General features: G+C 60.6%; 52 protein-coding genes and 1 pseudogene. 34 read left to right on the forward strand and 19 right to left on the reverse strand.

The features are described from left to right. Positions 1–673 (forward strand): annotated as a pseudogene (locus tag ACIGDJ_RS18235) (RNA polymerase-binding ATPase); the annotation flags it as partial. Positions 674–826: 153 nt separating this feature from the next. On the opposite strand, the gene ACIGDJ_RS18240 reads toward ACIGDJ_RS18235, so the two are convergent. Further along, a complete protein-coding gene (locus ACIGDJ_RS18240) occupies positions 827–2,176 on the reverse strand; it encodes an MFS transporter (protein ID WP_312995922.1) in 1,350 nt (449 codons plus the stop codon). Between the two features lie 300 nt (positions 2,177–2,476). Here ACIGDJ_RS18240 and ACIGDJ_RS18245 point away from each other — a divergent pair, with 300 nt between their 5' ends. Together ACIGDJ_RS18245 and ACIGDJ_RS18250 are read left to right on the forward strand one after the other, a co-directional pair. After that, entirely contained in the window at positions 2,477–2,845 is a 369-nt protein-coding gene (locus tag ACIGDJ_RS18245; protein ID WP_397478443.1) for a YkgJ family cysteine cluster protein, read from the forward strand. Between the two features lie 150 nt (positions 2,846–2,995). Continuing rightward, a complete protein-coding gene (locus ACIGDJ_RS18250) occupies positions 2,996–5,278 on the forward strand; it encodes a putative bifunctional diguanylate cyclase/phosphodiesterase (protein WP_397478444.1) in 2,283 nt (760 codons plus the stop codon). On the opposite strand, the gene ACIGDJ_RS18255 is transcribed toward ACIGDJ_RS18250, so the two are convergent. After that, positions 5,169–6,065, reverse strand: coding sequence for an NAD(P)-dependent oxidoreductase (locus tag ACIGDJ_RS18255; RefSeq protein WP_178081174.1), 897 nt, complete (start codon positions 6,063–6,065; stop codon positions 5,169–5,171). The genes ACIGDJ_RS18250 and ACIGDJ_RS18255 overlap by 110 nt on opposite strands. A gap of 191 nt (positions 6,066–6,256) precedes the next feature. Between ACIGDJ_RS18255 and ACIGDJ_RS18260 the strand changes: the two genes are divergently transcribed. Further along, the gene (locus ACIGDJ_RS18260; protein WP_397478445.1) at positions 6,257–8,455 is read left to right on the forward strand and encodes a hypothetical protein; all 2,199 of its coding nucleotides are present in this window, start codon (positions 6,257–6,259) and stop codon (positions 8,453–8,455) included. A gap of 282 nt (positions 8,456–8,737) precedes the next feature. Here the strand turns inward: ACIGDJ_RS18260 and ACIGDJ_RS18265 are convergent, their stop codons facing one another. After that, positions 8,738–9,043: a DUF2288 domain-containing protein gene (locus ACIGDJ_RS18265; protein ID WP_101158404.1), complete on the reverse strand. Its 306-nt coding sequence runs from the start codon at positions 9,041–9,043 to the stop codon at positions 8,738–8,740. A 353-nt stretch (positions 9,044–9,396) separates the two neighbouring features. Here ACIGDJ_RS18265 and ACIGDJ_RS18270 point away from each other — a divergent pair, with 353 nt between their 5' ends. From ACIGDJ_RS18270 to ACIGDJ_RS18310, 9 genes are all read left to right on the forward strand, one after another. Beyond that, complete coding sequence (locus ACIGDJ_RS18270) at positions 9,397–10,524, forward strand: branched-chain amino acid ABC transporter substrate-binding protein (RefSeq protein ID WP_101158403.1); 1,128 nt, start codon at positions 9,397–9,399, stop codon at positions 10,522–10,524. 229 nt (positions 10,525–10,753) lie between these two features. Beyond that, positions 10,754–11,677 (forward strand): high-affinity branched-chain amino acid ABC transporter permease LivH, encoded by a 924-nt coding sequence (livH, locus tag ACIGDJ_RS18275; protein WP_312995902.1) that lies wholly within the window; start codon positions 10,754–10,756, stop codon positions 11,675–11,677. Then, positions 11,674–12,930, forward strand: coding sequence for a high-affinity branched-chain amino acid ABC transporter permease LivM (locus ACIGDJ_RS18280; RefSeq protein ID WP_101158401.1), 1,257 nt, complete (start codon positions 11,674–11,676; stop codon positions 12,928–12,930). The genes livH and ACIGDJ_RS18280 overlap by 4 nt, the downstream gene beginning before the upstream one ends. Beyond that, positions 12,927–13,694, forward strand: a complete 768-nt coding sequence (gene livG / locus ACIGDJ_RS18285; protein WP_101158400.1) for a high-affinity branched-chain amino acid ABC transporter ATP-binding protein LivG — start codon at positions 12,927–12,929, stop codon at positions 13,692–13,694. Before ACIGDJ_RS18280 ends, livG begins: the two co-directional genes overlap by 4 nt. Continuing rightward, positions 13,695–14,396, forward strand: a complete 702-nt coding sequence (locus tag ACIGDJ_RS18290; protein WP_312995897.1) for an ABC transporter ATP-binding protein — start codon at positions 13,695–13,697, stop codon at positions 14,394–14,396. It abuts the gene before it with no gap. Between the two features lie 297 nt (positions 14,397–14,693). Then, positions 14,694–14,999, forward strand: a complete 306-nt coding sequence (locus ACIGDJ_RS18295; RefSeq protein ID WP_101158398.1) for a DUF2282 domain-containing protein — start codon at positions 14,694–14,696, stop codon at positions 14,997–14,999. Between the two features lie 25 nt (positions 15,000–15,024). Next, positions 15,025–15,912, forward strand: coding sequence for a DUF692 domain-containing protein (locus ACIGDJ_RS18300; protein WP_101158397.1), 888 nt, complete (start codon positions 15,025–15,027; stop codon positions 15,910–15,912). Next, entirely contained in the window at positions 15,909–16,667 is a 759-nt protein-coding gene (locus ACIGDJ_RS18305) for a putative DNA-binding domain-containing protein (protein ID WP_397478446.1), read from the forward strand. Before ACIGDJ_RS18300 ends, ACIGDJ_RS18305 begins: the two co-directional genes overlap by 4 nt. Beyond that, on the forward strand, positions 16,664–17,140 hold the full coding sequence (locus ACIGDJ_RS18310; protein WP_312995885.1) for a DoxX family protein: 477 nt from the start codon (positions 16,664–16,666) through the stop codon (positions 17,138–17,140). Before ACIGDJ_RS18305 ends, ACIGDJ_RS18310 begins: the two co-directional genes overlap by 4 nt. Positions 17,141–17,238: 98 nt before the next feature. Here ACIGDJ_RS18310 and ACIGDJ_RS18315 read toward each other — a convergent pair whose 3' ends face one another. Further along, entirely contained in the window at positions 17,239–18,153 is a 915-nt protein-coding gene (locus ACIGDJ_RS18315) for a LysR family transcriptional regulator (RefSeq protein WP_101158394.1), read from the reverse strand. Positions 18,154–18,255: 102 nt separating this feature from the next. Here ACIGDJ_RS18315 and ACIGDJ_RS18320 point away from each other — a divergent pair, with 102 nt between their 5' ends. Next, on the forward strand, positions 18,256–18,855 hold the full coding sequence (locus ACIGDJ_RS18320; RefSeq protein ID WP_397478447.1) for a short chain dehydrogenase: 600 nt from the start codon (positions 18,256–18,258) through the stop codon (positions 18,853–18,855). A gap of 5 nt (positions 18,856–18,860) precedes the next feature. On the opposite strand, the gene ACIGDJ_RS18325 is transcribed toward ACIGDJ_RS18320, so the two are convergent. Then, a complete protein-coding gene (locus tag ACIGDJ_RS18325; RefSeq protein WP_397478448.1) occupies positions 18,861–19,208 on the reverse strand; it encodes a hypothetical protein in 348 nt (115 codons plus the stop codon). A 137-nt stretch (positions 19,209–19,345) separates the two neighbouring features. Here ACIGDJ_RS18325 and ACIGDJ_RS18330 point away from each other — a divergent pair, with 137 nt between their 5' ends. Both ACIGDJ_RS18330 and ACIGDJ_RS18335 read left to right on the forward strand, forming a co-directional pair. Next, positions 19,346–19,999 carry a COG3650 family protein gene (locus tag ACIGDJ_RS18330; protein ID WP_101158392.1) on the forward strand — a complete coding sequence of 218 codons (654 nt, stop codon included), beginning with the start codon at positions 19,346–19,348 and terminating at the stop codon, positions 19,997–19,999. A gap of 95 nt (positions 20,000–20,094) precedes the next feature. Beyond that, positions 20,095–21,708, forward strand: coding sequence for an NAD(P)/FAD-dependent oxidoreductase (locus tag ACIGDJ_RS18335; protein WP_101158391.1), 1,614 nt, complete (start codon positions 20,095–20,097; stop codon positions 21,706–21,708). Positions 21,709–21,842: 134 nt separating this feature from the next. Here the strand turns inward: ACIGDJ_RS18335 and ACIGDJ_RS18340 are convergent, their stop codons facing one another. Next, a complete protein-coding gene (locus ACIGDJ_RS18340; RefSeq protein ID WP_101158390.1) occupies positions 21,843–22,937 on the reverse strand; it encodes a PLP-dependent cysteine synthase family protein in 1,095 nt (364 codons plus the stop codon). Between the two features lie 249 nt (positions 22,938–23,186). On the opposite strand from ACIGDJ_RS18340, the gene nhaA reads away from it, so the two are divergent. The 3 genes from nhaA to ACIGDJ_RS18355 all read left to right on the forward strand — a co-directional run bounded on the left by nhaA (position 23,187) and on the right by ACIGDJ_RS18355 (position 25,995). Beyond that, positions 23,187–24,377 (forward strand): Na+/H+ antiporter NhaA, encoded by a 1,191-nt coding sequence (gene nhaA, locus ACIGDJ_RS18345; RefSeq protein ID WP_101158389.1) that lies wholly within the window; start codon positions 23,187–23,189, stop codon positions 24,375–24,377. A 162-nt stretch (positions 24,378–24,539) separates the two neighbouring features. Continuing rightward, positions 24,540–25,733 (forward strand): S-type pyocin domain-containing protein, encoded by a 1,194-nt coding sequence (locus tag ACIGDJ_RS18350; protein WP_397478449.1) that lies wholly within the window; start codon positions 24,540–24,542, stop codon positions 25,731–25,733. A 10-nt stretch (positions 25,734–25,743) separates the two neighbouring features. Continuing rightward, positions 25,744–25,995, forward strand: coding sequence for a pyocin S6 family toxin immunity protein (locus ACIGDJ_RS18355; protein ID WP_101158386.1), 252 nt, complete (start codon positions 25,744–25,746; stop codon positions 25,993–25,995). 73 nt (positions 25,996–26,068) lie between these two features. Here ACIGDJ_RS18355 and ACIGDJ_RS18360 read toward each other — a convergent pair whose 3' ends face one another. The 6 genes from ACIGDJ_RS18360 to dinG all read right to left on the reverse strand — a co-directional run bounded on the left by ACIGDJ_RS18360 (position 26,069) and on the right by dinG (position 34,645). Further along, positions 26,069–26,533, reverse strand: coding sequence for a glycine zipper 2TM domain-containing protein (locus ACIGDJ_RS18360; RefSeq protein ID WP_016771369.1), 465 nt, complete (start codon positions 26,531–26,533; stop codon positions 26,069–26,071). A 180-nt stretch (positions 26,534–26,713) separates the two neighbouring features. Further along, positions 26,714–27,361, reverse strand: a complete 648-nt coding sequence (gene pdxH, locus ACIGDJ_RS18365) for a pyridoxamine 5'-phosphate oxidase (protein WP_101158385.1) — start codon at positions 27,359–27,361, stop codon at positions 26,714–26,716. Positions 27,362–27,385: 24 nt separating this feature from the next. Further along, positions 27,386–28,489, reverse strand: a complete 1,104-nt coding sequence (locus ACIGDJ_RS18370; protein ID WP_397478450.1) for an OmpA family protein — start codon at positions 28,487–28,489, stop codon at positions 27,386–27,388. Between the two features lie 113 nt (positions 28,490–28,602). After that, positions 28,603–29,748, reverse strand: a complete 1,146-nt coding sequence (locus tag ACIGDJ_RS18375) for a serine hydrolase domain-containing protein (RefSeq protein WP_397478451.1) — start codon at positions 29,746–29,748, stop codon at positions 28,603–28,605. Between the two features lie 188 nt (positions 29,749–29,936). Then, the gene (locus ACIGDJ_RS18380) at positions 29,937–32,405 is read right to left on the reverse strand and encodes a beta-galactosidase (protein ID WP_397478452.1); all 2,469 of its coding nucleotides are present in this window, start codon (positions 32,403–32,405) and stop codon (positions 29,937–29,939) included. 95 nt (positions 32,406–32,500) lie between these two features. Continuing rightward, a complete protein-coding gene (dinG, locus tag ACIGDJ_RS18385) occupies positions 32,501–34,645 on the reverse strand; it encodes an ATP-dependent DNA helicase DinG (protein WP_101158381.1) in 2,145 nt (714 codons plus the stop codon). 97 nt (positions 34,646–34,742) lie between these two features. On the opposite strand from dinG, the gene ACIGDJ_RS18390 reads away from it, so the two are divergent. Then, positions 34,743–35,201, forward strand: a complete 459-nt coding sequence (locus ACIGDJ_RS18390) for a CopD family protein (protein WP_076566254.1) — start codon at positions 34,743–34,745, stop codon at positions 35,199–35,201. Positions 35,202–35,243: 42 nt separating this feature from the next. Here ACIGDJ_RS18390 and ACIGDJ_RS18395 read toward each other — a convergent pair whose 3' ends face one another. The 4 genes from ACIGDJ_RS18395 to ACIGDJ_RS18410 form a co-directional block, all read right to left on the reverse strand. Then, on the reverse strand, positions 35,244–36,002 hold the full coding sequence (locus ACIGDJ_RS18395) for a collagen-like protein (protein WP_397478453.1): 759 nt from the start codon (positions 36,000–36,002) through the stop codon (positions 35,244–35,246). Then, a complete protein-coding gene (locus ACIGDJ_RS18400) occupies positions 35,995–36,276 on the reverse strand; it encodes a DUF1145 domain-containing protein (RefSeq protein ID WP_101158379.1) in 282 nt (93 codons plus the stop codon). The genes ACIGDJ_RS18395 and ACIGDJ_RS18400 overlap by 8 nt, the downstream gene beginning before the upstream one ends. A gap of 160 nt (positions 36,277–36,436) precedes the next feature. Next, complete coding sequence (locus tag ACIGDJ_RS18405) at positions 36,437–37,159, reverse strand: OmpA family protein (RefSeq protein WP_397478454.1); 723 nt, start codon at positions 37,157–37,159, stop codon at positions 36,437–36,439. A gap of 90 nt (positions 37,160–37,249) precedes the next feature. Next, a complete protein-coding gene (locus ACIGDJ_RS18410; protein ID WP_101158377.1) occupies positions 37,250–37,945 on the reverse strand; it encodes an OmpA family protein in 696 nt (231 codons plus the stop codon). A 199-nt stretch (positions 37,946–38,144) separates the two neighbouring features. On the opposite strand from ACIGDJ_RS18410, the gene ACIGDJ_RS18415 reads away from it, so the two are divergent. The 4 genes from ACIGDJ_RS18415 to ACIGDJ_RS18430 all read left to right on the forward strand — a co-directional run bounded on the left by ACIGDJ_RS18415 (position 38,145) and on the right by ACIGDJ_RS18430 (position 39,940). Continuing rightward, a complete protein-coding gene (locus ACIGDJ_RS18415; RefSeq protein WP_101158376.1) occupies positions 38,145–38,642 on the forward strand; it encodes a DUF6231 family protein in 498 nt (165 codons plus the stop codon). 4 nt (positions 38,643–38,646) lie between these two features. Continuing rightward, complete coding sequence (locus ACIGDJ_RS18420; protein ID WP_101158375.1) at positions 38,647–39,123, forward strand: YchJ family protein; 477 nt, start codon at positions 38,647–38,649, stop codon at positions 39,121–39,123. 122 nt (positions 39,124–39,245) lie between these two features. After that, positions 39,246–39,731: an LEA type 2 family protein gene (locus ACIGDJ_RS18425; RefSeq protein ID WP_101158374.1), complete on the forward strand. Its 486-nt coding sequence runs from the start codon at positions 39,246–39,248 to the stop codon at positions 39,729–39,731. A 5-nt stretch (positions 39,732–39,736) separates the two neighbouring features. After that, positions 39,737–39,940: an SEC-C metal-binding domain-containing protein gene (locus ACIGDJ_RS18430; protein ID WP_003198420.1), complete on the forward strand. Its 204-nt coding sequence runs from the start codon at positions 39,737–39,739 to the stop codon at positions 39,938–39,940. Between the two features lie 147 nt (positions 39,941–40,087). Here ACIGDJ_RS18430 and ACIGDJ_RS18435 read toward each other — a convergent pair whose 3' ends face one another. After that, positions 40,088–40,645 (reverse strand): cysteine hydrolase family protein, encoded by a 558-nt coding sequence (locus tag ACIGDJ_RS18435; RefSeq protein WP_397478455.1) that lies wholly within the window; start codon positions 40,643–40,645, stop codon positions 40,088–40,090. Between the two features lie 201 nt (positions 40,646–40,846). Between ACIGDJ_RS18435 and ACIGDJ_RS18440 the strand changes: the two genes are divergently transcribed. The 10 genes from ACIGDJ_RS18440 to pdeM all read left to right on the forward strand — a co-directional run bounded on the left by ACIGDJ_RS18440 (position 40,847) and on the right by pdeM (position 54,053). Beyond that, positions 40,847–43,297 (forward strand): penicillin acylase family protein, encoded by a 2,451-nt coding sequence (locus ACIGDJ_RS18440; RefSeq protein ID WP_397478456.1) that lies wholly within the window; start codon positions 40,847–40,849, stop codon positions 43,295–43,297. Positions 43,298–43,485: 188 nt separating this feature from the next. Next, complete coding sequence (locus ACIGDJ_RS18445; RefSeq protein WP_101158371.1) at positions 43,486–44,520, forward strand: ligase-associated DNA damage response exonuclease; 1,035 nt, start codon at positions 43,486–43,488, stop codon at positions 44,518–44,520. Continuing rightward, positions 44,517–46,205, forward strand: a complete 1,689-nt coding sequence (locus tag ACIGDJ_RS18450; protein WP_101158370.1) for an ATP-dependent DNA ligase — start codon at positions 44,517–44,519, stop codon at positions 46,203–46,205. Before ACIGDJ_RS18445 ends, ACIGDJ_RS18450 begins: the two co-directional genes overlap by 4 nt. A gap of 327 nt (positions 46,206–46,532) precedes the next feature. After that, positions 46,533–47,315 (forward strand): transporter substrate-binding domain-containing protein, encoded by a 783-nt coding sequence (locus tag ACIGDJ_RS18455; RefSeq protein WP_042608231.1) that lies wholly within the window; start codon positions 46,533–46,535, stop codon positions 47,313–47,315. 56 nt (positions 47,316–47,371) lie between these two features. Further along, positions 47,372–48,100: an ABC transporter permease gene (locus tag ACIGDJ_RS18460; RefSeq protein WP_312995814.1), complete on the forward strand. Its 729-nt coding sequence runs from the start codon at positions 47,372–47,374 to the stop codon at positions 48,098–48,100. Further along, positions 48,097–48,807 carry an ABC transporter permease gene (locus tag ACIGDJ_RS18465; protein ID WP_039762607.1) on the forward strand — a complete coding sequence of 237 codons (711 nt, stop codon included), beginning with the start codon at positions 48,097–48,099 and terminating at the stop codon, positions 48,805–48,807. The genes ACIGDJ_RS18460 and ACIGDJ_RS18465 overlap by 4 nt, the downstream gene beginning before the upstream one ends. Before the next feature lie 28 nt (positions 48,808–48,835). After that, on the forward strand, positions 48,836–49,954 hold the full coding sequence (locus ACIGDJ_RS18470; protein ID WP_101158368.1) for a succinylglutamate desuccinylase/aspartoacylase family protein: 1,119 nt from the start codon (positions 48,836–48,838) through the stop codon (positions 49,952–49,954). A gap of 12 nt (positions 49,955–49,966) precedes the next feature. After that, complete coding sequence (locus ACIGDJ_RS18475; RefSeq protein ID WP_041478066.1) at positions 49,967–50,731, forward strand: ABC transporter ATP-binding protein; 765 nt, start codon at positions 49,967–49,969, stop codon at positions 50,729–50,731. A gap of 182 nt (positions 50,732–50,913) precedes the next feature. After that, positions 50,914–53,403 carry a ligase-associated DNA damage response DEXH box helicase gene (locus ACIGDJ_RS18480; protein ID WP_397478457.1) on the forward strand — a complete coding sequence of 830 codons (2,490 nt, stop codon included), beginning with the start codon at positions 50,914–50,916 and terminating at the stop codon, positions 53,401–53,403. Next, positions 53,400–54,053, forward strand: coding sequence for a ligase-associated DNA damage response endonuclease PdeM (pdeM, locus tag ACIGDJ_RS18485; protein WP_397478458.1), 654 nt, complete (start codon positions 53,400–53,402; stop codon positions 54,051–54,053). The genes ACIGDJ_RS18480 and pdeM overlap by 4 nt, the downstream gene beginning before the upstream one ends. Positions 54,054–54,097: 44 nt before the next feature. Here pdeM and ACIGDJ_RS18490 read toward each other — a convergent pair whose 3' ends face one another. After that, positions 54,098–54,307: a hypothetical protein gene (locus tag ACIGDJ_RS18490; protein ID WP_016771389.1), complete on the reverse strand. Its 210-nt coding sequence runs from the start codon at positions 54,305–54,307 to the stop codon at positions 54,098–54,100. Between the two features lie 108 nt (positions 54,308–54,415). Continuing rightward, positions 54,416–54,982 carry a dCTP deaminase gene (dcd, locus tag ACIGDJ_RS18495; RefSeq protein ID WP_007940589.1) on the reverse strand — a complete coding sequence of 189 codons (567 nt, stop codon included), beginning with the start codon at positions 54,980–54,982 and terminating at the stop codon, positions 54,416–54,418. Positions 54,983–55,283 lie beyond the last annotated feature (301 nt).

A 55,283-nucleotide genomic window follows, 5' to 3' on the forward strand; every position in this document is an offset into this window, starting at 1 on the left:
CGAGATGTTGCTCGACGCCTGTTTCCCTATGGGAGACGACTAAGGCGTGACCATAACATTAGACCGTAACCAGGCGCTGTCGCGCGAAGACATGCAGTTCATCACCTGGGAACACCCGATGGTGCAGGGTGGCATGGATCTGGTGCTGTCCGGTTCGATGGGTAACACCGCCGTCGCGCTGATCAAGAACAAGGCGCTGAAGCCGGGCACTGTGTTGCTCGAATTGCTCTACGTCAGCGAAGTGGTCGCACCGCGTTCACTGCAACTGGGCCGCTACCTGCCGCCAGCCGCGCTGCGTTGCCTGCTCGATGCCAACGGCAATGACCTGTCGCCACGGGTGTCGTTCGAAACCTTGAACGATCAGCTGGAAAGCGTGCCGCGCGCCAGCGCCAACAAGTTCATCCAGGCCCAGCGCGATCAGCTGACACCACGGATCAACGCCGGCGAAGAAAAGATCGCCCCGCGTCACGCCGAGCGTGTGGCCGAAGCGCGCCGCCGCCTGGCCGCCGACACCGACGAAGAACTGGCGCGCCTGACCGCGTTGCAAGCAGTCAACCCGACCGTGCGCGACAGCGAACTGGACGCGTTGCGCACTCAACGTGAGCAGGGTCTGGCGATGCTGGACAAGGCGGCGTTGCGTCTGGAAGCGATTCGGGTGCTGGTAGCGGGCTAACCGCCCCGCTCCACCGCTGGAAACCAAGAGGCCCGCAGTGATGCGGGCCTCTTGGTTTTCAGAAGCAAAAGCACAAGATCGCAGCCTTCGGCAGCTCCTACAGGGGGAACGCATTCCCATGTAGGAGCTGCCGAAGGCTGCGATCTTTTGTTCTTAAGCAGTCGCCGCTGTAACCTCAGGCTCAACCACCGCCACCAACCCCTCCTTCATCCGCTGCGCGTCCCGCACAAAACACCGCGAAGCCAGAAACAGAAACACCATGGTCAGAAACAGCGCCACCGGAATCAGGTACATCGCGTCGTGCAGGCCGACAGCCTTGAACGCTTCGGTCATTTGCTCCGCCCCCGCCGACAGCATCGCCGTGTGCGCGAAGTGATCCGAAAGCCCCCCCACAACCACCGGCCCCAGGCCGCCGCCAAGTAAATACAGACCGGCAAAGAACAACGCCATCGCGGTCGCCCGCAGGCGTGGTTCGACGACGTCCTGAATCGCCGTGTACACGCAGGTATAGAAGTTGTACGCGAACAGCCAGCCGACGCTGAACACCGCGACGAACACACCGATCTCGATGCGCCCGGCATGCAGCGCCCACGCCGTGCATAGGGTCGAAATGATCAGACTGAACGCGGCAAACAACAACCGCCCGCTGGCGAAACGCTGGTGAATCTTGTCAGCGATCCAGCCGCCGAGGGTCAGCCCGACCAGCCCGGTGACTCCGACGATCACGCCGGTGGCCACCGCCGCTTCCTGCAATGGCATAAGGAAATAGCGCTGCAGCATCGGCACCAGAAACGAGTTGCAGGCATAGGTCGCGAAGTTGAAGCACAGCCCGGCCATTACCAGCCAGAGGAAGGTCGGCACGGCGAGGACGCGGCGGATCGGTTTGTCGACCTTCTCTTGCGAGACCTGCACCGCTTCTGCCGCGCCGCGTTTTGGCTCTTTGATGAAGAACATGAAAATCGCCAGGATCAATCCCGGCACGGCGGCGATGAAGAACGGCGCGCGCCAACTGTCGAAGGCCTTGACCATCGCGCCGATGGTGAAGAACGCCAGCAGCAGCCCCAGCGGCAGGCCGAGCATGAAGATGCCCATTGCGCGCGCCCGACGGTGCGCGGGAAACAGGTCGCCGATCAGCGAGTTGGCCGCTGGTGCGTAACTGGCTTCGCCGATGCCGATGCCCATGCGCACGATGAGGAAACTCCAGAAACTGCCGACCATACCGTTGACTGCAGTCAGCGCGCTCCAGGTCGCCAGGCCCCAGCCCATCAGTTTGCTGCGTGACCCGGTGTCGGCCATGCGCCCCAGCGGCAGGCCGGCAATCGCGTAAACGATGGTGAACGCAGTGCCGATGATGCCCAGCTGAAAGTCGCTGAGGTGCCATTCCATGCGGATCGGTTCGATGATGATCGCCGGGATGGTGCGATCGAAGAAATTGAACAGGTTGGCGAGGAACAGCAGGAACAGAATGCGCCAGGCATTCGCCGCTTGGGTCGAGTTCTGCATGGGTCCGTCTCTTTCTTGTTATGGGGCTTCACTGCCAGCGCGTCGAGCCCGGAACCTGCAATCTAGTCAGCCGCGCGGGGGCTGTCTGTCATCATTCGCCAGCCTGATATCGGCCCATCGCACTGTAACGAAACGTAAGCCCTTGATAAGTCAGGAATCCCCCGGCATACGGGGCTTTCGCTGCGAAATACGGCGACAAAAAAATAGTTTCGCGCCCCCCTTCCCAACGCCATGGCAAAGCCTAGAATGGCCGCCGGATCCGTCCGGATCTTCCGATCAATCCCTTTGATACCCCCGCCCATGTCCGAAGCCAGTCCGTGTCTGAATTGCGGTGCCTGCTGTTCCCATTTTCGCGTGTCTTTTTTCTGGGGTGAGTGCTCATCCGCTGGCGGGACGGTGCCCGATGAACTGGTCGCGCAGATCACTCCGAGCCGGGTAGCCATGATCGGTACCGACCGCAAGCCGACGCGCTGCACGTCTCTGGCGGGTGAGGTCGGCAGCGCGGTGGCCTGCACGATCTATGACCAACGTTCGAGCACCTGCCGCGAGTTCGAGGCGTCGTGGGAGAACGGCGAGCACAACCCCGACTGCGACAAGGCCCGCGCCGCGCATGGCCTGCCACCCTTGCCGCCACACTGGAACGAACTGCCGCTGGAGCGTATCGCCTGAGCCTTAGCGCAAAACGCGATGAGGCTAATGGCAAAATCATTACCACCAATGTGCCACTACGCCTTGCAGCCTGAAAACCGCCTCTATACTCCCTTCATTCGCCTGCATTGATTAACGCACGGGCCAGATGAATCCGAGACGGGGCATGCTATGGAGTGGCTTGGTTTGCAGTTTGTTGCCGAGCTGCCGGCGAGCGGGCAGATATTGCTCGATTGCAGTCACAACCCTTTGTTGGTGATGGTGGCCTACCTGGTCGCTTGCGCGGCGAGCTTCGCCACCCTGGACATGGCCGAGCGCGTCGTGCATGCCGAAGATCCGGGGTCGCGGCGAATCTGGCGCTGGATCGGCGCGACCTGTCTGGCCGGCGGCATCTGGGCCATGCACTTCATTGGCATGCTGGCTTTCCAGACACCGATCGACATTCAGTACGACCTCGGCGTCACCCTTTTTTCCTTGCTGATCGCCCTGCTCGCTTCTTGGCTGGCCATGCACACCCTGAGCGAGGTGCAGCCCAGCGCGTTGCGTTGCCTGAAAACTGCGCTTGTCATTGGCCTGGGTATCGCCGGCATGCATTACGTCGGCATGGCGGCCATGAAATCGAGCGCCACCGCCTACTATCAGCCAGGGCTGTTCGCGCTCTCGGTTTTCATTGCCATCGGCGCCAGTTTCGCCGCGCTGTGGGTGGCCCGTTATCTCAGCGAAGGCAGCGGCGTGGCGCATCAATTGCTCAAATACAGCGCTGCGCTGATTCTCGGCGCCGGCATCATCAGCATGCACTTCACCGGCATGGCTGCGCTGGATCTGGTGCTTCCCGAGGGTGCCCTGGCAGCGAGCGGCGGCGAAGCCGGGCATTTGCAACTGGGCTTGACCGTGGCGCTGATCATCCTGCTCATTCTCGGCAGTGCGATCAGCGCCGCCCTCGCCGACAAGAAACTGCAGAACAAGGACAACGATCTGCGCCGGGTCAATGCCCTGCTCAGTCAGCTCGATCAGGCGCGCATGTCTTTGCAACAAGCGGCCAATTACGACGCACTGACAAACCTGATCAACCGCCGAGGCTTCAACCAGATGTTCGCCGAGAAGCTCAGTCAGAAAACCAGCGAGGGCGGCATGCTCGCGGTGATGTTTCTCGACATCGACCACTTCAAGCGCATCAATGACAGCCTCGGACATGACGCCGGTGACGCGCTGCTCAAAGTCATCGCCCAGCACATCAAAAGCTCGGTACGCAGCCACGAAGACGTGGTCGCACGATTTGGCGGGGACGAATTCTGCATCCTCATCAGCCTGCGCGACCGCGAAGAGGCGCGCGGCATGGCGCAGCGCATCATGCACAAGATGAAAGAGCCGATCGAACTGGCCGGCCGACGCATGGTGATGACCACCAGCATCGGCATCAGTCTGTTTCCCGAAGACGGTAGCACCTGCGAAGAGCTGCTCAAGCACGCCGACCTGGCCCTGTACCAATCCAAGGGCGCCGGGCGCAACGGCTTGCATTTCTTCAATTCCAGCCTGAAAACCCGCGCCAGTTTCGAGCTGCAACTGGAAGAAGAACTGCGCAGTGCGCTACGGGAAGATAACGCGTTGATGCTGTACTACCAGCCGATTTTCGAACTGAAAACCGGACGCGTGACCAAGCTCGAAGCGCTGATTCGCTGGCAGCATCCGGTTCACGGCTTGCTGACTCCTGACCGCTTTATCGGTATTGCCGAGAACAACGGCTTGATCGCCGAGCTGGACAACTGGGTGCTGCGCCGCGCCTGCAAGGATCTCGGCGAGCTGTCGCGCCACGGTTGTGCCGAAGTGAAAATCGCCTGGAACTGCTCGCCGCTGAACCTGGCTCGCGAAGAACTGGCCGAGGAGATCGAGCACGCGTTGCGCACCGCCGGTGTCGCGCCGGAACGCCTGGAACTGGAGGTCACCGAAAACGCTTTGATGGGCAATATCGCCAACACCCTGGTGCTGCTGCGGCAGATCCGCGCCCTCGGCGTGTCGTTGTCGATCGACGATTTCGGCACTGGCTATTCGTCGCTGGCCTACCTCAAGCGTCTGCCGCTGAACACCCTGAAGATCGATCGCTCGTTCATCCTCGACATCCCCACCGCCACGGCGGACATGGAAATCGTCCAGGCGATCATCGTCATGGCTCACACCCTGCATTTGCAGGTGGTCACCGAGGGCGTCGAGAGCCTGGAGCAGTATGAGTTTCTCGAGCGTTCGGGCTGCGATTTCATTCAGGGTTATCTGCTCAGCCGCCCGGTACCACTGGACGAATTACGCGCGGTGCTGGATGAAATCAATCAGCGCAAACCCGTCCTCGGCGTCAATCCGTTGAGTCTGGCGCGCGATACATTTGCACCAGTGTCGCTGGATCCTGCGCTAAAAAGCCTTGCGCCCCATGCAGGCGCATCAATTGTGCGGCCAATCCGCTGATCGGCGTCGCCGAACCCTGTTCGCGGGAAAATTTCACCGCCGTGTCGAGATCCTTGAGCAGCGTGCGCACATGCCACTTGATCGGTTCGAAACGGCTCTCGGCCATTTGTGGGGCGAGGATCTGCAACGGTCTGGAATCGGCAAAACCACCGGCCAGCGCCTCAGCGATCAGACGAGCATCGACCCCCGCCTGCTCGGCCAACGCCACCACTTCGGCGATCACCAACGCATTGCAGGCGACGATCATCTGGTTGCAGGCCTTGGTCACTTGCCCTGCGCCGATGCCGCCCATGTGCGTGACGCGCTGCCCCAGATTGAGCAGCACCGGGCGCACGCGCTCAAGATCCGCCGCCGCACCGCCGACCATGATTGCCAGACTGCCGGCTTCAGCTCCGACCACGCCGCCGGACACCGGGGAGTCGAGCCAGGCCATACCGGTTTTATCGGCCAGCGCTGCGGCCATCTCGCGAGTGGCGGTCGGTTCAAGACTGGAGAAATCCACCAGTAACTGGCCGTTCTTCCCACCTTCGGCGACGCCGTCAGCGCCAAACACCACTTCACGCACCACAGCGGTATCGGCCAGGCACAGCATGACAATGTCGGCATGTGCGCAGAGTTCGGCGGGGCTCGCCACTGGCCGGGCGCCCGCCGCAACCAGCGGCGCGCACTTGTCCGGGTTGCGGTTCCACACCGTCAACGGGTAACCCGCAGCCAGCAAACGCTGGCACATGGGCAGGCCCATCAAGCCGATTCCGGCAAACCCCAACGAAGGTAGCGTTGACATCATTTTGCCTCTTTTCAATTAAAGATCACCGAATCATGGCCGATTCATCAACGATCAGGAAAGGATTCCGCCCGGCGATCACACAGCCAGCACCACGACGCCCGGGCCGTATTCGCGCACACAAGACGCGAGATCTTATTCCGTGAGGTTCGCCGGCGTTGCTCGGCGGGCCAACCCAGTCCAAATGGCGCACCATGACCTCCAAAAACAATTCCGCCAGTGCTACAGCCGATCTGACCCTCAGCCCCGCCGCGAACAGCGCGTCACTAGCACGAGCTGCGCAGCCTTCGCGCCCGCTGTCGACCCAGCAATACCTGTATTTCACCGAAACCAACACCGACCGTATCCTCGATAACCTCGACGGCCTGCGCGATTCGGTGTTCCCGCGCCCGGCGCATCAGGAAGGCGACAACGAGCAGCACAGCGACCAGGAATTCCCTTCGGTGTGCCTGATCGGCCTCGGTCGCTGCGGCTCCAATATCGCCCTCGACGTGGCGGAGCTGGTGTACAACGCGCGCAAGTTCTACCTCAACGAATTCAACAACGAAGACCGCCCGGCCGATCGACGTCTGGCCGACAAGGGCTACAGCCCGGCGCAGTGGATCAAGAACAACCTGCGCATCGGCACCGGCAAATCGACCAAACCGGTGTTTCTGGTCGAACCGCTGGTGATGCTCGGCGACCTCGACAAGGACATCGCCGGGCGCATCCGCTTTTCCCGCAAGGGCGAAAAAAGCGGCTTCCTGCGCGACTACAGCAAGATGAAGATCATGGACTTGTCCGAAGTCCACGCCGGTGGCGCCGGTAACGCGCCGATCCTCGGCCAGTACCTGGCGAAGATCATCCTCAACAAGGACACCCAGCGCTTCTCCAGCCCCGACTGGAAAATGATCCACTCGTACCTGATCGACAGCTGCGGGATCAAGGCCAACCAATCGCGCCTATACTTTTCGATTTTCAGTGCCGGCGGCGGTACCGGTTCGGGCATGGCCTCGGAGTTCGGTCTGGCCCAGCAGCACTCGTACATGAACAAGACGTTCGACACCAAGCCGATGGATGAGCATGACGGCAAAAGCGGTCATTCGTTTGTGTTCGAACCGATCTTCACCAGCGGCATCTGCGTGCTGCCGAACATTTCCGACCACCGCAGCGAAATGTCCGAGGCGCTGCACATCAACGCCGGGCGCCTGCTGTGCAAATACCTGTCGGAAGAATGGGATTTCTCCTACAACTTCGCCAACGAAGACAGCAGCGAAGCCAGCGTGATGGGGCGTATCCGCCCGTGGAACGCGATGATGCTGATTTCCAACGACATCATGCGTTACGCCGAAGAAAGCGATGACGGCAACATCCAGAACATTGACGTCAATGCCATGGAGAAGCACGCCAACCAGTACATATCGCAGCAGATCTTCAACATTCTGACAGCGCAGGCAGTCACCACTGACTACGACCAGAACTACTTCCGCCGCGCCGGCATCGACATTGGCGAAACCATCCGCCTGGATGCCAACGACCTGTTCATGAGCCTGGCCGGACCCGTGGCGATTGCCTACGCCGAATCGGTGGTGCCGGAAACCCCGCCGCCGAGCAGCGACAAGTTCAAGGTCTTTGATAAAGAGCCGCAGCGCCTGAACATCGACGATCTGTTTTTCCGTTCGATCGACCTGCCGCACTTCAACAAGGTCACCCAGGCCATCGAAGGCATCAGCCTGCTGCCGATCGAATCCAAGCGTTATCGCGCTTCGCTTGAGCAGTACAAGAATTCCGGCTACGACGCCGCCGCGCTGCACGACCTGCATTTCTTCAAGAATTGCTCGTCGGTGGTGTCGATCGTCTCGCTGCCCAAAGACTACAAACTGTCGTACATGGACCTGAACCGGTTGAAGACCCACCTCAACAGCCTGTTCCCCAACACCACGCTCAAGCGCTACGCGCTGGTGATCGGCGCTTCGGCCAACCTGTCGCTGACCACCCTGATCGCCAAAAGCCCCTGCCTGTCGGACGACTTCCTGACGCTGATCGTGGCGTTCATCAAGCGCTGCTTTGCGAAGAATCCGTACCGTTTCGACGAGACACTGGACAACTCGATCCTCGACTTCATCATTCAGGAAGACTTCGACGAAGCGCGGATCGACGACCTGCTCAACGAATTCGAAAACCCGGCGAAGATCCTCGACACCAACTGGTACGCGATCAAACCGATGTATGAGAAGAAGTACCGCGAGCTGATCAACGACAAGGACAAGTTCGTCTCGATCAATGACATTCGCCTGTCGCGCGATTGCGTGAAGAAGTCGATCAAGTACTTGCGCGAGATCTACCGTCACCGGATTGGCAAGACCAAGGTGATTTCGCTCAATAACCATACCGGAAAGACTTACTCGGTCTGATCCAGCACCGAGTCGCCCTATTCGCGAGCAGGCTCGCTCCCACGTTTGGAATGCGTTCCCCTGTGGCAGCGAGCCTACTCGCGAAGGGGCCTTTGCACCGATACACATTTCACTGACTCAACACCCAGAAACAATTAAGCGACCCTCGGGCCGCTCAATAAACTGTTCCCGTTACGTTTACGTCACCGTGATGCGTGGTGTTTCTCTACGGCAACGTGCCATCACGCTACTCCGCTACACACTTGCGGCGTGGCGCTGCAGGCACCAAAACGGTGCAGCCGCTCAAACCTTCGCCCTTTCCTGGATCAGAATCCAGGGAGAAACCACCACCGCCCACAACTGCGGGTCACGTTCGAAAATATCCAGCGCCCGCGTTTCAGACAGCTTGGCGACCTTGTCCTCAGCCAGCCAGGCTGCGACTTTCTCGCCTTCGTCCGATGCCACGGCCTCGGCAGCAGCGATCAAATCGAGGTCAGGGTCGACCCACAACAGGGCACCCTTGGCGAAGAACGGCTCCAGCTCTTTCCAGGTAATAGATGCCGTTTCACCAAGCAGCTTGGCATAGAGGGTGCTAGGTTCTTGATTCATGGGGAGCTGTCCGGAAAAGAAATCGACGCGAATAATAACGTTGGTGGTCCGTCAGAAAAACCCGGTTGCAAAACGCTGCACTGAACGACAAGAGCAGGAAAGCCAATGGATGCTGCCTTTTGGGGTATACGCCCCCGATTGACCCGCCGCAATTCTGTCTCTTTCATTCAAAAACGCGACACCCCCAAGTTTTGCCCCGTGGCGCCCGCTTCCCAGTTGATCAAGCGGCGCTCTACACTGTACCGGTACAGTTGCCGGGGCATTTTCCGGAGGGTATCGCAAAGATATCTGACCCGGTTCTGCTGCTACGGCGCCAGAACTCTAAAAAAATACAACAGTAAGAGTGGAGCACTATGACTAAGGCTACTAAGCAGATTTCCAAACTGTTTGCCGCTATGGTTCTGGCCGGGGTTGCCAGCCATTCGTTCGCAGCTGACACCATCAAAATCGGTATTGCCGGCCCTAAAACCGGTCCAGTAGCCCAGTACGGCGACATGCAGTTCAGTGGCGCAAAAATGGCCATCGAGCAGATCAACGCCAAGGGCGGTGTCGATGGCAAGCAACTGCAAGCCGTTGAATACGACGATGCCTGCGATCCGAAACAAGCGGTAGCGGTAGCGAACAAGGTCGTCAACGACGGCGTCAAGTTCGTGGTCGGTCACCTGTGCTCCAGCTCCACCCAGCCAGCTTCGGACATCTACGAAGACGAAGGCGTGATCATGATCACCCCGGCCGCCACCAGCCCGGACATCACCGCCCGTGGCTACAAAATGATCTTCCGCACCATCGGTCTCGACAGCGCCCAGGGCCCTGCCGCCGGCAACTACATCGCCGATCACGTGAAACCGAAAGTGGTTGGCGTGCTGCACGACAAACAGCAATACGGCGAAGGCATCGCCACCGCCGTCAAATCGACCCTAGAGAAGAAAGGCACCAAGGTTGCCGTCTTCGAAGGCGTCAACGCCGGTGACAAAGACTTCTCCGCAATCATCGCCAAGCTCAAGCAAGCCGGTGTCGACTTCGTTTACTACGGCGGCTACCACCCGGAGCTGGGCCTGATCCTGCGTCAGGCTCAGGAAAAAGGTCTGAAGGCCCGCTTCATGGGTCCGGAAGGCGTGGGTAACGACTCGATCACCCAGATCGCCAAGGACGCATCCGAAGGCCTGCTGGTGACCCTGCCCAAATCCTTCGATCAGGATCCGGCCAACGTTGCCCTGGCTGATGCATTCAAGGCCAAGAAAGAAGATCCGAGCGGTCCGTTCGTGTTCCCGTCCTACTCGGCGGTGACCGTGATTGCCGAAGGCATCAAGGCGGCCAAGTCCGAAGACGCGACCAAAGTGGCTGAAGCCATCCACGCCGGTTCGTTCAAGACGCCGACCGGTGACCTGAGCTTCGACGACAAGGGCGACCTGAAGGACTTCAAATTTGTCGTGTACGAGTGGCACAACGGCAAACCTAAAACCGAAGTTTCGCCTCAGTAAGGCCTTGCCCGACTGACTGCCAATAAAGCCCACGGCGTGCCGTGGGCTTTGTTTTGCGAATGTATGGGCCGCGCTGGCGTGATCCGCCAGTCTGCCCACCTGAAAATCTCAAAACCGTCATCAGCGGTTCGCTGGCAAAACCCGGATTCGAAGTGGATAGAGATCCACGGGGCCGGGCGGGAAAATGACTCCACCAGTGAAATGCGTACAGGTTTTTAGGAGCGCTGTAATGCCTGACCTCTATCACTTCTTCCAACAGCTGGTTAACGGCCTCAACGTTGGCAGCATGTATGCCCTGATCGCCATCGGCTACACGATGGTTTACGGCATCATTGGAATGATCAACTTCGCCCACGGCGAGGTCTACATGATCGGTTCCTACGTGGCCTTCATCGCCATCGCCGGGTTGACCATGATGGGACTCGACAGTGTCCCGCTGTTGATGACCGCAGCGTTTATCGCCAGCATCGTCGTCACCAGTTCCTACGGTTACAGCATCGAACGGATTGCCTACCGCCCCCTGCGCGGCAGTAACCGTCTGATCCCGCTGATTTCCGCCATCGGTATGTCGATCTTCCTGCAGAACACCGTTCTGCTGGCGCAAGACTCCAAGGACAAAGCTATCCCCAACCTGATCCCGGGCAACTTCGTCTTCGGTCCGGGTGGCGCACAAGAAGTGCTGATTTCCTACATGCAGATCGTGGTGTTCGTGGTGACCGTGATCGCCATGCTCGGCCTGACCCTGTTCATCTCCCGTTCTCGTCTGGGCCGCGCCTGCCGCGCCTGCGCCGAAGACATCAAGATGGCCAACCTGCTCGGCATCAACACCAACAACATCATCGCCCTGACCTTTGTCATCGGTGCTGCGCTGGCCGCGGTGGCGGCTGTGCTGCTGAGTATGCAATACGGCGTGATCAACCCGAACGCCGGCTTCCTCGTCGGCCTCAAGGCCTTCACCGCTGCGGTATTGGGCGGCATCGGCAGCATCCCGGGGGCGATGCTCGGCGGTTTGGTGCTCGGTGTAGCGGAAGCGTTCGGTGCCGATATCTTCGGCGACCAGTACAAGGACGTCGTCGCGTTCGGCCTGCTGGTTCTGGTGCTCTTGTTCCGTCCGACCGGCATTCTGGGCCGTCCGGAGGTTGAGAAAGTATGACTAGGAATCTTAAACAGGCGCTGTTCAGCGCTTTGCTGGTGTGGGCCGTGGCCTACCCGGTACTCGGTCTGAAACTGACCATCGTCGGCATCAACCTGGAAGTGCACAACACCAGCCCTGCAGTACTCGCGACCATCGCGATCTGCTCGGTGCTGATGTTTTTGCGCGTGCTGTTCAACCAGCAGATCAGCAAGGCCTGGCGCTCCTCCCCGGGCATGCCGCTGATCCCGGCCAAGGCCAGCAACTTCCTGACCCTGCCAACCACCCAGCGCTATTTCATCATTGCGCTGATTCTGCTCGCCCTGGTCTGGCCGTTCTTCGGCTCCCGTGGCGCGGTGGATATCGCCACGCTGATCCTGATCTACGTGATGCTCGGCCTGGGCCTGAACATCGTTGTCGGTCTGGCTGGTCTGCTTGACCTCGGTTACGTCGGTTTCTACGCCGTCGGCGCCTACAGCTACGCGCTGCTGTCGCACTACTACGGCCTGAGCTTCTGGATCTGCCTGCCGATTGCCGGGCTGATGGCGGCGACGTTCGGCTTCCTGCTGGGCTTCCCGGTGTTGCGTCTGCGCGGCGACTATCTGGCGATCGTGACCTTGGGTTTCGGTGAGATCATCCGTCTGTTCCTGCGTAACCTGACCGATATCACCGGCGGCCCGAACGGCATCAGCAACATCGAAAAACCGACGTTCTTCGGCCTGACCTTCGAGCGCAAAGCCGCCGAAGGCCTGCAGACGTTTCACGAGTATTTCGGCCTGCAATACAACTCGATCAACAAGGTGATCTTCCTTTACCTGGTTGCGCTGTTGCTCGCACTGGCCGCGCTGTTCGTGATCAACCGTCTGCTGCGCATGCCGATCGGCCGTGCGTGGGAAGCGTTGCGTGAAGACGAAATCGCCTGCCGTGCGCTGGGTCTGAACCCGACCGTGATCAAACTCTCCGCGTTCACCTTGGGTGCTGCGTTTGCCGGTTTCGCCGGCAGCTTCTTCGCCGCGCGTCAGGGTCTGGTGACGCCGGAGTCGTTCACCTTCATCGAGTCGGCGATCATCCTCGCCATCGTCGTGTTGGGCGGCATGGGCTCGCAACTGGGCGTGATTCTGGCGGCGATCGTAATGATCCTGTTGCCGGAAATGATGCGTGAGTTCAGCGAGTACCGCATGTTGATGTTCGGTGCGCTGATGGTGCTGATGATGATCTGGCGTCCACAAGGTCTGCTGCCGATGCAACGCCCACACATGGAGTTGCGCAAATGAGCCGCGAGATCCTTAAAGTCGACAATCTGAGCATGCGCTTCGGCGGCTTGCTAGCGGTCAACGGCGTGGCGCTGACCGTCAAGGAAAAACAGGTGGTTGCGCTGATCGGCCCGAACGGTGCCGGCAAGACCACCGTGTTCAACTGCCTGACCGGTTTCTATCAGCCTACCGGCGGCAGCATCCTGCTCGACGGCGAGCCGATTCAGGGCCTGCCGGGCCACAAGATCGCCCTCAAAGGCGTGGTGCGCACCTTCCAGAACGTGCGTTTGTTCAAGGACATGACCGCGGTCGAGAACTTGTTGATTGCTCAGCACCGTCACTTGAACACCAACTTCCTGTCCGGCCTGTTCAAGACCCCGGCGTTCCGCAAAAGCGAGCGCGAGGCGATGGAGTTTGCCGAGTACTGGCTGGAAAAGGTCAACCTCAAAGAGTTCGCCAACCGCACCGCCGGCACCCTCGCCTACGGCCAGCAACGACGTCTGGAAATCGCCCGCTGCATGATGACCCGCCCGCGGATCCTCATGCTCGACGAACCGGCCGCCGGCCTGAACCCGAAAGAGACCGAAGACCTCAAGGCGCTGATCGGCGTACTGCGTGAAGAGCACAACGTCACCGTGCTGCTGATCGAACACGACATGAAACTGGTCATGAGCATTTCCGACCACATTGTCGTGATCAACCAGGGCACGCCTCTGGCTGATGGTACGCCGGAACAGATCCGCGACAATCCTGAAGTGATCAAAGCCTACCTGGGGGAAGCGTAAATGCTGCAGTTTGAAAACGTTTCCACCTTCTACGGCAAGATCCAGGCCCTGCACAGCGTCAACGTCGAAGTCCGTCAAGGCGAGATCGTCACGCTGATCGGCGCCAACGGTGCCGGCAAGTCCACACTGCTGATGACGCTCTGCGGTTCGCCGCAAGCACACAGCGGCAGTATCCGCTACATGGGTGAGGAACTGGTCGGCCAGGACTCGTCGCAGATCATGCGCAAGAGCATCGCCGTAGTGCCGGAAGGTCGTCGGGTGTTCGCCCGTCTGACCGTGGAGGAAAACCTGTCGATGGGCGGATTTTTCACCGACAAGGGCGATTACCAGGAGCAGATGGACAAGGTTCTCGAACTTTTCCCACGCCTCAAAGAGCGCTTCAATCAGCGCGGCGGCACCATGTCCGGCGGCGAACAGCAAATGCTCGCCATCGGCCGCGCGCTGATGAGCAAGCCCAAGCTGTTGCTGCTCGACGAGCCGTCGCTGGGTCTGGCGCCGATCATCATCCAGCAGATCTTCGACATCATCGAACAGCTGCGCAAGGACGGGGTGACGGTGTTCCTGGTCGAGCAGAACGCCAACCAGGCACTGAAAATCGCCGACCGCGCGTACGTTCTGGAGAACGGCCGCGTGGTCATGCAAGGCACCGGTGAAGCGCTGCTGACCGACCCGAAAGTACGCGAGGCGTACCTCGGCGGTTGAGTGTTCTCGCTGAACAACAAAACGGCCTTCGGGCCGTTTTTTTGTGCCCACGAAACCGCGGATCTACTCCCCCCTGCGGGAGCGGGCTTGCTCGCGTAAGCAGTGTGTCAGTTAACCAAAATGTCGACTGATTCACCGCTTTAGCGAGCAAGCCAGCTCCCACAAGGGATAGCCGTGTCAGGAAAATCTCTGGAAAAGTTTTGCGGCCCGCTGTAACGCATCGCGGTGAGCGTTCTCTAGAGGCACAAGCAAGCGCAAATCGCTTGCAGAAACCCTGATAAAACCTGGAGAAACATCATGACTGCGACTACCCGTACCCTGTCCGCCACCGCTCTGGTTCTGGCTCTCGGTTCCGCACTGAGCATTGCCAGTGTCTCCACCGCCCAGGCCGCCGATGCCAATATGGAAAAATGCTTCGGCGTGGCCATGAAGGGCAAAAACGATTGCGCCGCAGGCGCCGGTACTACCTGCGCCGGCACGGCGAAAATGGATGATCAGGCCAACGCCTGGAAACTCGTTCCGAAAGGCACCTGCGCCACCACCGAAAGCAAAACCTCGCCGACCGGTTTCGGTCAGCTCGAAGCCTTCAAAGCCAAGTCCTGATCAGCGACCTGCCTGAGTGACGCCCATGTTCAGTCATCACGAACCGTCCCTGCCGCGCACTCAGGCAGCTCGCACCGAGCTCCCTGCCCGCGCCGGGCTGGGGCTCAAGACCGGGCACTTCCGCGAAGTGCTCGGCTCCATTCCGGACCTCGGTTTCTTTGAAGTCCACGCCGAAAACTACATGGTGGCCGGCGGCCCGTTTCATCATTTTCTCGGTCTGATCCGCGAGCAGTACCCGCTGTCATTGCATGGCGTGGGACTGTCGATCGGTGGCGAAGGCCCGCTGGACAGCCAGCACCTCAAACGCCTCGCCGAGCTGATCGAACGCTATCAACCACAAGCCTTTTCCGAACATCTGGCCTGGTCGAGCCACGGCCCGGTGTTTCTCAATGATCTGTTGCCACTGGCCTATGACACGCCGACGTTGAACCGCGTTTGCGCGCACATCGATCAAGTACAGAACACTTTGAAACGAACGATGCTGCTGGAAAACCCGGCGACCTATCTGGCGTTTCAGCATTCGACGATCGACGAGGCCGAGTTCATTGCCGAAGTGATCCGCCGCAGCGGCTGCGGCTTGTTGCTCGACGTCAACAATGTCTACGTGTCGTGTATCAATCATCAGCGCGATCCCATGGCCTACCTTGATGCGTTACCGCTGCACGCAGTCGGCGAGATTCATCTGGCCGGCTTCGCTGAAGATTGCGACAACCTCGGCGATCGGTTGCTGATCGACGATCACGGCGCGCCGATTGATCAGGCCGTCTGGGAACTGTACCGACAAGTACTGCAGCGTATCGGCCCGGTGGCGACGCTGATAGAACGTGATAATCACGTGCCGGCCTTCGAGGTTTTGCTCGCCGAAGCGCAGCAAGCCGAGACGCTGTTGCGCCGAGCGGAGCGTGCGGCATGAGCACGCAAGCGGACTTCGCCGCCGCGCTGCTTGACGTACAACTGCCTCATCCCAAGGGCCTGTGCAGTCGCAACGGCGTCGACCCGTCACGGCGTTTCGCGGTCTATCGAAACAACGTGCAGGGCTCGCTGATCAATGCCCTGGCCGACAGTTATCCGGTGGTGCTGCAATTGGTCGGTGAGGAATTCTTCCGCGCCATGGCGGCGATTTTCATCCGCGCTCAACCGCCACAAAGTCCGTTGATGAGCCGCTATGGCGAGGACTTCGCCGACTTCATCGCGCAATTCGACCCTATTGCCGGCGTGCCTTATGTCGCTGATGTCGCGCGACTCGAACACTTGCGCACGCTCGCCTACCACGCCGCCGATGCGCAGCCGATCCGGCCTGAGCAAGTCAGCGCGGCGCTGGCCGATCCGCAGTCGCTGAGCGCGCTGTGTCTCCCATTGCATCCCTCGCTGCACCTGCTCGACTCGGCCTATGCCGTCGTAGCGATCTGGGCGGCGCATCAGCACGAGCAAAGCCTGGCAGGCATTGGCCTTAATCAAGGCCAGCACGCCTTGGTGCTGCGCAACGGTCTCGAGGTTGAGCTTTTTGCTCTTGAACCGGGTGCGAGCGTATTTATTCACCACTTGAGCGCGGGGCAAACGCTGCTCGCGGCGGCAGAAAACAGCCCGCCGTTCGACCTCGCCCAAACCCTCGCCTTGCTGATTGCGCACAACGCGATCACTCAGCTGAATTACATGGAGTTGCCATGAACACCTTAATCGCGCGTGTCATCGCACTGTTCGAAAAAATCCCGCACAGCCTGATTGCCTTCATCGCGCGTTTTTCCATCGCCGCCGTGTTCTGGAAGTCCGGACAAACCAAGGTTGAAGGGCTGGCTGTCGATTTGATTGACGGCACCTTTGAACTGGGCTGGCCGCGTTTGGCGGACTCGACGATTCCGTTGTTTCAGAGCGAGTACAACCTGCCGCTGCTGTCGCCAGAATTCGCCGCACATATGGCAGCGTTTGCCGAGCACGCGTTTCCGGTGTTGATTCTTTTTGGCCTGGCGACACGGTTTTCGGCGCTGGCACTGCTGGGCATGACCCTGACCATTCAACTGTTTGTCTACCCGGATGCCTACCCGACCCATGGCACCTGGGCGGCGGTGTTGCTGTACCTGATGGCGTCCGGGCCTGGCAGGTTGTCGATCGATCACCTGTTTGCCCGCCGTTTCCAAGGCTGACCTGAAACTGTAGGAGCTGCCGAAGGCTGCGATCTTTTGATTTTTAAAAGCAAGATCAAAAGATCGCAGCCTTCGGCAGCTCCTACACAGGTTCGATATCAGCGCTGCAGCCGATCCAGCGCTTCGCCACTGCGCTTGAACCATCCCATCAAATGATCCGCCAACACCTGCGTGCGCTTGGGCAATCCGCCCTGATACGGGTGCACCAGATACATCGGCATCCGTCGGGTCTGGTAATCGCGCAGCAGCCAGCGCAAGCGGCCGTCCGCCAATTCGGTTTGCAGAAGATACGAAGGCAAACGTGCGATGCCGGCGCCGGACAGCGCGGCTTTTTTCAGCAGGCTGTAATGGTTGCTGGCGAACGGGCCTGACACCCGCACCCGCAATAATTCATGCTGCTGGTGATACAGCCACTCTTCCCGCCCGCTGTAATGGCTATTGAGCAAACAACGATGCTCAGCCAAGGCATGCGGCGTCGCCGGCTCGCCGAATCGCTCGAGGTAGGCCGGGCTGGCGCAGGTCATTTCGTGCCACGCCAACAGCGGCCTGGCCACGAGCCGATCGTCATTGGCCACCTCGGCTCGAATCGCCAGATCGAAACCGTCGCGGGACAGATCGCGATAGCTGTTGTTCAGCTCCAGCTCGATCTGCACATCGGGGTATTGCCCGGAAAACTCCAGCAACAACCCATCGAAGAAGGTCTCGCCGAGCGACACCGGAACGGTCATGCGCACCGGGCCCGCCATATCGTCCTTCAACCGCGCCAAAGCCTGCCGTGCGCGTGCGACCTGAGCCACCAGCGCCTGCGCCTGCGGCAGCAGCGCCGCCCCTGCCGCCGTCAGACTCAAGCGCCGGGTGGTGCGTTGCAGCAACACCACACTAAATTGCGCTTCGAGCTGGCTGATGCGCTTGGACAATTGGCCCTTGCTGCAGCCCAACTGCTGCGCGGCCAAAGTAAAACTGCCGGCCTCGATCAGCACGGCAAACGCGGCAAGGTCATCCATTTCGCTCATGGATTGTTTCCATTTGAAAACCAAAGGTTGCCTATTAGTGCGCTTATCCGCAGAAAAACCACTCTAGACTGCAACCTCATTCATACACATGGGTACAGCTCGATGAAGATTCTGTTGATAGGCGCCGGCGGCACCATCGGTTCGGCGGTAGACAAGGAGTTGTCGCAACGCCACGAAGTCGTGCGTATCGGCCGTAACAGCGGTGACTTGCAGGTGGATATCAGCGACAGCACATCGATTCGCAAACTGTTCGAGCAGACCGGCAAGTTCGATGCGCTGATCTGCGCGGCGGGCAACGTGACGTTTGCGGCGCTGGGCGAGATGACCGAAGACAGCTTCGCCCTCGGCTTGAAAGACAAACTGATGGGCCAGATCAACCTGCTGCTGATCGGCCGCGAGTACGCCAATGACGGCGCCTCGTTCACCTTCACCACCGGTGTGCTCAGCCACGACCCGATTCGTAGCGGCGCCTCGGCAGCGCTGGTCAACGGCGCCCTCGACAGCTTTGTCCGCGCTGCTGCCATCGAGCTTCCACGTGGCTTGCGAGTGAACTCGGTGAGCCCGACCGTGCTCACCGAAGCCCTGGGCAAATACGCGCCCTACTTCCGTGGTTTCAAACCGGTTCCTGCAGCAGAAGTGGCATTGGCCTACGCGAAAAGTGTCGAAGGCCTGCAGACTGGTCAGACTTTACACGTGGGCTGAATCACTTAATCGATCAAGGTAGGTAAGAGCCGTTTGGCGACGGACCGCGACATGGTGATCCTGAGCTCCCCGCCCAGCTCGGATCGCACGGTGCCTGTGGAAATGTGCTGGCCGTTGATCGAAAGATTCAATGGCTGGCCCAGCGCCTCCAGACTGATTGTCCTCGCCCGTTCAGTGGCGGCGGGTGCCAGAGCAACGGATAAATGGACAAGATCCGGATTGGCCCCTTGATCATCCTTGAGCAACACTTCCATCTTTGTGAAATCAACCGCCGAAGAGAATTTCAGATCGGCAGCCTGGACGCTGGCAGCGCTTGCGGATGCCAACAGCAACAGCGCAATTTTCCATCGCATTGAACACTCCATGATCTATCAAAAAAAGTGCGTGAGACTATGCGGCGCCGCAGAGCCGGACTCAATAGTGGCCACTCAAGCCTTGTGATCGACAGCCACCCTCAGTAACGTGACGACAATTGTCTGGAGAGCCAAAGATGCGTGTTGCCCGTTCGATCGTCCTCGTTACCCTGCTGCCGTTGTTTGCCGCCTGCCAGTTGTTTGATGGCCAGCGCCAGAGTGTGTCCCACGCAGGGCAGACGCGCATGCAGGGGCAACTGACCGCCGCCGACGGCAAACTGGTGTTCCAGCCGTGTCAGGATCAGCGGCAGCTGGTGGTCAACGACATCGGCGGTACCAGCGTCCTGCAAGAAGCCGCCACTCTGGCCGACGAGCAAGGCAAACTGTTTGCCGATGTGCGTGGCAAGGTCTCCGGCGATCGCCTCGACCTGGGCCAGTTGTATCGCGTCGAACGCTCGGGCACAGCCTGTGATGACCCCAACTTCAAACTGTTGATCCTGCGCGCCGCCGGCCATGGCCCCCAATGGAACGTCAAGGTCAGTGGCAAAGGGATGGTCATCGAACGCCAAGGCCAGCCCCCGCTCGCCGTGCCGTATGTGGAAGAGCAGCTGGGCGACGGTCGCTTCAATCTCAGCAGCGAAGCCAACAACCAGCGCATCGAATTGTGGGTCGCGCCGCAGCGCTGCGTCGACAGCAGCACCGGCAGCGTGCAGCACATGAGCGCCGAGTTGCGTATCGACGGTCAGGTGCAGCGCGGCTGCGGCTATTTCGGCGGCGCGCGCAACGACTGATCGTTTTTCCCCCACGGATCCGCTCGCGGCGGCTTATAATCGCCGCCTTCAAACGCCCTGGCGCAGTTGTGCGCCCCGCGAATCCGGATCCCGCCATGTTACGAATCACCGAACTCAAGCTGCCAATCGACCATCCCGAAGAAGACCTGCGCGCGGCCATCGTGCAACGCTTGGGCATCGCCAGCGATGATCTGCTCGATTTCACCTTGTTCAAGCGCAGCTATGACGCGCGCAAAAAGTCTTCCGAACTGTGCTTCATCTACACCATCGACCTCAACGTACGCGACGAGGCCAAGGTACTGGGCAAGTTCGCCGACGACCGTAACGTCAACGTGGCGCCGGATGTCAGCTACAAATTCGTCGGCCAGGCACCGAACGATCTTGGCCAACGGCCGATCGTCGTCGGTTTCGGCCCGTGCGGCATCTTTGCCGGCCTCCTGCTGGCGCAAATGGGCTTTAAACCGATCATTCTCGAACGCGGCACCGAAGTCCGTCAGCGCACCAAGGACACCTGGGGCCTGTGGCGCAAAAGCGTGCTCAATCCCGAGTCCAACGTGCAGTTCGGCGAGGGCGGCGCGGGCACGTTCTCCGACGGCAAACTCTACAGCCAGATCAAAGATCCGAAATTCCTTGGGCGCAAAGTCCTGCACGAATTCGTCAAGGCCGGTGCGCCGGAAGAAATTCTCTATGTCAGCAAACCGCACATCGGTACGTTCCGTCTGACCGGCATGGTTGAAAACATGCGCGAGCAAATTCGCGAACTGGGCGGTGAAGTGCGCTTCCAGGAGCGCGTTTCCGACGTGCTGATAGAAGACGGCCAACTGGTCGGCGTGCAACTGGCGAGCGGCGAAACCTTGCATTCGAAGCATGTGGTTCTGGCCCTGGGCCATAGCGCCCGCGACACCTTCCGCATGTTGCATAGCCGTGGCGTGTTCATGGAAGCCAAACCGTTTTCGGTGGGTTTCCGTATCGAACACCCGCAATCGCTGATCGACCGTGCGCGCTTGGGCAAATACGCCGGGCACCCGAAACTCGGCGCTGCCGATTACAAACTGGTGCACCACGCCAAGAACGGCCGTTCGGTCTACAGCTTCTGCATGTGCCCGGGCGGCACCGTCGTCGCAGCGACCTCCGAGCCCAATCGTGTGGTCACCAACGGCATGAGCCAATACTCGCGTAACGAGCGCAATGCCAACTCCGGTATCGTCGTCGGCATCACCCCGGAAGTCGATTACCCGGGCGGCCCGCTGGCCGGTATCGAATTGCAGGAACGCCTGGAATCCCACGCGTTCATCCTCGGCGGCAGCGACTACAAGGCCCCGGCGCAACTGGTCGGCGACTTCATCAATGGCAAGCCTTCGACCGAACTGGGCGAAGTCGAACCGTCGTACAAGCCAGGCGTTGCGCTGGGTGATCTGGCATTGGCGCTGCCGGACTTTGCCATTGAAGCGATCCGTGAAGCCTTGCCAGCCTTCGAGAAGCAGATTCGCGGTTATTCGCTGCACGATGCGGTGCTGACCGGAATCGAGACCCGCACTTCATCACCGCTGCGCATCACCCGCAACGAGTCGCTGCAGAGCATGAACGTCAAGGGCCTGTTCCCGGCGGGTGAAGGCGCCGGTTATGCCGGCGGGATTCTCTCGGCGGGTGTCGACGGGATACGCATTGCCGAGGCTGTGGCCCGGGATATCCTCGGCCTCACTGACTAATCAGCATTAGCTGACACAACACAACCCCTGTGGCAGCGGGCTTGCTCGCGAAAGCGTCGTATCAGTCGATTCATTTATCGCCTGACACACCGCCTTCGCGAGCAAGCCCGCTACCACATTTGATTTTCGGGGTGTCAGATATTGGCGCGCAGCACTGACGCCGGCAGCACCTCCCCACGCTCGGCACTCGCCGCCACCGCTGCTATCAACTCACCCAGTTCATACCCCTGCGCTTTCAACCAGTCCTGATCGTAATAGGTGTCGACATAACGCTCGCCGCCATCGCACAGGATAGCCACGATCGACCCCGACTGCCCCGCCGCTTTCATCTGCTGCGCCGCCATCAACGCACCGATCAGATTGGTCCCGCTCGACCCGCCGACATGCCGCCCCAAACGCTGCGCCAGATAATGCATGGCCGCCAGCGACAAGGCGTCCGGCACCTTGACCATCGCGTCGATGACGTTGGGCAGAAAGGACGCCTCTACCCGCGGCCGACCAATGCCTTCGATGCGCGAGCCGCAGTCGAGCCGCAGGCTGGCATCACCGCTCTGATAGAAATCGAAGAACACCGAGCGCTCGGCATCGGCACACAACACGCGCGTGCAGTGCTGGCGATAGCGTACGTAACGACCGAGGGTGGCAGTGGTGCCGCCGGTGCCGGGACTGGAAATCAGCCAAGTCGGCTCTGGGTGTTTTTCGTAGCGCATCTGCTGGAAGATCGACTCGGCGATGTTGTTGTTCGCCCGCCAGTCGGTAGCGCGTTCGGCGTACGTGAACTGATCGATGAAGTGACCGCCGTGCTCGCGGGCCAGGCGCTCGGATTCGGCGTAGATCTGCGTCGGATCCTGCACCAGATGACTCTGCCCGCCGTAGAAGGCAATCTGGGCAATCTTTTCTCTCGAGGTGGACGCCGGCATCACCGCGATGAATGGCAGACCGAGCATGCGGGCGAAATACGCTTCGGAAATCGCCGTCGAGCCGCTGGACGCTTCGATCACCGGCGCGCCGGGTTTCAGCCAGCCGTTACACAGCGCGTAAAGGAACAGCGAACGAGCCAGACGATGCTTGAGGCTACCAGTGGGATGGCTGGACTCGTCCTTGAAATACAACTCGATGCCGGCAAAACCAGGCAGCGGCAAGGGGATCAGGTGGGTGTCGGCGCTGCGCTGGAAGTCCGCCTCGATGATGCGGATGGCTTCGCGGGCCCACTGTCGGGTGTCGCTCATGGTCTCGGTTCTCACTGAATCAGACAGGAGATCGAACTCCTGAAAAAGGTCTACGGCAAGCTTAGGAAGAATCGGCTAGCGGGCAAAGATACAGCTGAGTCTCAATCTATACGGCAACTGCTAGGCTCAACGTGGCCGGGGCCAGATACCTTGTAACGACATATAACAAAAAAGAATATAACTTTTGTTTTAACAACTAACCGTACGGGTTAGGGTAGACCACCTTTTTTGATCTGATGGAGAGCGACCTTGCCTCTGCGTAGCACGTTCACGCGTTTCTTTCAGTTGGAAGCTGCCAGCGGTCTGCTATTGATCGCGGCAGCCATCCTCGCGCTGATCATCAACAACTCGCCGCTGTCGTGGCTCTACACCGGCCTGCTCGACACCCCCGTGGTGGCGCAGATCGGTGCGCTGAAAATCGCCAAACCCCTGCTGCTATGGATCAACGACGGCCTGATGGCGATGTTCTTCCTGCTCATCGGTCTGGAAGTCAAACGCGAAGTGCTCGACGGCCAGTTGTCCAAGCCCTCGCAGATCGTCCTGCCCGGCGCAGCGGCGATCGGCGGCATGCTGGTCCCGGCGCTGATCTACTGGTTTCTCAACCGCGACAACCCCGCCGCCCTGAGTGGCTGGGCCATCCCGACCGCCACCGACATCGCTTTCGCCCTCGGCGTACTGGCGCTGCTCGGCAAGCGCGTGCCGGTGTCGCTGAAACTGTTCCTGATGACCCTGGCGATCATCGATGACCTCGGTGCGATCGTGATCATCGCGATCTTCTATTCCGGCGAACTCTCGACCCTGTCCCTGGGCCTGGCGGCTGCGTGCATTGCCGCGCTGGTGGCGATGAACCGGCTCGGCGTGGTCAAGCTCGGGCCGTACATGATCATCGGCTTGATCCTCTGGGTCTGCGTGCTCAAGAGCGGGGTCCACGCGACATTGGCTGGCGTGACTCTGGCTTTCTGCATCCCACTGCGCACGAAAAATGCCGAGCCGTCGCCGCTGCTGACCCTCGAACACGCGCTGCACCCCTGGGTCGCCTACGGCATCCTGCCGCTGTTCGCCTTCGCCAACGCTGGCCTGTCGCTGAGCGGCGTCACCGTCGAAAGCTTCACCCACGACGTACCGATGGGCATCGCCATCGGCCTGCTGCTGGGCAAGACCATCGGCGTGTTCGGGCTGACGTGGCTGGCGGTCAAGATCGGCATCGCCGCCCTGCCCCAAGGCGCCAACTGGGGCCAGATTCTCGGCGTGGCGATCCTCTGCGGCATCGGCTTCACCATGAGCCTGTTCGTCGGCTCGCTGGCCTTCGAACCGGGCGTGAGTGATTACGCCGGCATGGATCGCATGGGCATCCTCACCGGCTCGATTCTCGCGGCAGTGATTGGTTATGCAGTGACGGCGGCGGCGAGTCGCAAGCAGGCTGCGTTACCGTCCGTGTAATAAATATGGCGAGAGGAGCCCTCTCGCCATCAGCTTTGTTGCAACGCAGCGAACAATCCCTACGTCTTAGCGACGCGTCCTACAGCCACATTTTCCCCGCTTCGATAACGTCGTGCAGCCCCTTTTCAACGGGGCTGTCGATGGTGAACGAAGGGACGATCAGTGGCGCGGAACAAGGACATCCCCCAGGTAAAGAACCCACCGGCGGGCGACGGGCATCACGTAACCTGGCGGGATATGACGGCCGCTGAACTGGCCGAGCGCGAAGCCGGGCAAGACGCTTACGACGCGATGCTGGCGCGGCAGGAGGCGTTCGAACGCAGCCGTGAAGTGGCGGCGAAAAAACCCCAAGCCGTGCGTGCCGGCAGTGTATTCGCCAAGTCCTGCAAATTGCCGGATGCGATTATCGATTACGGCAATCCTTCCGGCATGGTGCCGACCGACAGCCTGAGGGATTACGGCGAGCTGATACTGCTCGGTGCTCGCGAAGCCGACCCAAGCGGCGGCATTCCTCTCAAGAAAATCAGCGCCAACGCCATCCCGGTCGGGTTCGGCAGTCTGGCCTTGGCAGGCTCGGCTTTTGAAGCGCTGCCGGCGCTCCTCTCCAGTGCGACCGCTGCGCCTTTGGTCGGGCTGGTTGCGCTTTTAATGCCATCAAGCCTGGGCGACAGCGCGCTCTATACCGATGAGCAACTAAGCACACTCAAACAAGCCCGAACCCGCGTGCGCCTGAGCGTCGAGCAACAGGCCGATGGGGGCCTCAAGGGTTACGGCTTCTACACCGGCAAGAACCGCGATTGGGAAATGGTCGATGTCGTGCAATTCACTGCACGCGGCGACCGGTTCGTTGCGGATTTGGGTGAAGGCGTCGAACTGCTCTGGACCCCGGCGGTGGATGGCTCGGACATTCTAGGCATTCCGGCGCTGGAGGCTGCCCCGCAAGCACCGCATATCTGGGTTTATCCACCGACGAAAGCGGCCGACGGGATACTGGTGAATCCGGTTTATCCGCCGGAGTACAAAGACTTTATTTTGGTGTTTCCGGCAGATTCAGGCGTCAGGCCGGCCTACGTTGTGCTCAGCCGTGCTCGCGACCATGCTTATTACGGCCATCCGAAAACGCTGCCCGCATTCCCTGATGCAGTCAAAGTGAAATCGAAGTCGTCAGTGCAAGGTGGTGGAAAGCAGCGAGCACGTTGGGTAGACCGCAAAGGTCGAATTTACGAGTGGGATTACAAAAGCAACGCCGTCGAAAAATACGACAAATTAGGAACGACTCATTTAGGCGAGTTCAATCACTTGACGGGTGAACAAACGGGACTTGCGGATCCAAAACGAAAAACTTCTAGAAATTAAGGATTGAAACATGCGCTTTCTTTCGATTACCGGATTCTTCCCTGACGAAGTCCAAGATGACTCCTTGCAATTCGAGCTGGATATCACAGGCAGTGAGATGAATGAAAAAGTGGCTCAGCTCATTGAATCAAAGCCCTTGGATGAGGTAGAACCCGGCGAGCTGTTGTTGACTCAGGATCAGGTAACCGCATTGGAAAACCTGCTCGACGTCAGTTTTCCAAAGGGCCTCGAATACTTCATGGGCACCTGCGCCACATACTGAATGAACAATTCACAAGCAAAGAAAAACCCCGACCAGTCACCTGATCGGGGTTTTCTTTTACCCGGCTTCTCGCTTAGTGCGAAACGCGGCTGGTCCCGCCAACGGTGGAAATCCGTACCCGCTCACCGACGCGGAATACTTCGTTCTCCTGAACCTGCTGCACATAGGCGCGCATGCTGCCGTCGTCTTCGCGGACGGTGATTTCCACGCCCTGGGTGCGGGTCAGGCCTTCTTCGGTGGCCGAGCCGAGCAGGCCGCCGGCCACTGCGCCGATGACTGCAGCGACGATGCTGCCCTTGCCGCCGCCGATAGCGCTGCCGCCGACGCCGCCGACCACTGCGCCTGCTGCGCCGCCAATCGGGGTTTTGGTGCCTTCGATTTTGACCGGTCGCAGGGATTCGATGGTGCCCATGCGAATCGTCTGCACACGACGCGCTTCGTCACGGGAGTAGGAGTCGCCGGTGAGGCTCGATTGGCAGCCGGTCAGCAACATCGCCATCGTGGAAAAGGAAGCAACCAGCAGAACAGACTTACGCATAGCATCAACTCCAAAAGAACAGGTGTTCATTAAACTCCGTGGCCTGGCGCCTGTCACGACACCATCCGGATAAAATTGGCTTCCATTCAGGCTGGATACAGATGCCTGCGAGCGTCCACTTAAAGTAGCGTGAAATCACTGAATCTGCGCCATCGCCCTTCATCCCGCTCGGTAGACTGCTCAGGGTGCCAGTCGTTCAAGAATCCACTCGGCACCCTGGAGGCGGTAATTAAGGCGATCATGCAGACGGCTGGAACGGCCCTGCCAGAACTCGATGCGCTCGGGCAACAAACGGTAACCGCCCCAATGTTCAGGGCAATGCGGCTGGGTGTCGCTGAAGCGTTGCTCGGTGGCTTTTAGCAGATCTTCCAGTTCACCACGACCGTTGATGACCCGGCTCTGCGGTGAGGCCCAGGCGCCGAGACGGCTGCCCAAGGGTCGTACCTGATAATACGCATCGGACTCTTGCGGCGTGACCTTGACCGCCCGTCCTTCGATGCGCACCTGGCGCTCCAGGGTTGGCCAGAAAAAGGTCATGGCGGCAAACGGGTTGGCCGCCAGATGCTGGCCCTTGGCGCTGTCGTAATTGGTGAAAAAAGTGAAGCCCTGCTCGTCGAGGCCCTTGAGCAGCAGAATGCGGCAATGCGGACGACCGTCGGCATCGACCGTGGCCAGGGTCATGGCGTTGGCTTCCACCGGCGCCTGCTCGGTTTTCACCGCATCGGCAAACCATTGGTGAAACAGCGCAAACGGCTCGGCTGGGGCTTGCGCCTCGGTCAGACCGTCACGGGTGTAATCGCGACGCATATCGGCCAGAGCCTGGGTCATGGCGGATTCCTTTTCGTTAGCGGATCACTTTTTAGCGGCGTCGGCTGCGGCGACTTTCTTGTCGGTCGCGGCGGCTTTGGCGGGTGCAGCCTTTTTCACTGGAGCCTTGGCCGGAGCCTTTTTCGCAGGCGCCTTGGCGGCAGCTTTCTTGGCCGGCGCTTTTTTCGTCGCCGGGGCAGCAACTTTCTTCGCGGCAGGCGCTGGAGTAGCTGGTTTGGCCACTGGCTTGACGTCTTGCGCAGCGACCAGGGTGACTGGCTTCGGCGCCGGCATGTTGTATTTGCTCAGCAGCGCGACCATGGTGTTTTGCGGGGTGACCAGCAGTTCGACACGACGGTTCAGGGCGCGACCCTCAACGCTGTCATTGGCAGCACGCGGCGCTTCGGAACCCATGCCGCGCAGCATCAGGCGATCACGCTGCAAGCCGCTGAGGCGGAAAATCGCTGCAACCGACTGCGCACGTTCCTGACTCAACTTGATGTTGGCCGGTGCTGCACCGCTGGTGTCGCTGTGACCGAGCACCAGCACGGCGGTTTTCGGGTCGGCTTCGAGAATTTTCGCCACGCGGGTGAACGGGCCGAGGGTGACCGGCAGCAGCATGGCCGGACGGTCCGGGTTGAACGAGCCTTCCACCGGCGCTGTTACGACCAGTACGTTATCGCGACGCTCGAGTTGCAGTTTGCTGTCCTTCACCGCTTCGCGCAGACGCGGTTCGTAGTCGTCGAGCCAGGCTTGAGTGACCTTCGGATCCGGCATCGGCACTGCTTTGGCGGTTGGCTGATCCTTGCCGCCGAACGGCCACCACCATTTGCCATTGGACTGCGCCTGGGCTTTGGCCACCTCGACCGGTTTGGCTTCAGGTTTGACCTCGGCTTTCAGATCGGCCTTGACCGCTTCATCGCTCGAACCGAACGGCCAGTACCACGGGTTGCTGCTTTCGGCCTTGGCCACTGGCGCGGTCGCCGCCGGTTTCAACGGGGCCGGGGCCGGAGCCGGATCTTTGGCCGCGACTTCGTCAGAAGAACCGAACGGCCACCAACTGCCGCCGTCCGCATCGTTTTTCGGGGTCTGTGCGCAACCGGTGATCGCAACACACAGGGCCAGGGCGAGGGTCTTTTTAGATGACATTGAAAATCCACAAAATGAAGTAATGAAAAATCAGAGCACTTTCGCCCGGATAAACAGCCGTTTTGAAACGAAAATCCCTATGAGGTTCCGACCCTGGAACCGCAGTTGAAGCTTTACAGACAAGTGGCAAGCACCCGCGCCAGCTTTTGCGCGCGCGGATCCATCAAAACGTAAGGCCCCAGGGTATTTGTCACGAAACCGAAAGCCACATCGTGCTCAGGATCAGCAAAACCGATCGAGCCGCCCGCTCCCGGATGGCCGAACGCGCGTGGGCCGAGGCCGTAGGTGGCGTTGGGCACGTCCGGTTGATCGAGCATGCAGCCGAGGCCGAAGCGGGTGCGCGTGAGCAAAGTCTTGTCGTCGCCGAGGCTGTGCTCGCGGGTCAGCTCTTCGAGCATCTCGCTCTCGAGCAAGCTGCCATCGAGCAGACCGGCATAGAAACCGGCAAGGCTACGCGCGTTGCCGTGGCCGTTGGCTGCCGGTTGCTGCATGCGCCGCCACTCCGGTTTGTTGGTGCTGGTCAGCACGGACGGCGGATTGGTGAAGGCGCGGGTGGTCATGGCCGTTGGTTCGCGCATGGTCACTTGCAGCAAGCGCTGGGCCGCGGCGTCGCCGGGGTTACCTTTGCCGCGGGCGATGTGCGCCACGCGATGAAATTCTTCGTCGGCTAGGCCTACATGGAAATCCAGACCCAAAGGTTTGGCAACCCGAGCGACGATCGATTCGCCCGGCCCACGCCCGTCAGCACGGCGCAGCAATTCGCCGACCAGCCAACCGTACGTGATCGCGGCGTACCCGTGACCGGTGCCCGGCGTCCACCACGGCGCTTCGGCCGCGAGGGCGTCGACCATGGTTTTCCAGTCGTAAAGGGCTTCAGGGGCGAGCAGTTCGCGCAGCGCTGGCAGGCCGGCCTGATGGCAGAGCAATTGGCGCAGGGTTACAGATTCTTTGCCGGCGACAGCGAACTCCGGCCAGTAGCGGGCAACCGGGGCGTCGAGTTGCAACTTGCCTTCGGCTACCAGTTGCAGCGCAGTGACAGCAGTGAAGGTCTTGGTGCAGGAGAACAGGTTGGCAATGGTGTCGCTGTGCCAGGCTTCGGCGCCATCCTTGTCGGCGGTACCGGACCAGAGGTCGAGGACGGTTTCTCCACCGACCTTGATGCACAGGGCTGCGCCGCGTTCCTGGGGATCGTCGAACAGTGCGGCGAAAGCCTCGCGCACCGCTTCGAATTGAAGCTCGTAATGTCCCTGAATCTGCACCCGCAACTCCCCGCGAAAACGCTCTACAAAGTGGCCCGCATTGTTCCAGCCCTTGAGGGATTTGGGAACAGGCGCGGGCCAGACGGTTAAAAGCCAAATTAAAAGACCGTAGCCTTCGGCAGCTCCTGCATGGGATGACGTCCCCTGCAGGCGCTGCCGAAGGCTGCGATCTTTGTGGGCGTCACGCCTTAATGACCATTCCCCGAATGCCCACCCGCCTGCCCGGGCCCTGCTGCGTTGCCAGCCCCAGCCTTGCGCCCGCCTTCAGTCTCGGAGCGCGGCGTTTTCTGCGCCTCCTTGCCCAACTGCTCAAGCGTCTGCAGATTGCTTTTGCGCACCGCCTCGACAAAGCCCTGATACGGCAGATCGGTAACTGCGACCAGCCCGAAATGGCCGTTCTCGCCGTCGAGCAACCGCCCGGTCACCGGTTGGTCGAGATACTGGAACCAGTGCACGCCGACAATCGACGGCTCGCTCAGCGCCTGTTTGAGGAAATTGGCATAGGCAGGGCCGCGATCTTCTTCTCTGGCCAATTGCGTCACGCCGCCCCAGAACGGGCCTCGGTCTGCCGAGCCGAAGTTGAACTCCGTGATCAACACCGGTTTGTCCAGCGCCGCCAGCGTGGCGAAGTCATAACCATCCTGCGGCTTGAGCGTGTACATATTGAAACTCAAGACATCGCAATACTGCGCGCAGGACGCCACGGCCTCAGGTGTGCTGATGGCGAAGCGACCGCCAAGCAACATCTGGTTCGGCGCGTGCCACTTCAGCGAATCGGAAATGGTCTTGAAGTAGGTGTCGGCGAAAACCTTCTGGAAGTATTTGAAATCCGCCTCGATTTCCGGATGCTCAGGACTCGGCAATGGCGGCACGAAGCCCGGGTCTTCCATCAATTCCCACGCCGGCAACTCGATGCCCCAGGCCTTGGACAGACCGGCCTGATTGCGGTACTTGTCACGCAATTGCTTGAGAAAGGCGCGTTTGGCCGGCACGTCGGTGGTCATTTTCAATGTGCCGTAGGCGAGCGCGTAGCGAGCCTTCGGATCGTCGCCAGGGCCGGCCCAGGCCAGCTCGTTATCGGCGTAATAACCGATCAGCCACGGATCGTCGCGATGATCGCGAGCGGCAATGGCCACGGCGCGCTCGGTGGCCATCGCGAAACGTGGATCGAACGGATCGGGCATGCCGCCCCACCAATCGCTACCGGTGCTGATGCTGGCATAATCGCCGACGATCGACAGCGGCAAGGTGTACGGCACGCGCTCAGCGTCCGCCAGCGACGGCGCGCTCCAGTTGCCGACGGTGTTGAAACCCCAGGCCTGCAACCGATCGAGGGTATGCCGGGTCCAACGCTCTTCATCAATCGTGGCTGTGCACGGCGCGGTTTGCGCGCTGGACGTTTGCACCGCATCGGTCTGCGCCGCTTCGGCAATACCCGATTTTGGCTCGGCAGGCACCGCTGCGGTTTCAGCGGCCTGCACCGAGCTGGCCTCAGTCGCGCCCGCCTTCGCCGCTTCGGCGATCCCGGCCTTGTTGTCGCTGTCCGGTTTGCACGGTTCGCCGTACAGGCGTTGCAGATTGGCGCCGTAGAAGTCGTACCAGCGGCCATTGCCGTAGCCACGGCCCTGATCGGCGCCGTTGCCGCCACGGTTGTCGCCTTCGCCAAAATGCGCGGCCAGCGGGTCGCCGTTCTTCGGCAATGATTCGAACATGTATTCGCGCCCCGCCACGTAGGTCCGGTTGACCTGCGGGCTCACCGTATTGACACCCAGCGAGTAGAACGGATGGCCTTCAGGAGTCACCAGATACCAGCGGCCATCGCGTTTTTCTGTGCGGAAGAAACCGCTGGCCTTGAACGCCGGGCCTTCATTCCAGCCGCCGAATTTGTCCAGCGGGGACTTTTCGCGCTCGGCCAGCCAGTTGTTCAGTTGTTGCTGCTCTTTGCTGGCGGCGCTTTTCAGTTGCTCGTCGCTGCTGACTTTTTCCGGCCATTTGCTGCGGCTCGACTGCCCGTACGCGTCGACCAGATTGCCATACACCGCCTGTGTCACCGATTCGCCGTCCTGCACGCCAAAACGCTCGAGCAACAGGTTCTGCGCGACTTTCGGCTGATCCATCGACAGGCTCACCGAAACCACCTGGCTGCGATCGATTTCGCCGGTGCTGCTGGCCAGCAGGATGCGCTGGCCATCGACGGTCATCGGCATCGGCGGGCCGGCTTTCATGCCTTGGCTCAACGGAGTCGACGCCACCAGCGGCACCAGCAACGTTTGCGCAGGACCGGCCGGCAGATCGACACGACTGACTAAGGTACGACCATCGTTGCTTTGGATCTGCACATAAACCGTCACCGCCCAGTTCATCGCACTCTGCAAACGCAGGGTCATCATGCCGGACTGCGACCAGTCCCAAGCCCCGGTCTGCGGGGTCAGACGCAAGGTCGGCCGTGCAACCGGGTTGAACGTGACCCGGCGCAACACTTCGCCTTCGGGCGTCTGCTCAGCATTGGCCTGCGGCAGGTCGGCGTTTTCCGTGGCGATTTTGACCACGTCGGCCGGGCGCACGAAGTTGAACAGCGTCTGCTGACCGGCGGGCGCCGCCAGCGAAGGCGCGGCAAAGATCAAGGCGAAAACAGCGGGCAACGAACGGCGGATCATAAGAACGGAGTTCTCCCTAACGACCAGTCAAGGCCAGTGAAAAAGCGGTGGCAGAGAGATAGACAACGCGGCGGGCCAATCGGCCCACCCGTGTCTCAGGATATTTCACGACGGAAAGGCGGCAACGCATTGAGGATCGCCTTGCCGTAGCGCTGGGTGACCAGACGCCGGTCGAGCAAGGTGATGGTGCCGCGGTCTTCTTCGGTGCGCAGCAGACGGCCGCAGGCCTGAACCAGTTTCAGCGAGGCATCGGGCACGGAGATTTCCATGAACGGATTGCCACCGCGCGCCTCGATCCACTCCGACAACGCGGCTTCGACCGGATCGTCAGGCACCGAGAACGGAATCTTGGCGATCACCACGTGCTCGCAATAAGCCCCTGGCAAGTCGACACCTTCGGCAAAACTGGCCAGCCCGAACAGCACGCTGGAATCACCGCCGTCGACCCGCGCCTTGTGCTTGTTCAGGGTTTCCTGTTTCGACAGGTTGCCCTGAATGAACACTTGCTTGCGCCAGTCACGGTCGAGACCGTCGAACACGTCCTGCATCTGCTTGCGCGAGGAGAACAGCACCAGCGTGCCGCGGGAACCTTCGACCAGATCGGGCAGTTCGCGAATGATTGCCGCCGTGTGGGCAGCGGCATCGCGCGGGTCGGCCTTCAGATCCGGCACGCGCAACACGCCGGCGTCGGCATGATGGAACGGGCTCGGCACCACCGCTGTGACAGCCTTTTTCGGCAGTCCGGCGCGCATGCGGAAGCGGTCGAAAGTGCCCAGCGCCGTCAACGTCGCGGACGTCACCAGGCAGCCGTAAGCAACGTTCCACAAACTGCGACGCAAAGTTTCCGCCGCCAGAATCGGGCTGGCGTTGACCTCGATATCGAACAGCGAGCCACTTTCGGCCAACGTCAGCCAGCGCGCCATGGGCGGGCTGTCCTCCGGGTCTTCGGCGGTGAACGCGGTCCATAATTCCCAGTTGCCGGAAGCACGGGACAACAGGCTGCCGAACAGCGGATACCATTCTTCGGCCTGATTGCTGGCAATGCCGATGTTGACCTCGCCGTCCATGCCTTCCTTGAGCAGGTCGGTCAAACGTTGGAACAGATCGTTGAGACGGGAAAAGCCTTTTTTAAGCTCGATGCCCATCTCGCGCATGTGCTCGGGAATCACTCCGCCGACGAAGCGATGACGCGGGCGCTCACGGCCTTCGACATCTTCGCCGGGTTTGAAATCGGCGATCTGCTCGCACGCGGTGAACATGAACTGCTGCTGGGTCTTGATCTCCCGCGCCAGCTCCGGCACCTGCTCGATCAGCTTGCCCAGATCGCCCGGCAGCGGATGCTGGGCCAGCAGTTTGGTGAGGTTCTTGGCGGTGGTTTCCAGCCAGTCGGCGGTGGAGCGCAGGCGCGTGTAATGAGCGAAATGGCCGATGGCCTTGTCCGGCAGGTGGTGACCTTCGTCGAACACGTAAATGGTGTCGCGCGGGTCCGGCAGCACGGCGCCGCCGCCCAAGGCCAGGTCAGCCAGGACCATGTCGTGGTTGGTGACGATCACGTCGACCTTGCCCATGCCTTCGCGGGCCTTGTAGAAGGCGCACTGGCCGAAGTTCGGGCAATGACGGTTGGTGCACTGGCTGTGATCGGTGGTCAGGCGCGCCCAATCGGCGTCTTCCAGCGCGTTCGGCCAACTGTCGCGATCGCCGTCCCACTTATTGCCGGCGAGTTTCTCGATCATGCTGGTGAACAGCTTCTGACTGGCCTCGTCGACTTCGATCTTGAAGCCTTCTTCCTCGAACAGCTGCGCGGTGGCGGTTTGCGCGTGGCCTTCCTGCAACAGCATGTCGAGCTTGGACAGACACATGTAGCGGCCACGGCCCTTGGCCAGGGCGAAACTGAAATTGAGTCCGCTGTTGCGCATCAGATCGGGCAGATCCTTGTAGACAATCTGCTCTTGCAGGGCGACGGTCGCGGTGGCAATCACCAGACGCTTGCCGGCCAGCTTCGCCGTGGGGATCGCCGCCAGGCTGTAGGCCACCGTCTTGCCGGTACCGGTGCCGGCTTCCACCGCGACAATCGCGGGGTCGCCACTGCGCCGGCCTTCGTCATCGGTGTCGATATCCCCGAGGACCTTGGCGATTTCGGCGATCATCAGGCGCTGGCCGTAACGCGGCTTGAGGCTCTTGGCCTCTAGAAAACGCGAATAGGCGCCCTGGATCGTGGTTTTGAGTTCAGTGCTGATCATTGAGTGTCGGGCGCAAAACGCTGGATAAATTTTCAGTGGTTTGATTCGGCGGCTATCATACCCCGCTAATCGATCCTGCGCAGAACGGAGTGACCCAATGACACCTTTTAGCCTCGTTTACCCTCTGCATGTCCTCGCCGCATTGGTGTGGGTCGGCGGTATGTTTTTCGCCTGGATGGTCTTGCGCCCTGCGGCTGTGAAGGCCCTGGACGGCCCCGCTCGCCTGACCCTGTGGGTGGAAGTGTTTCAAGGTTTTTTCCGTTGGGTCTGGGTCGCGGTGATCCTGTTGCCGATCAGCGGCGTGGGCATGTTGCATCTGCAGCAGGTCGGATTTGAAACCGCGCCGAAGTATGTGCAGGTGATGATCGGTTTGTATGTGGTGATGACGGCGCTGTTCATCCGGATTCAGGGGTTGATGCTGCCGGAGTTGCGCAAAGCGGTTGAGGCGAAGGATTGGCCGGCGGGTGCGGCGGTGCTGGGGCGGATTCGCCGGGTGGTGGGGCTCAATCTGCTGGTCGGGTTGGTGCTGGTGGCGGTGGCTGCGGCTCGGCCGTGACCGTTCCCAAGCTCTGCGTGGGAACGATCAGCGGGTTGGCCGTTAAAGGCGCTGCACAGTCACAGCCCCCGCCGCTCCCTCCGGCCCAGGCTGGCCATCCGCACCGGCCTTGCCGTTCTTGCCGCCGTCAGCGCGATAGACCAGGCAGCCCTTGGACTTGCCACCCTTGCCCGCCTTGCCGCCAACACCCGCCGGGCCGCCGGCACCGCCAGCCACGTTGACCTTGATCAGCTCGACCGGAAAATCCCGTGGCACGGCCAGGCGCACCAGTGCTCCCGGCGCGCCTGGCTGGCCATCGCTGCCGTCACTGCCATCGGCGCCGTGACCGGCCGAGCCATAGGTGCAGCCCGGATCTTCACCGTTGCCGCCGTCGAGGCCGACAAAACCTGGCGCACCCCTACCACCACGGGCATCGACCGTCAGTTGCGGCGCGCTCAGGGCCTGAAATTGCAGATTCAGATTACGCCCGGCCCGCGCAGCTTTTTCGTAAGTGCCGGGGGCGCCGCGTGCGGTGATCTGGCTGCCGTCGCTCAATTCAGCACGTTTCACTTTCATCTCCAGCGCCTGCTCAGCCGGAACGATGGCGATGCGTGCTTCATGGCCCAGTCGCAATTCATCAATGTTCAATTCGGTCACGTTGGACGGGATCAGCAGAGTGCCGTAATCGGCGACTTCCAGCTTCTCCAGTTGCAGCGTGCTGGTGGTGTTGGGCAAACGCATCAGCGAATTGCTTTGCACGTTGACCACTTGGGCGCAGGCCAGTGGACTGATGAGTGCAGCGAGCAGGCAGAGTTTACGCATGGGAAGAAGCCTCCGGAGCGGCCGGGGCCGGGATGGTTTGCAGATGGAAAACGCCGAACAACAGGATGCGGCCACGATCACGCCAAGGGTGCGCACGCCCCTTGAGGCTGCGGTTGCACAGCAGCACTTCAAGCACATGAATCAGCAACAACAGAGCGCCGGCCAGATTGACCAGCAGATGCAGCGGATGAACAAACGGCACCAGTTGATTGGCCAGTACCACGCAGCAGAACAGCAGGGTCAGCAAACGCCCCAGCCCCCAGAACACCTTCATACGCTCCCCCGTGTTGCGAATTATTCTTTGCACGCACAGTACCGGCTTCTGCGGGGGATAAGCCAGAGGGAAAAATGAAATTTGTGCAAACGCTGATGAAATGGCTGCCGGGGCGACGATCTCGACCCGGCAGCTCTAGCCTGCGTTCTACAGACACTTGTCAGCGATTGACATGCAGCTCGACGCGGCGGTTTTCCGCGCGGCCTTCATCGCTGGCGTTATCAGCCACCGGCTCACTCTCGCCTCGGCCTTCGCTGGTGAGCTTGTTCGGCGCCAGGCCCTGACTGAGCAGGTACGCCGCAACACTGCTCGCGCGCCGCTCCGACAATGCCTGGTTATAGGCGTCGGAACCTTTGCTGTCGGTATGCCCGATGACTTTGATGCTGACCACATCGGCATTGCGCAGTTTGTCCATCAAGGTGTCGAGTTGGGCTTTCGCCGCCGGGGTCAGGTCGGACTTGTCGAAATCGAACAGCACGTTGCCGGCATCGCTCAGGGTGATTACTTCAGTTTGCGGCGCCGGTTCGACCGGTTTGACTGCGGCCGGATATTGCGGCAGCGGACAGCCACGATGATCGACTTCGGTATTTTCCGGCGTGTCCGGGCAACGGTCACGGCGGTCAAAAACGCCGTCGCTGTCTTCGTCGCCATCCTGGGCGTAACAGATCAGCCCCCCGGCGACGATGCCCAATGCCGCGCCACCACCGGCCCAGCCGGCGCTTTCGATCGCGCCAAGACCGCCGCCGACCAGGCCGCCAAGCAGGCTGCAGATCGGCCAGGTACGTTGATTGAGGGGGGCGGTGCCATCGCTGTGAGTGGCACAACCGGTGAGCAAGCTGCCTAGCAGCAGCACCGGCAAGACGGACCTTGAGAAAACACGCATTTGTGAACGCTCCTGTGTACCGGCCCATACCGGTTACACAGGAGTAAAGACCCGCATCCGCGACTGCACAAGCCGTGGATGCGAGAGGGGCTAGCGGACGATTTTGATTTCGGTGCGACGGTTCTGCGCACGACCATCGGCCGACTTGTTGTCAGCGACAGGCTGGCTTTCACCAAGGCCCGACACCGAAACGAAGCTGGCGCGCGGTACGCCCTGCTGGATCAGGTATTCCACCACCGAATGCGCACGCCGATCCGAGAGTTTCTTGTTGTAGGCATCGCTGCCGACACTGTCGGTGTGACCGGTTACGGTCAGTTGCGCGGTAGCGGACTCCTGTTTCAGGCGATCGGCGACCTTGTCCAGCACTTGCTTGTCAGGGCCGGTCAGCGTGGCTTTGTCGAACTCGAAGTGCACGTCACGAATGACGATGGTTTCTTCTTTGACCACAACCGCTTCTTCGATCACTGGCGCAGGCGTCGGTGGCGGGCAGCCGTCCGCATCGACCTGTACGCCTTTAGGCGTGCCCGGGCACTTGTCGCGACTGTCCGGCACGCCATCGCCGTCTTCATCGCCATCACCGTGCACCCAGCAATAGGCCGCTGCCGTACCGCCAACAATCAGCGCACCATAACCGGCCCATGAAGCGCTTTCCGTCGCGCCGAGACCGGCACCGACCACGCCACCGACCGCCGCACAGGTCGGCCAGTCGGTTTTCTGCAAACCTGCACAACCAGTCAACACACTGGTTAGCAGAACCAAGGGTAATGCTGTCCGAACTATGCTCATCTAGTGTTCTCCTGAGGGATCGGCTTGAAACCGATTCAGGGAGTAAAGACCGGAGTTTTAATCTCCGCCAGCAATAGGCCACCGCTGTTTGCGACCGTGTTCACAGGGGTTTGCCACTTTTAGTGAAAACCGACGCAACCGCGCGCTTTGCCGCCGCAGTCTGGCAGGCTAGTCTTGGCGGTCTGACTGAGGAGCTTCGATGAACGTCGCCATTTCTTCGCGCACGCCGCAACAGGCGTTGGCCGCTTTGCTGGATCGCTACGCCCCGGCCCGACTGCTGCTGATTGGCGCCAGCGAATTTCCGGCTCTGGATGCCTTCAAACAGGCGCACCCTGACACGCTGGTGGCCCATGCCGCGCCCGGCGCCTTGCCCGCCGAGCTGGCCGCGCAACGTTTTGATCTGGCGCTGGTGGTCGATTGCCTGGAACATTTGCCCAAGCGCGAGGGCCTGAACCTGTTGGGCGGCATCCGCAATCTCAACGCCAGCCGCATCGCGGTGCTGGCGGATCTGGCGGCCAGCGGCTGGCATCAAACCGATTTCTATTCGCTGGCCCTGCAGGCCAGCGAGCGTTTCCAGCGCGACGAGCAGGTGCTGACCCTGTTCACTTACGATCTGCTCGACTACAAACAAGTCCCCGACTGGCTCAATTCGCGTTTTTGGGCCAATCCGGAAAACTTCGGGAAATACTGGTGGTAATGCAATGAGTACAGCCATTTGCCCTTGCGGCAGCGGCAATCTGCTGGATGCCTGCTGCGGCCCTTATCACGACGGCCACCCGGCACCGTGCGCCGAAGCCTTGATGCGCTCGCGCTACAGCGCTTATGTGCTGGGCCTGGTCGACTATCTGGTGGCGACCACCCTGCCCGCCCAGCAAACAGGTTTGAACCGACAATCGATCAGTGACTGGAGCGCGCAGAGCACCTGGCTCGGCCTTGAGGTCGAAAGTTCGGAAGTATTCGGCGGCCAGCCGGAGCACGCCTTCGTCACCTTCACTGCGCGTTGGCACGACAGCCAGGGCGAGCACAGCCACCGCGAGCGCTCCTCGTTCGTGCAGAACGCCGGACGCTGGTATTTCATCGACCCGACGGTACAGATGAAATTGGGCCGCAATGACGGCTGCCCATGCGGCAGCGGGCAGAAGTTCAAGAAGTGTTGTGCGGGTTATTTCGGCGCTTGAAAGCCAAGATCAAAAGATCCCAGCCTTCGCCAGCCCTGACGCAGGACTTTCGCCCATTCTGTAGGAGCTGCCGAAGGCTGCGATCTTTTTAGGTCTAGACTGGCACCAAAGGGAGTAACACCATGCTTGGTCGCCGGCGCACATTACATTTTCTGCTGTTGATGCTGATCGTAAACCTCGGCGGCTGTGCCTCGTGGTTCAGCGGTGACAGCGTCGAGCCCACCGTGCATCTGGTGAAAGTCGAGGTGGTGCGGGCCAAGTTGCTCGAGCAGAAATTCATCCTGCATTTTCGCGTCGACAATCCCAACGACAGTGACCTGACTGTGCGTGGCCTCGAATATCGGATTCACCTGGCCGACATGCTGCTCACTGAAGGCGAGCATGAGCACTGGTTTACCGTCGGGCCCAAACGCAGCGCTTACTTTAAAGTCCCGATCCGCACCAACCTTTGGCCGAAGGTCAAACACGTGGTGAAACTGCTGAAAAATCCGAACCAGCAGATTCCCTATCGATTGCAGGGGGAAATGGAAACCGGTTTATTCATCGCCCACTACGTGCACCTTGAGCGCAATGGCGTGATAATCCCCGCCGATCTAACTCCGGAGTGACCTCGATGACCCAGCAACCCCATGTCCATGGCCCTGACTGCAACCACGATCATGACCACCATCACGATCACGACCATGGCCATGTCCACGGCCCGAACTGCGGCCACGCCCACCAGGAACCGGTGCGCAACGCCCTGAAAGACGTCGGCCGCAACGACCCTTGCCCATGCGGCAACGGCAAGAAATTCAAGAAGTGCCACGGCGCTTGATGCCACGGGCGCAGATCCTCTTCGCCTGACACACCGCTTTCGCGAGCAAGCCCGCTCCCACAGTCAATTGCATTCCTTCTGACGAAATGCGGTCGAGTGCAGGAGCGAGCCTGCTCGCGAAGGCGGCGGCGCCTCCACTAAAAAACTTCAGCCCGCCGCCAGAATCTGCGAAGAGCCGACCACCGTCGCATACTCCCCATCAAGATTGCCCAGCGACATCCCGTGCACCTCTTCAGCACTACGCGGTGTGCCGAAGTAATCAGCCTTGTCGAAAGTAAAGCACGCATCCTCTGCCACCCACGTGTCGAACCCCAAATTGCCTGCGCTGCGCGCCGTTGACTCAACCGAGTTATTGGTCGCGACACCGACAATGATCAATTGGCCAACCCCCGCCTCGTGCAACCGCAGTTGCAGCCCGGTTGCGCAGAACGCGTCCGGCACCTGTTTCTGGATCAGCCATTCACCGTCCTGCGCAACGAAGCGCGGCTGAAACTCCACCCCGGACTGCTCGGGCCAGAACACCGAATCAGGTGAGCGCGACAAATGCTGGACGTGAATTACCGGGCGTCTGGTCCGCCGCCACAGCGCCAATAATTCGAGCATTCTCTCCTCGGCCTGAGGATTATTCCGCCGCCCCAGACGCGGATGCAGAATGCCTTTCTGCTGGTCGATGATGATCAGCGCAGCGTTGCTCTGAAGCTCCATGACGATCTTACTCCTGGCAGGTCTCTGGACTTTTTCCGTAGTTCAACATCAGCGCCTTCTCACAGGCAACTGCCAAGCCTCTGACCGATCAGCCGACAACTGCATAAATAACCACTCGCCCCGCTTGCGCGGCCCTCGCGCCGTCACTAACGTAGCGGCTTTATTGCGCCCCCAGCCTTATACCCCCGCAGGAGCTTCGCCATGGCCTCGCCAGCCCTTACACATTTTCTTCCCCGGTTCGGCGTTGCCGCAGCAGTGGCCGGTGTCCTCGGCCTGTCCGGTTGCCAGACCTGGAATGCCCAGGACAGCCTGCCACCAACCTCCGGCGTGCAACCGCTCAAGGGCCTGGCGCAGAACGTATCGGTGAGGCGCAATGCGATGGGCATGCCGCTGATCGAAAGCAACAGCTTCCATGACGCACTGTTCAGTCTCGGTTACGTCCATGCCAGCGACCGCATCAACCAGATGGTCACCCTGCGCCTGTTGGCTCAGGGCCGGCTGGCGGAAATGTCCGGCGCCTCGATGCTCGATGCCGACCGCTACATGCGCGCGGTCAATCTGAAGAAGAGCGCCGGCGAGCTGTACAAGGCCTCGTCGCCACGACTCAAACGCTTCTTCGAAGTGTATGCGCGGGGCGTCAATGCGTATCTGTTCCGCTACGCCGACAAGTTGCCGGGCGACCTCGCCGCCAGCGGTTACAAACCGGAGTACTGGAAACCGGAAGATTCGGCGCTGATTTTTGCCCTGCTCAACTTCAGCCAGTCGGCCAACCTGCCGGAGGAAATCCAGTCACTGGTGCTCGCGCAAACCGTGACCACCGACAAACTCGCCTGGCTGACTCCGTCGGCGCCTGATGAAAACCTGCCCGTGGCTGAAGCCGACAAGCTGCAGGGCCTCAAACTCAATGGGCAGATTCCGGGCCTGACGGAACTGAGCAGCGCCAGCCAGCAACTGTCGGCGCTGAACCTGCTCGGCACGCCGACTGCGAACAACTGGGCGATCGCCCCGCAACGCAGCCGCAGCGGCAAGAGCCTGTTGGCCAGCGATGCCCACGGGCCACTGGCCGCGCCGTCGTTGTGGAGTTTCGTGCAGATCCGCGCGCCGAAATATCAGGCCGCCGGCGTCACGGTTGCCGGCCTGCCGATGGTGCTCGGCGGCTTCAACGGCAAAGTGGCGTGGAGCATGACCAGCGTGCTTGGCGATAACCAGGACCTGTTCCTTGAGAAAGTTCGCCGTCAGGGCAGCAGCCTCACTTATGAAGTCAACGGCAAATGGCAGCCGCTGGGTGTGCGCAACGAAACCTACTTTGTCAAAGGCCAGCGACCGATTCGCGAAGCCGTATACGAAACCCGCCACGGCGCGCTGCTCAACAGTGCCCAGGCAGCGGCGCAGGGCAGCGGTTTCGGCCTCGCTTTGCAGACACCGAGTTTCACTGACGACAAATCGCTGGACGCCTTCTTCGACCTGACCCGCGCGCAGAACGTCGAGCGCGCATCGGACGCCAGTCGCGAAATCCGCGCCATTACCCTGAATCTGGTGTTTGCCGATGCGAGCAATATCGGCTGGCAGGTCACCGGGCGCTTCCCCAACCGTCGCGAAGGTGAAGGCCTGCTGCCCTCGCCGGGCTGGGACGGTCGCTACGACTGGGACGGTTACGCCGACCCGATGTTGCACCCCTACGATCAGGACCCGGCGCAAGGCTGGCTCGGCACCGCCAACCAGCGCGTCATCCCCGACGGCTACGGCATGCAGTTGTCGAAATCCTGGGCGGCACCGGAGCGTGGCGAACGCTTGGCGGAAATGGCTGGCAGCGGCAAGCACGACAGCCGCAGCGTGATCGCCATGCAGTACGACCAGACCACCACCTTCGCCGCGAAATTGAAAAAAGTCTTCGAAGCACCGGGCATGAAGCAGCCGCTGAAACAGGCGATCGACGCCCTGCCGGAAGCCGAGCGGAGCAAGGCTCGCGAAGCGTTCATGCGTTTGATGGCCTTCGACGGCAAGCTCAGCCCGACCTCGGCGGATGCGGCGATTTATGAACTGTTTCTGCAGGAAAGCATGAAGCAGATTTTCCTCGACGAACTGGGGCCAGAGTCGAGCACGGCGTGGAAAGCCTTTGTCGCCAATGGCGATCTGTCCTACGCAGCGCAGGCTGACCATCTCCTGGGACGCGAGGACAGTCCGTTCTGGGATGACCTGCGCACGCCGCAGAAGGAAGATAAATCGGTGATTCTTGCCCGCAGCCTCGCTGCGGCGATTACGGCTGGCGACAGTCAGTTGGGCGGCGATCATCGCGCCTGGCAGTGGGGCAAATTGCACAGCTATGCGTGGAAGAACAGCAACGGTCAGACTGTGCGCGGGCCGCTGGCGGCCGGTGGCGACCACACCACGCTGAACAGCTCGGCGTTTGCCTGGGGCCAGGACTTCGTCACCGCGCGCGCGCCGTCGATGCGCTTTATCGTCGACTTCGGCCAGAGCGAACCGCTGATGGCGCAGAACGGTACGGGGCAGTCGGGCAATCCACTGAGTCCCAACTACCTGAACGGGATCGATGCGTGGCTCAAGGGTCAGTACATCGGCCTGCCGATGCAGCCGCAGAACTTTGATCGGGTGTATGGCAAGACACGGTTGACCCTGACTCCCGGCAAGTAACAGCTGCAACCTGTGGGAGCGGGCTTGCTCGCGAAGGCGTCCTGTCAGTCGATACCGGTATCGTCTGAAACACCGCTTTCGCGAGCATGCCCGCCCCCACATGGCCTTTGCGTAGCACTTCAAAACCGATCGAACTTCCAGACTCACGCCCGCCTCATAGTTAACAAGCCCCCCATTCCGGTCACGACATGGATCTTGTTATCGCCCGACCTGAAGGTCTCTACTGCCCCGCCGGGGATTTCTATATCGATCCGTGGCGGCCGGTCGAGCGTTCGGTGATTACCCATGCCCATGGCGATCACGCGCGCACCGGTAATCAGCACTATCTGTCGAGCAGCGCCAGCGCCGGGATTCTGCGCGCGCGTCTGGGTCAGGACATCCAGTTGCAAACCCTCGACTACGGCCAGCGCCTGACCCACCACGGCGTCACCCTGAGTTTTCACCCCGCCGGGCATGTCCTCGGCTCGGCGCAGGTGCGCCTTGAATATGGCGGCGAAGTCTGGGTCGCATCCGGCGATTACAAGGTCGAGCCGGACGGCACCTGCACTCCATTCGAACCAGTACGCTGCCACACCTTCATCACCGAATCGACCTTCGGCCTGCCGATCTATCGCTGGCAGCCGCAGGCGCAGATCTTCGCTGAGATCAATCAATGGTGGGCGGCCAATATCGCCGCCGGCAAGGCCAGCGTGCTGTTCTGCTACTCCTTCGGCAAGGCTCAGCGGATTCTTCACGGAATCGACGAAACCCTCGGGCCGATCCTCAGTCACGGCGCGGTCGAACCATTGAACCGCGTCTACCGCGATGCCGGCGTGTACCTGCCGCCGACGATCTATGCGGGCGACGTGAAAAAAAGCGACCCGATCATGCGCCAGGCGCTGGTCATTGCTCCGCCTTCGGCGGGCGGCAGTACCTGGATGCGCCGTTTCGGCGATTTCAGCGATGCCTTCGCCAGTGGCTGGATGCGCCTTCGCGGCACCCGTCGGCGGCGCGGCGTTGATCGAGGCTTTGTGCTCTCCGATCACGCCGACTGGCCCGGCCTGCTCTGGGCGATCAACCAGACTGGCGCGGAACGAGTGATGGTCACCCATGGCTCGATCGGCGTGCTCGTGCGTCATCTGCGCGAACAGGGCCTTGATGCGCAAGGCTTCAGCACCGAATACGGCGATGACGAAGACGACAACACCGCCACCGAACCCACCGTTGCCGAGACCCACGTATGAAGGCATTCGCCGAGTTATATACCGAACTCGACGCCACCACGTCGAGCAACGCCAAGCTGGCGGCGATGCAGGCATACTTCGCGCAGGCCGCGTCAGAAGATGCCGCATGGGCGGTTTATTTTCTTTCTGGCGGCAGGCCCCGGCAACTGGTGCCGGTGCGTATCCTTCGCGAGCTGGCCGTCGAGGTTTCGGGCCTGGAGCCGTGGCTGTTCGAAGAAAGCTACCAGGCGGTCGGCGATCTGGCCGAGACCATTTCTCTGGTGCTGCCGGAAAATCCCCACAGCTCCGAGGCCGGTCTTGCCGAATGGATCGAAGACAAGCTGTTGCCGTTGCGCGGTGAAACACCGGAGTATCTGGCACGGCAACTGCCGATGTTGTGGGCGCAGCTGGATCGGCCGAGCCTGATGCTGTGCATCAAGTTGATCACCGGCAGTTTCCGTGTCGGCGTATCGAAATTGCTGGTCACCCGCGCACTCGCCTCGATGGCTGGGCTCGACAGCAAACGCGTGGCTCAACGTCTGGTCGGTTACACCGATCTGTCGAACCGGCCGACTGCGGCCAGTTACCTGAAACTTATCGCCCCGGAGTCGGCTGACGAGCACGCCCAGCGCGGCGGCCAGCCCTACCCGTTTTTTCTCGCCCATGCCTTGTCGCAACCCGTCGAGGAATTCGAAACACTGCTCGGACCGGCCAGCGACTGGCAGGTGGAATGGAAGTGGGATGGCATCCGCGCGCAGGTGGTCAAGCGTGACGGCAAGCTGTGGGTATGGTCGCGCGGCGAAGAGCTGGTAACCGAGCGCTTTCCCGAACTCGATGTGTTGGTTCACGGCTTGCCCGATGGCACGGTGATCGATGGCGAAATCGTCGTATGGAAAAGCTCCCATCCGAGCAGCGAAGATGCCTTCGATCCGCAATCGGATGAGCCGCCCGCCGTGCAACCGTTCGCCCTGCTGCAACAACGCATCGGCCGCAAAACCCTCGACAAGAAGATTCTCGAAGAGGTGCCAGTGGTGGTACTCGCTTACGATTTGCTGGAATGGCAGGGCGAGGACTGGCGCAATCAACCGCAGGTCAAGCGCCGTGCGCAACTCGAACAGGTGATCGCGCGTTGCAACAGCCCGGTCCTGCTGCCCTCGCCTGTCCTGACCGGCGACGACTGGCTAGACCTCGGTCGCCAGCGCGAGGCGTCACGCAAGCTCGGTGTCGAGGGCATGATGCTCAAGGCCCGGGATTCGTTGTATGGCGTGGGCCGTACCAAGGACATGGGCGTGTGGTGGAAGTGGAAAGTCGATCCGTTCAGCGTCGACGCGGTACTGATTTACGCCCAGCGCGGGCACGGTCGGCGCGCCAGTCTTTACAGCGATTACACCTTCGCCGTGTGGGACGGCCCGCCCGAATCCAGTCAGCGCTCGCTGGTGCCGTTCGCCAAGGCCTATTCGGGGCTGACCGATGAGGAGATGCGCCAGGTCGACAGCATCGTGCGCAAGACCACGGTGGAGAAATTCGGCCCGGTCAGCAGCGTCAAACCGAGCCTGGTGTTCGAACTGGGCTTCGAAGGCATCGCCCTGTCGCGCCGGCACAAGAGCGGCATCGCGGTGCGCTTTCCGCGAATGCTGCGCTGGCGCAAGGACAAGACCGTCGAAGAAGCCGACAGCCTCGCTACCCTCCAGGATCTGCTGGCTTAGCCCCTTTTCACTGATCGTTCCCACGCTCTGCGTGGGAATGCAGCCCGGGACGCTCTGCTTCCCCTCCAGACCCGAACGCGGAGCGTCCGTTGATGCATTCCCACGCAGGAGCGTGGGAACGATCAATCATCCTGGCGCCAAAACAGTGCAGAAATTTTCAGTCAACCTTCCCGCCGCACCAAAAACTTTCCTGCCCTGTGCTACAACCTTTTAAAACACCTGTTCGGCACTCTGGTTCGGAAATTGCTAGTTTCTATAGGTCGTAAGCGTTGCAGTAACAATAATTCTGCGCCACAAGCGCTCATATTGGTTCTTAGGGATTGAATAATGAAAAAAGCATTGCTGACCCTTTCTGCACTGGCGTTGTGCATGGCCGCCGGCTCCGCGCTGGCCAAGGAATACAAAGAGCTGCGCTTTGGCGTTGACCCTTCGTACGCACCGTTCGAGTCGAAAGCGGCCGATGGCAGCCTGGTCGGTTTCGACATCGACCTGGGCAACGCGATCTGCGCCGAACTGAAGGTCAAGTGCAAGTGGGTCGAAAGCGACTTTGACGGCATGATTCCGGGCCTTAAGGCCAACAAGTTCGACGGTGTGATCTCGTCGATGACCGTGACCCCGGCCCGCGAGAAGGTCATCGACTTCTCCAGCGAACTGTTTTCCGGCCCGACCGCTTACGTGTTCAAGAAAGGCTCGGGCATCACCGCTGACGTTGCGTCGCTGAAGGGCAAAACCGTTGGCTATGAGCAAGGCACCATTCAGGAAGCCTACGCCAAAGCCGTGCTGGACAAGGCCGGCGTGAAAACCCAGGCCTATCAGAACCAGGATCAAGTGTATTCCGACCTGACCTCCGGCCGTCTCGACGCCGGTATCCAGGACATGCTGCAAGCCGAACTGGGCTTTCTGAAGTCGCCAAAAGGTGCCGATTATGAAATCAGCCAGCCGGTCGACAGCGAATTGCTGCCAGCCAAAACGGCTGTCGGTATCAAGAAAGGTAACACTGAGCTGAAAGCACTTTTGGATAAAGGTATCAAAGCGTTACACGACGACGGCAAATACGCCGAGATTCAAAAGAAACACTTTGGCGACCTGAACCTCTACAGCGGTAAATAATGCCCCGGCGCCCATCCTCGATGGGCGCCTTTTCCATCCGCTCAGGTTGCTGATTTATGTTTGAAACCCTTCTGCAAAATCTGGGGCTGGCCTCGTTCAGTCTGCAGGGCTTCGGCCCGTTGCTGCTGCAAGGCACCTGGATGACCATCAAATTATCGGCGATGTCGCTGCTGGTGGCCGTGTTGCTCGGCCTGCTCGGCGCCAGTGCCAAACTGTCGAAAGTCAAACTGGTGCGCCTGCCCGCGCAGCTCTACACCACGCTGATTCGCGGCGTGCCGGATCTGGTGCTGATGCTGTTGATCTTCTACAGCCTGCAAACCTGGCTGACGTCGCTGACCGACTACATGGAATGGGAATACATCGAAATCAACCCGTTCAGTGCCGGCGTGCTGACGCTGGGCTTCATTTATGGCGCGTATTTCACCGAGACCTTCCGTGGCGCAATCCTTGCGGTGCCGCGCGGTCAGGTCGAAGCTGCCACCGCGTATGGCCTCAAACGCGGCCAGCGTTTTCGCTTTGTGGTGTTCCCGCAAATGATGCGCTTTGCCCTCCCCGGCATCGGCAACAACTGGATGGTCATGCTCAAGGCCACCGCGCTGGTGTCGATCATTGGCCTGGCTGATCTGGTCAAGGCTGCCCAGGACGCCGGTAAAAGCACCTATCAACTGTTCTACTTCCTGGTTCTCGCCGCCTTGATCTATCTGCTGATCACCAGCGCTTCGAACTTCATCCTGCGCTGGCTCGAACGCCGCTACGCCGCCGGTGCCCGGGAGGCGATACGATGATCGAACTCCTGCAGGAATACTGGAAAGCCTTCCTTTATACCGACGGCCAGAACATCACCGGGCTGGCGATGACGATGTGGTTGCTGACCGCCTCGATCTGCATCGGCTTCATCGTCTCGATTCCGTTGTCGATCGCTCGCGTTTCGCCGCACTTCTACATTCGCTGGCCGGTGCAGTTCTACACCTACCTGTTCCGCGGCACGCCGTTGTATATCCAGTTGCTGATCTGCTACACCGGCATCTACAGCCTCGCGGCCGTGCGCGAGCAGCCGATCCTCGACAGCTTCTTTCGCGATGCGATGAACTGCACGATCCTCGCCTTCGCCCTGAACACCTGCGCGTACACCACGGAGATTTTTGCCGGGGCGATTCGCAGCATGAACCACGGCGAAGTCGAAGCGGCAAAGGCCTACGGCCTGACCGGCTGGAAGTTGTACGCCTACGTGATCATGCCGTCGGCACTGCGCCGTTCGTTGCCTTACTACAGCAACGAAGTGATCCTGATGCTGCACTCGACCACGGTAGCGTTCACTGCGACCATTCCCGATATTCTGAAAGTCGCGCGGGACGCCAACTCGGCGACCTTTCTGACGTTCCAGTCGTTCGGCATCGCCGCGCTGATCTACCTGACCATTACGTTTGCGCTGGTTGGCCTGTTCCGCCTCGCCGAACGCCGCTGGCTGGCCTTCCTCGGGCCGACTCACTAGCAACGGCTTCAGAAATAAAGAGAAGAAAATGCGCCACCAGATCCATGACTTGCTGGCCCCGCTGCCGGGGACCGCACGGCAGATTCACAGTTTCCACTTCGGCCCACAGCAGGCCAAGGGCAAGGTGTACATTCAGGCCTCGCTGCATGCCGACGAACTGCCGGGCATGCTGGTCGCCTGGCATCTCAAACAGCGCCTGGCGGAGCTTGAAGCCGCCGGCCGCCTGCGCAGCGAAATCGTCCTCGTGCCGGTGGCCAACCCGGTCGGCCTCGAGCAAGTGCTGATGGATGTGCCGCTGGGCCGTTACGACCTCGAGAGTGGACAGAATTTCAATCGCTGGTTCGTCGACCTCAGCGAAGAAATCGGCAACGCGATCGAAGGCCAACTGAACGACGATGCACAGCACAACCTTGAACTGATCCGTGCCAGCCTGCGCAACGCCCTCGCCCGCCAGACGCCGACCACGCAACTGCAATCCCAGCGTCTGACCCTGCAACGCCTGGCCTGCGACGCCGACATGGTGCTGGACTTGCACTGCGACTTCGAATCGGTGGTGCACCTGTACACCACGCCGGAAGCCTGGCCGCAGGTCGAGCCGCTGGCGCGCTATATCGAAGCGCAGGCCAGCCTGCTTGCCACCGACTCTGGCGGGCAATCCTTCGACGAATGCTTCACCCTGCTCTGGTGGCAATTGCGCGAGCGCTTCGGCGAGCACTTCGAGATTCCGCTGGGCAGCTTCTCGGTAACCGTCGAATTGCGCGGCCAGGGCGACGTCAATCACCCGCTGGCCAGCCGCGATTGTCAGGCCCTGATCGATTACCTGATCCAGTTCGATGCCATCGTCGGCGAGACCAAGCCGCAACCGCCACTGCCTTACCCGGCCACGCCGCTGGCCGGTGTCGAACCTGTGACCACGCCGGTCGGCGGCCTGCTGGTGTACTGCGCCACGCCCGGCCAATATCTGCAAGCCGGCCAGCAGATCGCGGAAATCATCGACCCGGTCCACGACAAGGTCACCCCCATTCATTGCACCGCCGCCGGCCTGCTGTATGCGCGCTCGCTGCGGCGCATGGCCACCGCCGGCATGGTCATCGCCCACGTCGCGGGCGCCGAAGCCTATCGCAGCGGCTACCTACTTTCGCCTTGAGGATGCTCGTCCATGTACAAACTGACCGTTGAAGGCCTGCACAAAAGCTATGGCGATCATCAGGTGCTCAAAGGCGTTTCGCTCAAGGCTAAAACCGGCGATGTGATCAGCCTGATCGGCGCCAGTGGCTCGGGCAAAAGCACCTTTTTACGCTGCATCAATTTTCTCGAACAACCCAATGACGGCGCCATGAGCCTTGATGGCCAGGCGATCCGCATGGTCACCGACCGCCACGGCATGCACGTTGCTGACGCGGATGAACTGCAACGCTTGCGTACGCGGCTGGCGATGGTGTTCCAGCATTTCAACCTGTGGAGCCACATGACCGTGCTGGAAAACATCACCATGGCCCCGCGCCGGGTGCTCGGTTGCAGCAAACAGGAAGCCGAGGATCGCGCCCGACGCTATCTGGACAAGGTCGGCTTGCCGGCGCGGGTCGCCGATCAATACCCGGCGTTTCTGTCCGGCGGCCAGCAACAGCGCGTGGCGATCGCCCGGGCGCTGGCAATGGAGCCTGAGGTGATGCTGTTCGACGAACCGACCTCGGCGCTCGATCCGGAGCTGGTCGGTGAGGTGTTGAAAGTGATTCAGGGATTGGCCGAGGAAGGCCGGACAATGATCATGGTCACCCACGAAATGAGTTTCGCGCGCAAGGTGTCCAATCAGGTGCTGTTTCTGCATCAGGGTCTGGTGGAGGAAGAAGGTGCACCTGAAGACGTGCTGGGCAATCCGAAAAGCGAACGCCTGAAGCAATTTCTCAGCGGCAACCTTAAATAACGCCGTACACAATTCCCCCGAAGGAGCTGCCGGAGGCTGCGATCTTTTGGCTCTGCTTCAAAGATCAAAAAATCGCAGCCTCGTTTCACTCGTCAGCGCCTACAAGGGAATCGCGTTGTTTTAAACCTTTGGTCTGTTGCTGTGGTCTCTGAAACAACCCCTCCAGAGCGCACGCAGCCCGCATGGCGAAATCCCCCGACTTTGCAAAAAGCTGGTTCAGTGCCCGCGCGTGGAAGCCGTTCGCCTTTCAGAAACAGGTGTGGGCGGCGGTTAAAAACGGCGAATCCGGATTGCTCCACGCCAGCACCGGCGCCGGCAAAACCTATGCGGTGTGGTTTGCCGCACTCAATCGCTTCGCCCGCCTGCAACCGCCCGTGGCCACGCCGCGCAAACGCAAACCGACGGCCGAACCGCTGACCGTGCTGTGGATCACGCCGATGCGCGCCCTCGCCGCCGACACTGCGCGCGGATTGCAAACCCCGGTAGATGATTTACAGATTCCCTGGACCATCGGCCTGCGCACCGGCGACACCAGTAGCAGCGAACGCGCCCGTCAGGGCCGGCGTCTGCCGACGACGCTGATTACCACCCCGGAAAGCCTGACTCTGCTGCTCGCCCGCGCCGATGCGCGCACGGCATTGTCGACCCTGCGCATGATCATCGTCGATGAATGGCACGAGTTGCTCGGCAACAAACGCGGCGTGCAACTGCAACTGGCGCTCGCCCGCCTGCGTCATTGGCAGCCAGGACTGATCGTTTGGGGCGTTTCCGCCACCCTCGGTAATCAATCCCACGCCGAGCAGGTTCTGATCCCACAGGGTGGCGGCGCCAGTGTTCAGGGCAAAAGCGAAAAAAGCCTGCAGGTAGACACGCTGCTCCCACCGGCCACCGAGCGTTTTCCGTGGGCCGGGCACATCGGTTTGAAGATGCTCCCGCAAGTGGTCGCCGAACTTGATGCCTGCGCCAGCAGCCTGGTGTTCACCAATACCCGCGCGCAATCGGAGATCTGGTATCAGGCGCTACTGCAGGCGCGTCCGGACTGGGCCGGGTTGATTGCCTTGCATCACAGTTCACTGTCCCGTGATACCCGCGACTGGGTGGAGCAGGCCTTGAAGAATGGCCAATTGAAAGCGGTGGTCTGCACCTCGAGCCTGGATTTGGGCGTGGACTTTCTTCCGGTCGAGCGCGTGCTGCAGATCGGCTCGGCAAAAGGCGTCGCGCGTTTGATGCAACGTGCCGGGCGCTCCGGCCACGCACCGGGGCGCACCTCGCGAGTGACGCTGGTGCCCACCCACAGTCTTGAACTGATCGAAGCGGTCGCCGCACGCGATGCCGTCGAACAGCGGCGCATCGAGCCGCGCCTGTCACCGCACAAGCCGCTGGATGTGCTGGTTCAGCATTTGGTCAGCATGGCCCTCGGCGGTGGCTTTACCCCTGAGGACTTGTACGAAGAAGTGCGTGGCGCCTGGGCTTATCGCGACCTGACGCCGGCAGACTGGGCCTGGGCGCTAGCATTCGTACGTCATGGCGGGATGTCTCTTACAGCGTATCCGGATTACCGCCGGGTCGAGCCGGACGAACACGGCGTCTGGCGGGTGCCGGATGCACGTCTGGCGCGGCGCCATCGCATGAGCATCGGCACCATCGTCAGCGATGCCAGCATCAACCTGAAATTCTGGAGCAAGGGTGGCGGTGGCAAGCAGTTGGGGAGCGTCGAGGAAGGCTTTATTGCCCGACTCAAACCCGGTGATGGTTTCCTTTTCGCCGGCCGCCTGCTGGAGCTGGTGCGGGTGGAAAACATGACCGCCTACGTCAAACGCAGCACCGCAAAAAAAGCCGCGGTGCCACGCTGGAATGGCGGACGCATGCCGTTATCCAACGAATTGGCCGAAGCGGTGGTCGCGCGCTTCAGCGCCGCTGCTCAAGGTCAATTCAACGGGCCGGAAATGCAAGCGCTGCGGCCGTTGCTGGAAACGCAGATGCGCTGGTCCGGCTTGCCCACCACGGAAAATCTGTTGGCTGAAGTACTGAAATCTCGCGAAGGCTGGCACCTGTTCCTATATCCATTTGCCGGGCGGCAGGTGCATCTGGGGCTGGCGAGCCTGCTGGCGTGGCGCGTCAGTCAGCGCCAGCCGGTGACCTTTTCGATCGCAGTCAACGATTACGGCCTGGAACTGCTCAGCGCCACACCGGTGGATTGGGCCATGCATCTCGACGCGCACCTGTTCAACGCCGATGACCTGTTGCTGGACGTACTGGCCAGCCTCAACGCCGGTGAACTCGCGTTGCGCCGCTTCCGCGAAATCGCGCGGATCGCCGGGCTGGTGTTTGCCGGTTATCCCGGCGCGCCGAAAAGTACCCGCCAAGTGCAGGCGTCGAGCGGCCTGTTTTTCCAGGTGTTCAAACAATATGACGCTGACAACCTGCTGCTGGCCCAGGCTGGGGAAGAAGTTCTACGTGAAGAACTGGATATTCATCGTCTGGAACAGACATTTGAGCGCATAACTCAGATGAAACTGGACGTGCATCAGGTTAAACGTCCTACACCGCTGGGCTTTCCGCTGCTGGTGGAGCGGATGCGCGAGAGCATGAGTTCGGAAAAACTGGCTGACAGGATCAGAAGAATGGTCGGTGACCTGGAAAAAACCGCTGATAACGGCAAATCGTCGTGAGTGCGTACCCGGTGCGCCTGGCCGGCGAAGAGTTGTGGTTGCTGCCGGAGAAAGCCCTGTATTGGCCCGCGCAGGAAGCACTGCTGATCGCCGACGTGCATTTCGGCAAAGCAGCGGCTTATCGCAGCCTTGGCCAACCGGTGCCGCATGGCACGACGGCAAGCAACATCGAGGTGATCGACGCGTTGCTGGCACGGCTGCCGTGTCGCCAATTGATTTTTCTCGGTGATTTTCTGCATGGGCCTGGCTCCCATGTCCCGACGACACTGAACGCTCTGGCAGAGTGGCGAGCACGCCACGCTCATCTGCCGATGACGCTGATTCGCGGCAACCATGACAAACGCGCGGGCGACCCGCCGGCGTCGTTGAATATCCGCGTGGTGCCCGAACCGCTGTTGCTCGGGCCGTTCGCGTTGCAGCACGAGCCCGACGCGCATCCCGACCGACACGTGCTGGCCGGCCATGTGCACCCGGTCTATCGACTGCATGGAAAAGGCCGGCAAAGCTTGCGCCTGGCGTGTTTCAGGTTGGGTGAGCGCATCAGCCTGATGCCGGCGTTTGGAGCGTTTACCGGTGGTTATCAGGTCGAGCGCGACGACAACTGCAAAGTCTTTGTGATCGGCGACAACGAAATATGGCCCGTCAGCTAAATCGTAAAACGATCAGACCAATGGGCCATATTCGTGACAGTGGATCAGGCGACAGGCGCCGGAGGCGGTTCATCCGGAAGTGTCGGTTCGCCGGGTTCGGTCGGTTGTTCGTTGGGAGTATCAGGATCGGGCTGGCCGGGTACGCCGCCGGACAGGCTCAACGACGGATTCGCCAATAGCGACCAGGCCAGAACGCCTATCTGATTGGGCTCAAGCCTTGCCAGTTCAGCGCTGATTCGCGGATCGATCTTCATAGGGCACTCCTCAGTGAAGGCCCGTCTTTGTGTGTAACAAAAACGGGCAGTACACCCCATAGAGTGTCTGCCCGCCAAAGAATTCCCGACATCCGTCGGATGGTGACCTCAGGTGCGCGGCAACGTCACGCCACGCTGGCCCTGGTACTTGCCGCCACGATCCTTGTAGGAAACTTCACATTCTTCGTCGGATTCGAGGAAGAGCATCTGCGCCACGCCTTCGTTGGCGTAGATTTTCGCCGGCAGGTTGGTGGTATTGGAGAACTCCAGCGTCACGTGGCCTTCCCACTCGGGTTCCAGCGGCGTGACGTTGACGATGATGCCGCAGCGCGCGTAGGTGCTTTTGCCCAGGCAGATGGTCAGCACATTGCGTGGAATGCGAAAGTACTCGACGGTGCTGGCCAGGGCGAAGGAGTTCGGCGGGATGATGCAGACGTCGCTGTGGATGTCGACGAAGCTGCCAGCGTCGAAGTTCTTCGGATCGACGATGGCCGAGTTGATGTTGGTGAACACCTTGAAGTGGTTGGTGCAGCGCACGTCGTAGCCGTAGCTCGACACGCCGTAGGAAATCACCCGGCTGTCGTCGCTGCCGCGCATCTGGCGCTCGACGAACGGTTCGATCATGCCGTGTTCCTGCGCCATGCGGCGAATCCACTTGTCCGATTTGATGCTCATGGCGGGGTTGTCCTGAATAGCGAGGTGGAAAAATTCTGTCCGGCATCTTACCGGGCGCGTCGCCTCGTTCAAAGTGCGCAACGCAATTCTCGGCGAACGCCCCGTATTTACGCGATGTGGCGACGAACCGTCGCACCGCCGATCCCTAAAACAGAGAAACCTTTGCAAGAAGCATTGGCACGTTCCGGAAAAAGGGTTAAGGTGGCGCCACTGTGCTGCTTGTGTCACTGAGAATCTCTACACGATATGTTGAATTTAGATCCAACCATCTACAAGAATTTTTCCTGCTCTTTGCACTCAG

Source organism: Pseudomonas sp. NPDC079367 (genome assembly GCF_044542195.1).
GTDB lineage: Bacteria > Pseudomonadota > Gammaproteobacteria > Pseudomonadales > Pseudomonadaceae > Aquipseudomonas.

Excerpts from the sequence above, each read along its gene's own strand:
- ACIGDJ_RS18355 (WP_101158386.1), top strand. The coding sequence starts at position 25,744 with ATGCGCTTTCTTTCGATTACCGGATTCTTCCCTGACGAAGTCCAAGAT.
- ACIGDJ_RS18410 (WP_101158377.1), bottom strand. The coding sequence starts at position 37,945 with ATGAGCATAGTTCGGACAGCATTACCCTTGGTTCTGCTAACCAGTGTG.
- ACIGDJ_RS18290 (WP_312995897.1), top strand. The coding sequence starts at position 13,695 with ATGCTGCAGTTTGAAAACGTTTCCACCTTCTACGGCAAGATCCAGGCC.
- ACIGDJ_RS18270 (WP_101158403.1), top strand. The coding sequence starts at position 9,397 with ATGACTAAGGCTACTAAGCAGATTTCCAAACTGTTTGCCGCTATGGTT.
- ACIGDJ_RS18295 (WP_101158398.1), top strand. The coding sequence starts at position 14,694 with ATGACTGCGACTACCCGTACCCTGTCCGCCACCGCTCTGGTTCTGGCT.
- ACIGDJ_RS18395 (WP_397478453.1), bottom strand. The coding sequence starts at position 36,002 with ATGCGTAAACTCTGCCTGCTCGCTGCACTCATCAGTCCACTGGCCTGC.
- ACIGDJ_RS18455 (WP_042608231.1), top strand. The coding sequence starts at position 46,533 with ATGAAAAAAGCATTGCTGACCCTTTCTGCACTGGCGTTGTGCATGGCC.
- ACIGDJ_RS18470 (WP_101158368.1), top strand. The coding sequence starts at position 48,836 with ATGCGCCACCAGATCCATGACTTGCTGGCCCCGCTGCCGGGGACCGCA.
- ACIGDJ_RS18315 (WP_101158394.1), bottom strand. The coding sequence starts at position 18,153 with ATGAGCGAAATGGATGACCTTGCCGCGTTTGCCGTGCTGATCGAGGCC.
- ACIGDJ_RS18475 (WP_041478066.1), top strand. The coding sequence starts at position 49,967 with ATGTACAAACTGACCGTTGAAGGCCTGCACAAAAGCTATGGCGATCAT.
- ACIGDJ_RS18310 (WP_312995885.1), top strand. The coding sequence starts at position 16,664 with ATGAACACCTTAATCGCGCGTGTCATCGCACTGTTCGAAAAAATCCCG.
- ACIGDJ_RS18360 (WP_016771369.1), bottom strand. The coding sequence starts at position 26,533 with ATGCGTAAGTCTGTTCTGCTGGTTGCTTCCTTTTCCACGATGGCGATG.
- pdxH (WP_101158385.1), bottom strand. The coding sequence starts at position 27,361 with ATGACCCAGGCTCTGGCCGATATGCGTCGCGATTACACCCGTGACGGT.
- ACIGDJ_RS18265 (WP_101158404.1), bottom strand. The coding sequence starts at position 9,043 with ATGAATCAAGAACCTAGCACCCTCTATGCCAAGCTGCTTGGTGAAACG.
- ACIGDJ_RS18340 (WP_101158390.1), bottom strand. The coding sequence starts at position 22,937 with ATGAGCGACACCCGACAGTGGGCCCGCGAAGCCATCCGCATCATCGAG.
- ACIGDJ_RS18465 (WP_039762607.1), top strand. The coding sequence starts at position 48,097 with ATGATCGAACTCCTGCAGGAATACTGGAAAGCCTTCCTTTATACCGAC.
- ACIGDJ_RS18445 (WP_101158371.1), top strand. The coding sequence starts at position 43,486 with ATGGATCTTGTTATCGCCCGACCTGAAGGTCTCTACTGCCCCGCCGGG.
- ACIGDJ_RS18440 (WP_397478456.1), top strand. The coding sequence starts at position 40,847 with ATGGCCTCGCCAGCCCTTACACATTTTCTTCCCCGGTTCGGCGTTGCC.
- ACIGDJ_RS18460 (WP_312995814.1), top strand. The coding sequence starts at position 47,372 with ATGTTTGAAACCCTTCTGCAAAATCTGGGGCTGGCCTCGTTCAGTCTG.
- ACIGDJ_RS18370 (WP_397478450.1), bottom strand. The coding sequence starts at position 28,489 with ATGTCATCTAAAAAGACCCTCGCCCTGGCCCTGTGTGTTGCGATCACC.
- ACIGDJ_RS18480 (WP_397478457.1), top strand. The coding sequence starts at position 50,914 with ATGGCGAAATCCCCCGACTTTGCAAAAAGCTGGTTCAGTGCCCGCGCG.
- ACIGDJ_RS18380 (WP_397478452.1), bottom strand. The coding sequence starts at position 32,405 with ATGATCCGCCGTTCGTTGCCCGCTGTTTTCGCCTTGATCTTTGCCGCG.
- dcd (WP_007940589.1), bottom strand. The coding sequence starts at position 54,982 with ATGAGCATCAAATCGGACAAGTGGATTCGCCGCATGGCGCAGGAACAC.
- ACIGDJ_RS18300 (WP_101158397.1), top strand. The coding sequence starts at position 15,025 with ATGTTCAGTCATCACGAACCGTCCCTGCCGCGCACTCAGGCAGCTCGC.
- ACIGDJ_RS18325 (WP_397478448.1), bottom strand. The coding sequence starts at position 19,208 with ATGCGATGGAAAATTGCGCTGTTGCTGTTGGCATCCGCAAGCGCTGCC.
- ACIGDJ_RS18490 (WP_016771389.1), bottom strand. The coding sequence starts at position 54,307 with ATGAAGATCGATCCGCGAATCAGCGCTGAACTGGCAAGGCTTGAGCCC.
- ACIGDJ_RS18450 (WP_101158370.1), top strand. The coding sequence starts at position 44,517 with ATGAAGGCATTCGCCGAGTTATATACCGAACTCGACGCCACCACGTCG.
- ACIGDJ_RS18390 (WP_076566254.1), top strand. The coding sequence starts at position 34,743 with ATGACACCTTTTAGCCTCGTTTACCCTCTGCATGTCCTCGCCGCATTG.
- ACIGDJ_RS18430 (WP_003198420.1), top strand. The coding sequence starts at position 39,737 with ATGACCCAGCAACCCCATGTCCATGGCCCTGACTGCAACCACGATCAT.
- ACIGDJ_RS18435 (WP_397478455.1), bottom strand. The coding sequence starts at position 40,645 with ATGGAGCTTCAGAGCAACGCTGCGCTGATCATCATCGACCAGCAGAAA.
- livH (WP_312995902.1), top strand. The coding sequence starts at position 10,754 with ATGCCTGACCTCTATCACTTCTTCCAACAGCTGGTTAACGGCCTCAAC.
- ACIGDJ_RS18400 (WP_101158379.1), bottom strand. The coding sequence starts at position 36,276 with ATGAAGGTGTTCTGGGGGCTGGGGCGTTTGCTGACCCTGCTGTTCTGC.
- ACIGDJ_RS18330 (WP_101158392.1), top strand. The coding sequence starts at position 19,346 with ATGCGTGTTGCCCGTTCGATCGTCCTCGTTACCCTGCTGCCGTTGTTT.
- ACIGDJ_RS18245 (WP_397478443.1), top strand. The coding sequence starts at position 2,477 with ATGTCCGAAGCCAGTCCGTGTCTGAATTGCGGTGCCTGCTGTTCCCAT.
- ACIGDJ_RS18420 (WP_101158375.1), top strand. The coding sequence starts at position 38,647 with ATGAGTACAGCCATTTGCCCTTGCGGCAGCGGCAATCTGCTGGATGCC.
- ACIGDJ_RS18320 (WP_397478447.1), top strand. The coding sequence starts at position 18,256 with ATGAAGATTCTGTTGATAGGCGCCGGCGGCACCATCGGTTCGGCGGTA.
- ACIGDJ_RS18240 (WP_312995922.1), bottom strand. The coding sequence starts at position 2,176 with ATGCAGAACTCGACCCAAGCGGCGAATGCCTGGCGCATTCTGTTCCTG.
- ACIGDJ_RS18280 (WP_101158401.1), top strand. The coding sequence starts at position 11,674 with ATGACTAGGAATCTTAAACAGGCGCTGTTCAGCGCTTTGCTGGTGTGG.
- ACIGDJ_RS18260 (WP_397478445.1), top strand. The coding sequence starts at position 6,257 with ATGACCTCCAAAAACAATTCCGCCAGTGCTACAGCCGATCTGACCCTC.
- ACIGDJ_RS18250 (WP_397478444.1), top strand. The coding sequence starts at position 2,996 with ATGGAGTGGCTTGGTTTGCAGTTTGTTGCCGAGCTGCCGGCGAGCGGG.
- ACIGDJ_RS18305 (WP_397478446.1), top strand. The coding sequence starts at position 15,909 with ATGAGCACGCAAGCGGACTTCGCCGCCGCGCTGCTTGACGTACAACTG.
- ACIGDJ_RS18405 (WP_397478454.1), bottom strand. The coding sequence starts at position 37,159 with ATGCGTGTTTTCTCAAGGTCCGTCTTGCCGGTGCTGCTGCTAGGCAGC.
- ACIGDJ_RS18255 (WP_178081174.1), bottom strand. The coding sequence starts at position 6,065 with ATGATGTCAACGCTACCTTCGTTGGGGTTTGCCGGAATCGGCTTGATG.
- ACIGDJ_RS18335 (WP_101158391.1), top strand. The coding sequence starts at position 20,095 with ATGTTACGAATCACCGAACTCAAGCTGCCAATCGACCATCCCGAAGAA.
- dinG (WP_101158381.1), bottom strand. The coding sequence starts at position 34,645 with ATGATCAGCACTGAACTCAAAACCACGATCCAGGGCGCCTATTCGCGT.
- ACIGDJ_RS18415 (WP_101158376.1), top strand. The coding sequence starts at position 38,145 with ATGAACGTCGCCATTTCTTCGCGCACGCCGCAACAGGCGTTGGCCGCT.
- livG (WP_101158400.1), top strand. The coding sequence starts at position 12,927 with ATGAGCCGCGAGATCCTTAAAGTCGACAATCTGAGCATGCGCTTCGGC.
- ACIGDJ_RS18425 (WP_101158374.1), top strand. The coding sequence starts at position 39,246 with ATGCTTGGTCGCCGGCGCACATTACATTTTCTGCTGTTGATGCTGATC.